This window comes from Parahaliea mediterranea (assembly GCF_017255185.1).
Taxonomy (GTDB): Bacteria; Pseudomonadota; Gammaproteobacteria; order Pseudomonadales; family Halieaceae; genus JAFKCZ01.
In genome coordinates, this window is the sequence record NZ_JAFKCZ010000015.1 from 1 (window position 1) to 57388 (window position 57388).

Genomic DNA, 57388 nt, shown 5'->3' on the forward strand with positions numbered 1-57388 from the left:
GGTCAGTTGTGGGCACAACTCAACCTCAAGAGATAGCATGAGCCTTTCTATTCGTAACAGGCAGAGCCTGCCACTCATGACCACGTCCGTAGGACGTGGTTTCCCACGCTTAAATGAATTCCGCCCTACAAGGGGCACACCGGTATCTGTAGGGTTGAATTCATTCGACCAGAAAGCGGCGGAATGAATTCCGCCCTACAAGGGACGCACCGGTATCTGTAGGGTCGAATTCATTCGACCGGAAAGCGGCGGAATGAATTCCGCCCTACAAGGGGCGCACCGGTATCTGTAGGGTCGAATTCATTCGACCAGAAAGCGGCGGAATGAATTCCGCCCTACAAGGGGCGCACCGGTATCTGTAGGGTCGAATTCATTCGACCAAAAAGCGGCGGAATGAATTCCGCCCTACAAGGGGCGCACCGGTATCTGTAGGGTCGAATTCATTCAACCAAAAAGCGGCGGAATGAATTCCGCCCTACAAGGGGCACACCGGTATCTGTAGGGTCGAATTCATTCGACCAGAAAGCGGCGGAATGAATTCCGCCCTACAAGGGGCGCACCGGTATCTGCAGGGTCGAATTCATTCGACCAGAAAGCGGCGGGATGAACGCCCCGAAAAGAGGGGCGGGGCCTGCGCCCCACATGCCCCCTTGCCAGCCTCTGCCATCGTCCAGTAGCATGAATCGACCCTCCCAATAATAACGATGGGGAATCAGCTATGACGGACTACTTCGCAGTACCAGTGGTACTGGGTGTCATCGGCCTGGCCGTGGCATTCGTGATTTACCACGTCATGACGCGTCACGACCACGGCGATGGCCTGGTCAAACAGATCGGCGACCAGATTCACCTCGGCGCCATGGTCTTCATGCACCGGGAATACAAGATGCTGGCGCTGTTCGCGCTGGTGTTGCTGGTCAGCCTCTACGTTTCCCCCCTGGGCTTCGACACCGCCCTCGCCTTCCTGGTGGGCGCCCTGTCCTCCGCCACCGCCGGCTACCTCGGCATGTTCTCCGCCACCAAGGCCAATGTGCGCACCGCGGTGGCGGCGAACAAGTACGGCGCCTCGCGGGCCCTGGCGATCAGTTTCTACGGCGGTTCCATCATGGGCTTGTGCGTCGCCTCCCTGGGCCTGCTGGGCCTCGGCGGCCTGTACTGGTACTTCGGCGGCGACCCGAGCACCGCCCACGCCATCCATGGCTTCGGCATGGGAGCCTCAACGGTGGCCCTGTTCTCCCGCGTGGGGGGCGGTATCTTCACCAAGAGCGCCGACGTGGGCGCGGACCTGGTGGGCAAGATAGAAGCCGGGATACCCGAGGACGATCCCCGCAACCCCGGGGTCATCGCCGACAACGTGGGTGACAACGTCGGCGATATCGCCGGCATGGGTTCGGATATTTTCGAATCCTACTGCGGCGCCATGATCGCCTCCATCGCCATCGCCGCGACCATGCAGGTGGCCGAGCGCGGCGCGATGATGTTCCTGCCCCTGGCACTGGCCTCCATCGGCCTGCTGGCCTCCTTCGTGGGCATTCTGGTGGTGCGGCTGCGCAGCGCCGCCGCCCCGGAAGCCGCCTTGCGCACCGGCACGATTCTGGCGCCGGTGGTGTTCGTATTGATCGCGCTGGTACTGATCCAGCAGATGGGCCTGGATGGCAATATCTGGTGGGCGGTGTTGAGCGGCGCCGTCGGCGGCGTATTGATCGGCCTGATCACCGAGTACTACACCGGCGCCGCGCCGGTGCGCAAAATCGCCCGCGCCGGCGAAACCGGCCCGGCCACGGTGATGATCAGCGGACTCGCGGTGGGCATGCAATCCGTGGTGCTACCCATCCTGTTCCTGGCCGCGATCATCTTTGTGTCCACCCAGCTGGCGGGCCTCTACGGCGTGGGTATCGCCGCGGTAGGCATGCTCTCCACCGTGGGCATCACCATGGCCATCGACGCCTACGGGCCGGTGGCGGACAACGCCGGCGGCATCGCCGAGATGGCCGGCATGGGCAAGGAAACGCGGGAGATCACCGACGGCCTGGACGAGGTGGGCAACACCACCGCCGCCATCGGCAAGGGCTTCGCCATCGGCGCCGCCTCCCTGGCGGCCCTGGCCATTATCGCCGCCTTCGTGGAAACGGTGGAGGTACACCACCCGGGCTTTTCCCTGGAACTGTCCAACCCGGTGGTCCTGGTGGGCATGTTCATCGGCGGCACGATTCCCTTCCTTATCGCGTCCATCACCATGACCGCGGTGGGCGACGCCGCCTTCGACATGATCAATGAGATCCGCCGGCAGTTCCGCGAGATTCCAGGCCTGCTGGAAGGCAAGGCCGAGCCCGATACCGCGCGCTGTGTCGATATCGCCACCACCGCCGCCCTGCGGCGCATGATCCTGCCCGGCGCCGTCGCCGTGGGCGCGCCGATCGTGGTGGGTTTCGGCCTCGGCGCCGCATCCCTCGGCGGCATGCTCGGCGGCGCGCTGCTGGGCTGTGTGCTGATGGCGCTGATGATGGCCAACGCCGGCGGCGCCTGGGACAACGCCAAGAAGTTCATTGAAAAGGGCAACCTGGGCGGCAAGGGCTCCGACACCCACGCGGCGGCGGTGGTCGGCGATACGGTGGGCGACCCCTTCAAGGACACCTCCGGCCCGTCGATGAACATCCTGATCAATGTGATGGCCATTGTCAGCCTGGTGATCGCGCCACTGCTATAGCGGTCACAACTTCGCGGTGAAAGCCGGCCGCCGGCTTTCCCGCGCCTCCCCGGCGGGCTACTATCGGGGCAAATATCAACAACAACACAGAATAACCGGAACGGCGGGCAGCCACCGCGGCTCCGGGCCGGGGCTATTATCGTGGGCGTGATCGAAGGGAAGGACAACCTGTTCCAGTGTATGTCGCAATTGATGGCGGCGGAGGTCGACCCGGTCAGCCGGCAGGACCACATCTGGCAGCGCTACGGCGAGACGGTGGCGGTGATGGTGCTGGATTCCTCGGGCTTTTCGCGCACCTCGAAAAGCCATGGCATCGTTCACTTCCTGTCGCGCTTGATGCAACTTCGGCACCTATCCCGGCCGGTGCTGGAGGCCCACGACTGCAAGCGGATTCATTTCGAGGCGGACAATGCCTTTGCGGTGTTTCGCTCGGCCACGGACGCGGTCGCGGCGGCGCTGGCGCTGCGGGAGACGGTGTTCGATTCGGGCCTGATGCTGACCGACAACGAGCGCTTCCGGATCAGTATGGGGGTGGGCTACGGCCGGCTGTTGTACTCGGAGACGCTGGAGGGCTATTTCGGCGACGAGATGAACTACGCCTCGAAACTGGGCGAGGATATCGCCTGCGGGGACGAAATCCTGCTCACCCGCGCCGCCTTTGACGCGGCGGAGCCGTCATTGGTGGGGGCTTTCGTTGCCGACAGTATCGAGACTTCCGGGGTACGTCTTGAGTTCTATCGGCATTGTTTTGGGTTAAAACAGTAGTCCCCGGGTCACGGTAGTCCCCGGATCAGCGTGGCAGCAGCGCCCGAACGAGAAGAGTCACTCCATCAATCGCACAAGGTGGCGGCGCGAGAAGCGGTGGGCCCTTGCCAGACACGCCGTAAACCCATCCATGGGGTCTCGGCAGTCCGAACGCGGCCCGACCCATCCAGGGCGCTGACGGTCTGGCAAGGGCCCACCGCTCCCCACGCCTTCGGCTTGAACCCTGGCACTTCGATTCAGCTGAACTTTGGAGTGTGCTAGATGCCGTCGACTGAAGGCGTCCGGGCGGGGAGGGCCGCGTAGCGACCGTCAGCGGCCATGGATGGCCGCTGCCGAGCGCGACATGGATGTCATGCTTGTAGCGTGTCGCGTAGCGGCCCTCCCCGTTCGGATGCCGCCACGCCACCCAAGTAGACCAAGCCGACCAAGCCGACCAAGCCGACCAAGCCGACCAAGCCGACCAAGCCGCCTACAATAAGCCAGCAAAAACAGCCCGCAACACCATCACCCACAAGGCAACCGCCGACACCGCATACATCAAAAAGCGGTGCATCACCCGGTTATACGTACAGTGCACCAAACTGTGTAGATAGCGGAAAACCACAAACACCCAGGCGCAAATCACATAGAAACCGTCCACCTGCGTAAACACCGTCAGGTACAGGCACAGCGCGTAGAACAGCACCGGCAGCTCCACCAGATTGCGCAGGTTGTAGGCCGGCGCCTGTACTTCCGGGGGCAGCAACGACTCCACATCGGCGGGCCGCTTCACCTGCTCCACGTCGATCGACTGACTCGTCATATAGCCGATGCGGCGGATAAACATCCACAGCCACACCAGGAAAGTCAGCAACATCATCGCCAATAGCGGCGGCGCCAGGCCCTGCAGTGAAAAACTCATCGGAAATCCTCTTATGGCTTGTTATCGGATAGCGCCACCCGCCAGTGGGCAGAGGCACCCCCGCATTGTACCCACACCCGGCCGCCCGGGAAGCCCCTCGCTATAACTCCCCCCGGCGATTTGCTATCCTACGCGCCCTTCCGCCACAGCACCCGAGGAGCGCCACCGTGATCACCCTTTACGGCATCAAAAACTGCGACACCGTGAAGAAAGCCAGGCGCTGGCTCGACGAGCACGGGGTCGACTACCAGTTCCACGATTTCCGCGACGACGGCCTCGAGGCCGGGCAGGTTCAGGCCTGGATCGAGGAGCTGGGCTGGGAGCAACTGCTCAACAAACGCAGCACCAGCTGGAAAGCCCTCGACGCCGCCGCGCGGGAGGCGATGGACGACGCGCATGCACTGGACGCGGTGCTCGCGCAACCCACATTGATCAAGCGCCCGCTGCTGGACACCGGCCACGAGCGCTTCACCGGATTCTCCGCGGCCAACTACGAGCGCATCCTCGGCCGCCACACCCTCTAGCCCCACGCACAGATTCAGCACAGGACACAGACCAGATGACAGACACCGCTTTCGCATACGGACTCGGCATCGGCACCCACAACAGCAAAGGGGAGTGGCTCGAAATCTACTTCCCGCGGCCGCAGTTGCGGCCTTCCCCGGCCCTGCTGGAAGCCCTCAGCGGGCTGGACAACAACACCCCCCTGGACCGCGCGGCCCTGGAGCAACTCAAGGCCGGGCTCGAAGAAGCCGGTGAGAGCGCCGAGGCGGAGCTGGCCGCGTCCCTGCTGGACAGCCAGGCCCCGGTTGTCGCCGTACTGCTGGCGGAAGACACGGCGCCCACCACCGTGCCCGAGGGCTATCTCAAGCTGCACCTGCTGTCCCACCGCCTGGTGGAACCCCATGGCACGGTGCTGGACGGCCTGTTCGGAGTGTTGCCCAACGTGGCCTGGACCAGCGAGGGCGCCATCGCCATCGATGAGCTGCCGGCGCGGCAACTGGCGGCGCGGCTGCGGGGCGAGACCCTGGAGGTCAGCTGTGTCGATAAATTCCCGAAAATGACCAACTACGTGGTGCCGGCGGGTGTGCGTATCGCCCACACCGCGCGGGTGCGCCTGGGCGCCTACCTGGGCGAGGGCACCACGGTGATGCACGAGGGCTTCGTCAACTTCAATGCCGGCACCGATGGCCCGGGCATGATCGAGGGCCGCATTTCCGCCGGGGTAAGGGTCGGTTCCGGCTCGGACCTGGGCGGCGGCTGCTCCACCATGGGCACCCTGTCCGGTGGCGGCAATGTCATTATTTCGGTGGGCAAGGAGTGCCTGATCGGCGCCAATGCCGGCATCGGCATCCCGCTGGGCGACCGCTGCACCGTGGAAGCCGGCCTGTACGTGACCGGCGGCACCCGGGTGATCATGCGCGACAACGACGGCAAGGCGGTGGAAACCGTGAAGGCGCGGGAGCTGTCGGGCAAGTCCGACCTGCTGCTGCGCCGCAACTCGGAGACCGGCGCGGTGGAGTGCCTGACCAACAAATCCGCCATCGAACTGAACGCCGAACTGCACGCCCACAACTGAGGATAAAAACCCGTGGAAAGAACCCTGGAGCTGGCCTGCGAGCTGATTCGTCGCCCCTCGGTGACCCCCGAGGACGCCGGCTGCCAGGCGTTGATGGCCGAGCGGCTGTCGGCGATCGGTTTCCACTGCGAGGACATGCCCTTCGGCGAGGTGAGCAACCTGTGGGCCGTGCGCGGCACTGAAGGGCCGATCCTGGTCTTCGCCGGCCACACCGACGTGGTGCCCACCGGGCCGGAGGCGCAGTGGCAATCACCGCCCTTCGAGCCCACCCTGCGCGACGGCCTGCTCTACGGGCGCGGCGCGGCGGACATGAAGGGCAGCCTGGCGGCGATGGTCGTGGCCTGCGAGGACTTCGTCGCGGCCCACCCCGGGCACCCGGGCCGCATCGGCTTTTTGATCACCTCCGACGAGGAGGGGCCGGCGGTGAACGGCACGGTCAAGGTGATGGAAACCCTCGGCGCGCGCGGGCAGGCCATCGACTGGTGCGTGGTGGGAGAGCCCTCCAGCACGGCACAGCTGGGGGACGTGGTGAAGAACGGCCGCCGCGGCTCGCTGGGAGCCCGGCTGGTGGTGAAGGGCGTGCAGGGGCACATCGCCTATCCCCACCTGGCGGACAATCCCATCCACCGGGCGCTGCCGGCCCTGGACGAACTGGCCGCGGAGGTGTGGGACGAGGGCAATGCCTCGTTCCCGCCCACCAGCATGCAGATTTCCAATATCAACGGCGGCACCGGGGCCACCAACGTGATCCCCGGCGAGCTCGAAATCCTGTTCAACTTCCGTTTCTCCACCGAGGTCACCGACGCCGAACTGCGCCGGCGCACCGAGGCGGTGCTCGACCGCCACGGCCTCGATTACGCGCTGGAGTGGAACCTCAGCGGCCAGGCCTTCCTCACCGACAGCGGCGAGCTGGTGGCGGCGACCGTGGCGGCGATACGCGACGAGGCCGGTATCGACACCGAGCTGTCCACCGCCGGCGGCACCTCCGACGGCCGTTTTATCGCCCCCACCGGCGCCCAGGTGCTGGAGCTGGGCCCGGTCAACGCCACCATCCACAAGCTGGACGAGTGCGTGCGCGCCGACGACCTGCCCCGGCTGGCGGCCCTGTACCGGGGCATCCTGGAGCGCCTGCTACTGGATTGAGTCCAGCTGGCCCTGCAAGCCCTCGCGCACCAGCTGCAGGTTGTGCTCGCCGGGCACCACCAGCACCCGCCCGCTGTCCAAGGCCGCCAGGCTGGCATCGACCACCGCCGGGACATCCATCCACATCGCCTCGGGAAAGCGGCTCTTGTCGAAGCCGGCGAATTCCTCGGTGTGATGAATCCCGGTGTGGGTGAGCCCCGGGCAGAGGCACTGCACCGCAATGCCGGCCGCCGCGACCTCCTCCTGCAGGGACTGGGAATAACTGGCGAGAAAGGCCTTGCAGGCGCCGTAGACCGCGGTGGAACGCATGGGCACGAAGACCCCGACCGAGGCCACGTTGACGATATAGCCCGCCCCCGCTTCCAGCATGAAGGGCAGCGCGCCGCGGCACAGGCTCACGCAGGCGTCGATGTGCAGGCGCACCATGTCCAGTTCCCGGGCGATGTCGGAGCGAGCCACCGGCCCCAGGGTGCTGAACCCGGCATTGTTGACCAGGTAGCGCACCGGGCCCCGCTGCCGCAGGGCCTCGAGGGTGCGCGCCACCCCCTCCACGGTGCCGAGATCCGCCACCACCGGCACCACTTCCGCCTGCCCCGCGAGATCGTCGGCCAGGGCCCGCAAGCGCTCGCCGCGCCGGGCCACCGCGATAATCCGGTCGCAGCGCGCCGCCAGGGCGCGACAATACTGTTCGCCGATGCCGGACGAGGCGCCGGTCACCAGGGCTACGGTTTTCTCCATTGATTGTTTCCTATGCTGCGATAACGGCCGGGTACGCCCGCTAGCTTACACGGCCGCCGCGCTGTCGTACCATGTTTCTGAACCGGGTCCATCCACAGTCGTTGAAACGCCCTCGACGGCGGCACTTGTTCAAATCGGGAGTCATGCCATGAGTCATAACAAAACCGCCCTGATCACCGGCGCCTCCGCTGGCCTGGGCAGCGAATTCGCCCGGCAACTGGCCGCCCAAGGCTACAACCTGGTCCTGGTGGCCCGGCGCCGGGAGCGCTTGCAGGCCCTGGCGGATGAACTGGCCGATGGCCGGAGTATCGAGATTATCACCGCCGATCTCAGCCGCGCGGAGGCGCCCGCGGAGATCGCCGCCGCCCTGGCGGCGAAGGGCATCCACATCGACTACCTGGTCAACAACGCCGGCATCGCCGGCGGCCACCTGCTCGAGGACCGGGACTGGCAACAGCACCGCGACTTCTGCCAGTTGATGATGCTGGCGGTACTCGAACTGTGCCATCTGCTGATTCCCGCCATGCGCGAGCGCGGCTTCGGCCGGGTGATCAACGTCGCCTCGGTGGCCGGGCGCGTGCCGCGGGCGGACGGCGGCCTCTACGGCCCCAGCAAGGCCTATCTGGTGGCGCTGTCGGAAAACCTGTCGCTGGAACTCAAGGGCAGCGGGGTCGAGGTCTGCGCCCTCTGCCCCGGCTTCACCCACACGGAATTTCACGCGGTGGCGGGGCTGGACGACATGAAACGCAGCCTGCCGGGCTGGATGTGGTACGACGCCGGGGTGGTGGTCCGCGAGGGCCTGCGGGCGGTGGAGAAGGGCAAGCCCGTGTATCTCAGCGGCCGCCTGTACCGCTGGCTGGACCCATTGATGCAGTCGCTGCTTACCCGCCGCCTGTTTCGCGCCCCGGGTCGCCCGGCGCGCAATCAGTAAAGGCGGACAACACGTAGACATCGAAGCGCACGGCCTTGCCGCGCAGCTGGTGGGAGGGCTTGCGCCCCGCCAGGCAGGGCGCCTTCAATGGCCGTTTCACCACCACCCGGGCCACTGCCTGCCCCAGGGCCCACAGTAACAGCCGGTCGCTGTCGGCCTCGTCGCCGTCCGTCTCCAGCAGGCGCTGGAACAGCGCCATGTCTTTTTTCACCGCCGCGCTCTTGCCGCGGGGCGGGAACATGGGATCGAGATAAATGGTGTCGATCGCGGCCAGCTCCGCCGGCGCCAGGTCCCGCGCGTCCCCCTGCTGCAAACTCATGCGCGCGCTGGTCGCCACCAGCCAGGGGTCCGCGTCCCGCCGGGCCCGCGCCAGGCCGTATTCCAGCAGCGCCGCCATCACCGCCACGCGTTCGCACAGCAGCACCGTGCAACCCAGGTCCGCCAGCACGAAACTGTCCCGCCCGAGCCCGGCGGTGGCGTCGAGCACGCCCAGCCGCGGTTTGCGCCCCACCCCCACCGCCCGGCCCAGGAGTTCGTTCTGCCCGCCCTTGCGCCGGTGGCGCATGGCCGCGGAACCAAAATCGACGCTCACCGGTCCCGGCGCGCGGGGCCCGGTCTGGTGCAGTGACAGCGCGTCGCCGTCCAGCAGCAACAAGGCGTCCAGCCCCGCGGGCACCTCCGCCGACGGTCCGGGCAGCAACTCAAGCCCCAGGCGTTTGGCCAGGGCCGCGGCGGCATGCGAATCCGTGGTCGCGGAGGCAAGCAGGGCGAGTGTTGCGGGCATTGCGGATCAGGCTCGTGCGCGGGGGCGCGGGTTCAGGGTCGCTTCAAGACGGGTATAGTTGGCGTGTATCGCGTCCATGTAAAGATTGCTGCCCCCGAAATGCTCGGCGGCATAATGATAGGCGCCGCGGAAACCCTCTTCGAGCCGCTCGCGAATCACCCAGCGGATAAAGGCCGGCGTCGAGTCCACCAGATCCTGGGCCGAATGGTAAGTGGCCCCGGAGTAGCCCTCCGCCGCCGGGGCGCCGGCAATCCCACCCTCCACGAACTCGTCGTAGAGATAGTTCCGGCATTTTTCAACGTAGTGGGCGTCGGCCAGTTGCGCGATCAGATCGGCGGTCCCCAGCAGATCGCCCAGCAGGCGCTCGGCGCCACCGTGCACTTGCAGGTGGTCCGGATGGCGACTGCAATTGGTGAACTGCACCAGCCGCGCGCAGGGAGCGGCGAGCTCGGCCAGTCCCACCGTCGGCAGGTATTCCCGCAACCAGCGCGCGCTGCGGTCGACATGCACCCGCGTGTAGGCCGCGCCGTTGCTGTGCCGCGTGTCGCGGCGGCGGCGGATATAGCCGGTATCGTGAAACAGGGCGGCGCAAATACCGGTCAGCGCGTTATCCGGGCCGAGCCGAGCGCCGGCGCCGACGGTTTTGTCGTGACCGTCGATCAGGCGCGCCATGGCGAGCGCCACATCCAGGACATGCTGGATATTGTGGTATTTCACCTCACAGCCGTGGTAGCCGGGGTAGTCCCCCGCGTACAAGCGATCGAGATCGGCCACCAGGCGATCCACGGGGGCAAAGGACGCACCGGGATACCGCCGCTCCAGCAGATCGCGAATCGCCGACGCCACCGCGGCGGCGTCGGTGACATCGACCCGGTTGCTGACATCCATGTGCGCCGCACGCGGCAGGTCCACGGGCATCTAGTCCTCGGACACCGACCCGGAGGGGCGCTTCTTGAGCAGGGCCGCGAGATCGTCGATCACGTCCTCCTCGGTGGTGCCGCGGCGCTTCTCCACGGTGGGCGACTCATCCTCCTGGCGACGGTCGCCGCCACCGGGCAGTAGATCCCCGGCCAGGCCCAGCTCCAGGGTTTGGCCCTCCAGCTCGATACTCAGCTGCAGGTTGTAGGCGTGGCGCGACAGGCCGTGTTTGTCGGTGACCTTGAAGCGCCGGGCGGCGCGGCGCTCCCCGGAGTCACCCTCCCCGGTCAGGCGACAGCTCAGGCGGGCAATGGACTTACCGGATAGTTGCAGGCCCTGCAGTACGCCCAGTTCCGAATTGCAGTGCTTGACGAAGGCCGGCGCGGGCAGCTCCTCGTCGACCAGTCGCCGTTCGCGGTGGCTGCGCACAACGCTGGTGAAATCACCGACCATGATCTGGTGGGGCTGCGCCAGATCCACGATACGGGCGAGGTCGATGGTGACCTCGCCGACAATGTAGCTGAACACCGTCGGATTAACCCCCTCCGCCTGGTACAGCTCGTAGTGGCTGCCGGCGTGAAAGGCGGTGCGGATCACCGGCACCGTGTTGCCCCGGGACGCGGCGCGCGCCACGGCGTTGTCGGCCACCACCAGCAGCATGAACAGGAACAGATTCTGGTTGGCGTAGGCCCCCATATCCCGGTTCCACACATAATAGCCGTCGCCGGTGGTGGTGCGGGCGAAATTGATTTCGATGCCCTGGGCCTGGAGCTTGTTGTAGGCGGAATTCATCGAGTACGACAGGCTGTTGAGCTGGCTGGCCTGCTCGAAGGGCGTGAACAGCGAAAATTCGGCGATATCGAACAGCAGCACGCCCCGGCATTCGACGTAGCCGAGCCCGTAGCGCTTGATCACCTGCTCGACCGCCAGCTGGACCTGGGAATCCTCCGACAGGGCCGTGGCCAGCTTGACGAAGCTCGGTGCCACGTCCAGGCGCGCGGCGATCGCGAACAGCTCTTCCCGCGTCTTGCGCCGCGTGCCGGATATCAGCTCGCGCACGAACTGCTCGTTGTCGCTGCCATCCCGCCCCGGATGGGCGCAGTAATTGCCGAGGAAATAGTGCGGCACCCAGATAACCAGCAGGCCGCGCTCATCCGCGCTCCAGCACAATACGATATTCTGGCCCAGTCGCCACTGCTTGCGCAGCGTGGCCTCCAGCGACTTCAGGTTGCCGCGCTGGACCAGACTGATGGCGGGGGATTCCTCCTTGCGGGGCATCCCTGTCTCCCTTGCATGGCCGGGTTGCTCTTCCATGGGACGCTCGTAATTCATCGCCTGACACGCTAGCATTATATTACCCTGCTTCCACCAGAGTCACTGAGGCGTCCCGGCCACGAGCCAGGCCGCGGCAGTGGCGGCGCGGCGGCAATGGTCCTGCAACCCCCTTGAACCTTTTGAATAAGAGTACCCGCATGCGATACCGCAAGCTCTGCGGCCTGATCCTTCCCCTCTTGGGCCTGCTGAGCGCGTGCCAACAGTACGACCTCACTGTGAACGACAAGGTGGTATACACGCCGCGCCCCCTGTTTACCGACTACGCCGCCAGCGACCCGGCTTTGCAGCGCTGCCTGGAGAGCGCGATCGCCGAAGGCAAGGTCACCCGCGCCAACCAACTGCAGGAACTGTCCTGCCGCGACGCCGGCGTGGCCTCCCTGGAGGGCCTGGCCACCTTCAGCGCCCTGCGCCAGCTGGACCTCAGCGGCAACGCCCTCGCCGATATCGCGGAGCTGTCCTCGCTGATCGCCCTCGAGGAGACCTACCTCGCCGACAACCGCATCGCCGACCCGCTGCCCCTGGCCGGTCTCCAGGCCCTGGACACGGTGGACCTGCGGGGCAATCGCACGCTGCGCTGCCCCGACCGCCAGGCGCTACTGCGCGTCACGCGGCTGCGTCTGCCGTCCCACTGCGGGAATTAGGCCTTCCCTGGCCATGCTTTTGCTTCCGCCCCGATGATGACCCTGTATCGCCTGATCAGCGCCCTGCCCTTCCCGCTCCTGTACGCCGCGGCGTGGCTGGCGTACCTGGCGCTGTACTATGTCGCAGGCTACCGCAAAGCCGTGGTGCGTAATAATCTGGCCCGCGCTTTTCCCGAGAAAAGCGCGAGGGAAATCACAGTTCTTGCAAAAAAGTTCTACCGCCGTTTTGCCCAGGTGGCGCTTGAGATCGTCAAGGCGCGGCGCATGAGCCCCGAGGACTTCCGCCGCCGGGTAGTGCTGCGCAACCCGGAATTGCTGGAGGAGCGCAGCCTGGACCACACGCGCTCGGTGATCGTACTGACCATCCACCAGGGCAACTGGGAGTGGATGCTCCACGGCGCCACCACCGCCCTGGGCATCCCCATCGACCCCGTGTACAAGCCCCTGCACGACCCGGTGGCTGACCGGATGATCTTCGACATCCGCAGCCAGTTTGGCTCGCGCCCCCTGTCCATGGCCGAATCCACCCGGGATATCCTGCGCCGCCGCAAGGAATTTCGCGTGTTCGTGATGGTCGCCGATCAATCGCCGGTGCGTCGCGAGCGCAGCTACTGGACCACCTTCATGAACCAGGAGGCGGCCTTCTACCTCGGCGCCGAGAGCCTGGCCCAGCTCACCGGCTTTCCGGTACTGTTCGCCGAGTGCCACCGCCGGCGCACCGGCTATTACGAAATCGAGTTCCACGACCTGGCGCAACCGCCCTACGACAAGGGCTCACACGCGATCGTCGATGCCTACGTGGCCGCCGCCGAGGCCGCCATCCGGCGCGAACCCGAAAGCTGGCTGTGGAGCAACCGACGCTGGAAACGGGATCGCGCCCGGGAAGAGACCGCCGACGGGGAACCCGCGGAGGCGGGCCGGGGATAGCGCGGCTAGGAACCCAGCTCCAGCCAGTCGAAACCGCCGGCCTGGTCGGCCCAGACCACGCGCTCGTCCGGCTCGCCGTAGACCGCGGCCAGGGCCCGCGCCGCGCGCTCGCGGCAGTTGTTGTTTTCACTGATGTGCCCCACCACCAGGTAGCGCAAATCCTCGCAACCGATTTCCGCCAGCAGCTCCGCCGCCTGGCGGTTGTTGAGGTGCCCCCAGTCGCCGGCCACACGCCGCTTCAGCGTCGGCGGGTAGGAGCCGCCCATCAACATGCCCAGGTCGTGATTGAACTCCAGCAACAGGCCGTCGCAGCCGCGGTAGTGGCGCACCACGTTGGGGGTGATGCTGCCCAGATCGGTGAGGATGCCCAGGGACAGGCCGGCGTGGAAAAAGCGGTACTGGCAGGGCTCGCGGGCGTCGTGGGGCACGGCGACGGCCTGCACCTCGATGGCGCCAATGTGAAAGCGTTCACCGCTGTTGAAACATTCCACGGCGTGACAGCCCTCGAGGCGACCGCTGCCCAGGGTGCCGTGGGTCAGGTAGACCGGGAGGTCGTGGCGCCGCGACAGCCGGGCCACGCCGGCGCAGTGGTCGCTGTGCTCGTGGGTCACCAGGATGGCGTCGATATCCGCCGCCGCGACACCCAGGGCGCCCAGCCGTCGCTCGGCCTCGCGCGCGGAAAAACCGCAGTCGATCAGCAGCAGGGTCCCGCCAGCGGCAACCAGGGTGGCATTGCCCTTGCTGCCGCTGCCAAGGGAGGCAAAACGCATCGGTTCGAGACTCGGCTAGCTGATATTGCCCTTGATCAGCGACAGCATGGCCTGCTCCTGGCGCCGGTCGAAGGCCGACTCGGCGGACGGCAGGGGCAGCAGGCGAATGGATACCTGGTCGTCGCCCTCATCGGCCATCCGCACCTCGAAATCCTTGCCCGCCAGCGGGTGCTCATCGTCGCCGAACAGCCAGTCGAACCAGCCGTCCTCCTCCTCGCCCTCGGGGCCGAGGAAGCGCACGTAGTAGGTGCCGGCGCTGCGGTCGCGGTCGGTGATCTCGAAACTGGAATCCTCCAGCGCCTTGCCCAGCGAGGCCCAGGCGCGATTGAAGGGCAGGCCGACGCTGATATAGGCGTGGCCCCCGGGAGCTTCCTGCAGGGAGATCTTGCCGGTGGCGCTCATCGCCTGGTCGGCGATCATCGATACCGGCGCCGATTCGGTGCTGTTGGCCACGTACTGGGCGACCGCCTTGAGCATCTCCTGCTCCTGGGAGACGTTGTCGGATACCGGCGGCCAGGCCTCTCCGTCCGCCGCCCGGTCCATTTGCAGGACGTGAAGTTCACTGGTACCGCGCTGCACGCCCTGGTCGATACGAAAGCGGAAGCGCGAAGGCAGGGCCTGGCCATCCAGTTCGAGCCACGCCGTTTCCATGATCCCGGCGCGCGCGTCCACCCGGCCGGTCTGGATGCCCGCCGCCGCGAGGAAGCCGCGCACCTCGGGCCACAGCTGGCCGGGGGCGATGGACACCAGGGCCCAGCTCTCGTCCGCGAGGGACTGGATGCGCACCCGCTCGTCGGCGGCGCCGGCCACCAGCGGAGAGGGTCGCGGCACGGTGAATTCGCCCGGCGGCACCACCTGGTCGCGCACCGCAGGAATCGGGTAGACCTCGTCCAGGGAAGCCACCTGCTTGCCCTCGGGCACCGCGATCACCGGCAGCTCGCGCGCCTGCTTGTAGTCTTCGGATTTATCGCGGAAGACACCCTCGTCCCCGAACAGATAGCCGCAGCCCGCGGTGGTCAACAGGGCCGCGCCCAGGCCCGCTCGCGCGGCGATGTGCAGTATTTTTGTCATCAGACGCCCGCCGCCTCCAGGGCCGCCAATACCTGCGCGTGGTACTGCGCGTCCAGCTCGGTCAGCGGCAGGCGGATGCCGCTGCCGATCAGCCCGCGCTGGGCCATGGCCCACTTGATCGGGATCGGATTGGCCTCCAGGAACAGCGCGGCATTCAGGGCCGCCAACCGGGCGTCCAGGGCGGCGGCTTCGTCGCGCTCCCCGGCCAGGGCCAGGCGGCACATTTCCGCGATCTGCCGCGGCGCGATATTGGCGGTGACCGAGATATTGCCGTGCCCCCCCGACAGGATCAGGTCCAGCGCGGTGGGATCGTCCCCGGAGTAGATGGCGAAGTCACCGGGGCAGCGGGCCTTGAGGTCCGCCACCCGGCTGATGTCGCCGGTGGCGTCCTTGACGCCCACGATATTGTCGATCTCGGACAGGGCCACCACGGTGTCGTTGTGCATGTCGACCGCGGTGCGGCCGGGCACGTTGTAGAGGATCTGGGGGATGTCCACCGCCTCGGCGATGGCGCGAAAATGCTCGAACAGGCCGCGCTGGGTCGGCCGGTTGTAGTAGGGCGTCACCAGCAGGCAGGCATCGGCGCCGTTATCGGCGGCGGCGGCGGTGAGCTCGATGGCCTCGCGGGTGGAGTTGGCCCCGGTGCCGGCGATGACCGGGATGCGCCCGTTGACGTGGCGCACGCAGTGCCGGATCACGTCGCAGTGCTCCGGCACGCTCAGGGTGGCGCTTTCACCGGTGGTGCCCACCGCCCCAATGCCGCTGGTGCCCGCCTCGATATGCATGTCGAGGATGCGCTCGAGGGCCTGCCAGTCGAGGCTGCCGTCGGACTGCATGGGGGTTACCAGGGCGACGATACTGCCGGTTATCATTCACGCTCTCCAGATGTGAGGGTTCGGGTGGCCGGCTGACGCCGGCCCCCTTCGCGGGGCGCCACGGGGGCCGCCTCGGGCCGCGACGGTTCCGGCGGGAGAGTCCCCCACCGGAAGGAAAGAGGGCAATTATCCATGTGAGGGGCCGGAAGACAACCTACATGGGCTAAACTAAGCCATCCGATGGCTGTCATATTGAACACAGCGGTGCACCAAACCAAGGAGAATACTATGGCATTGTGGCGCATTTCCATATCAGCCATCCTGGGCTGTCTGCTGGTGCTGGCACCGGCTTCGGGTGCGCTGGCCCAGGACACACCGCGCATCGACGAACTCTCCTACCTGGATCGCCAGTACATGTCGCAGCAGCGCAGTCACCTGGAAGACCTGGCCCGTCGCCATTTCGGCCGCGGCTTCGACGGCACCCGGGCCAATGACCTGGACCTGCTGCAACGCATGCTGGACGATCGCGTGGTACGCCCCGGCCAGACCCAGGAACTCCAGGCCATGGGCATTGTCATGGGCGACCTGCTGGCGGAGCACCTGGGCATGCACTGGGTCGTCTACGAAGACCGCATCGGCCGCAGCCGGGCCCTGCGCTACAAGACGACGGAGAATTACCTGTTCCCGATGACCATGATTTCCCGGCGGCGCGAAGCGGGCAACGACACCCCCGTGGCGGATATCTACCAGAAAGCCTACGACATCATCGCCCCCCTGCGCCCGGACATTCCCTTCCAGTAGCGGGCCGTTGAAAAACGGCCCGCGTTCGCGGCCACCATGGCTTGTCGGCGCCGCGGCATGCGCCGCCAATTGCCTTGCCCGCGGGCCAGCCAGTAGACTGGAGACCCCCACTACCTGGTGCCGACCGACCGCATGAGCCCGCCACAAGCCCCCGCCTACCAGTTGAGCGACGGCCCCGGCCAGTCGGCCACGCTGTCACTCAGCGGCGATTGGGCCCAGGGCCAGGAACCGGTGGATTTCCGCGACCTGCGCCCGGAACTGGTGGCGCTGGCACCGCGACAACTGCTGGTGGACGGGGATGCGCTGGGCCGGTGGGACTCCCTGCTGATGGCCTTCCTGCTGCAGTGCCACAACTACTGCCGGGCCGAGGGCATTGAACTCGATGTATCGCCGCTGCCGGAAAGCGCCCGCCAGCTGCTGCGGGTCGCCACGACGGTGCCCCCCCACGAGCGCCCCCGGGAGCCCCGCCCCGGCCTGCTGCAACGCCTGAACCCGCTGCGCGCGGCGCGCGGCGCGCTGCGCGATATTGCCGAGTCCATGGCCTTTCTCGGCGACCTGGGCATCGCCCTGCTAAACCTGTGCCGCGGCCGCTCGAATACGCGCTTCACCGATTTTCGCCATTTCTGCTACCAGTCGGGGCCGGATGCCTTCGCCATTATCAGCCTCACCAGCGTGCTGGTGGGCATGATCCTCGCCTATCTGGGGGCGGTGCAGCTGAAGCTGTTCGGCGCCGAGATCTATGTCGCCAACCTGGTGGTGATCGGCATGCTGCGGGAAATGGGCGTGCTGATGACCGCGGTGGTCATGGCGGGCCGCACCGGCGCCGCCTACGCCGCCCAGCTCGGCACCATGCAGACCAACGAGGAAATCGACGCGATCACCACCATGGGCGTGTCACCCATGGAATTCCTGGTGGTGCCGCGCGTGCTCGCCCTGGTGATCACCCTGCCCCTGCTCACCATCTACGCCGACCTGCTCGGGGTGCTGGGCGGCGCCATTGTGGCCGGGGGCATGGGCATTACCCTGCTGCAATACGTGAGCCAGATCGAGCAGGCCATCTCCATGACCCATCTGCTGGTGGGCCTGTCCAAGAGTGTCGTGTTCGCCGTGCTGATCGCCATCGCCGGCTGTCGCTCGGGCATCCAGTCCGGCCGCGGCTCCGCGGCGGTAGGCAATGCCGCCACCGAGGCCGTGGTCACCGCGCTGATCTACCTGATCGTGGCCGATGCGGCCATCAATATCCTGTTCCAGCACCTGGAGATCTGAGGTGGCTAGCAGCGAGGCACACATCAGCGTGCGCGGGGTCACCATGGCCTACGGCGCCCGCGTCATCCAGCAGGGGCTGAATTTCGACGTCAACCGCGGTGACATTTTCGTGATCATGGGCGGCAGCGGCTGCGGCAAGAGCACCCTGCTCAAGCACATGCTGGGGCTGATCGAGCCCGCCGCCGGGGAAATCCTCTACGACGGACAGAGTTTCACCCGCGCCGATACCGCCACCCGCGACGCCATGCGCCGCCGCTGGGGAATCACCTACCAGTCCGGCGGCCTGTTCAGCGCCATGACCCTGGGGGAAAACGTCAGCCTCCCACTGCAGCTCTACACGGACTACTCCCGCGCGGAGGTCACCGAAGTGGTCGCCTACAAGCTGGCCCTGGTGGGCCTGGGGGGCTACGAGAGCTACTATCCGTCGGAAGTCAGTGGCGGCATGCGCAAACGCGCCGCCCTGTCGCGGGCCATCGCCCTGGACCCGCAAATCCTGTTCTTCGACGAACCCTCGGCCGGCCTGGACCCGATCAGCTCCCGCCTGCTGGACGAGCTGATCGTGCAAATCAAGGAGTCGATGGGCGCGACCGTGGTCATGGTGACCCACGAACTGCCGAGCATCTTTGGCATCGCCACCAATTCGGTCTACCTGGACGCCGCCAGCAAGACCATGATCGCCTGCGGCGACCCCAGGCAACTTCGCGACCACAGCGACCAGCCGGTTGTGCGACAATTCCTGGCCAGGGAGGCCGCAGCGGAACCGGAGGCCGAGGCATGAGTGAGACAAGAATGAGCGAAAACACCCACAGCGTCGCCATCGGGGCCTTTATCGTGGGCGCCCTGCTGATCGCGGTGACCACCGCGATATTCATCTTCGGCAGCGGCATCGGCAGCTCCCGCGAGCGGGTGGTGATGGTCTTCGACGGCTCGGTGAAGGGGCTGTCGGTGGGCGCGCCCGTGGCGCTGCGGGGCGTGCAGATTGGCCAGGTCACCAATATCCACCTGATTCTGGACAGCGACAATGTCGATCTGATCATGATCGTCGAGGCCGACCTCGACGCCAACAATATCCAGTACCGGGGCAACGGCCCCGAGGAGCTGACCGAGGAACTGATCGCCCGCGGCCTGCGCGCCCAGCTCAACACCCAGAGCCTGCTCACCGGCCTGCTGTACGTGCAGCTGGATTTCCACCCGGATTCGCCGCTGCAGCTGCCCGACATCGACTCCCCCCACACCCAGATTCCCACCATTCCCACCGAGCTGCAGAAATTGAGCCGCCAGATCGAGGATATTGATTTCGCCCAGGTGGCCAGCGACCTGCGGGAGATCGCCGCGGGCCTGAAAACGGTGGTCACCAACGACAAGTTCCAGGCGCTGCCGGACGATATGCAGGCCACTTTCCGCTCCGTTGCCGCGCTGAGCGAGGAGCTGAGGACCGCCGTCGGCCAGAGCGGCCCGCGACTTGCCAGCGTACTGGACGAGGCCTCGGGCACCCTGGGAGCCCTGAACACCGAGCTGCCGCGCGTGGCGACGCTGGTCGAGCAAAACCTCGCGGTGGTGGAAGACGCGATGCGCGCCTTCGAAGGCGCGATGTCCGGGGTCGACAGCCTGGTCGCCGCGGACTCCCCCACCACCTACGAGCTCAACAAAGCCCTGCGGGAGCTCGCCCTGGCGGGCCGCGCCCTGCAACTGCTGGCCAAAACCCTGGAAGAGCAGCCGGAAGCCCTGCTGCGCGGCAAGAGCGAGGACGCCCAATGAGCGCAATCCCACGAATCGGCCTGTTGCTGCTGGCGCTGTCGCTGGCGGCCTGCGGCAGCACCCCCCGCAGCGACTACTACCGCCTCAGCAGCGCCAGCGCCGGCGGCAGCGGCGACGCCCCCGCGATCGGTATCGGGCCGATCCAGATACCGGAGTACCTCAACCGCAACAGCATGGTATTCAGTCGCGGGGACAACCAGCTGCATATCGCCAGTTTCCAGCGCTGGGCCGAACCCCTGTCCGAAGGGGTCAAGCGGGTATTGGGACTGAACCTGTCGAGCGCGCTGGACACCGAGAATATCCGCCCCTTCCCCTGGCCCCCCAGCGATGCGCCGGACTATGGCGTGCAGGTGTGGATTCTGTCCCTCGATGCTTCCAGCGAGACCACGCGCCTGGTGGCGGAGTGGCGCCTGCACGTCCCGGGCGAGGGGCGCGAGGTGATGCGGCGGATCAGCCGCTACGAGGAGGCGGGCACCGAGACCGACGGCGGTGCCCTGGCGGCCAGCTACAGCCGCCTGCTGGGCCGTCTCAGCGAGGAGATCGCCGCGGCGATCGCCGCCGACCGGGGCGAGGGCAAGCGCTGAGCCCGTCCGCGAAACGCTTTATTCGCCCACCGCCGGATGTTGGCCGAATGAATTGCCCGATGTAGGGTCGAATTCATTCGACCTATGGCGTTCAATCAGAACTGGTCGCTACGCAACATGGCGTCGGAACCACCGTCGACGAAATACACCGAACCACACACGAAATCGGCCTCCTCGCTGAGCAGGAAACGCATCACGTTGGCAATGTGCTCGGGCTTGGCCATGCCGCCCCAGGGCACGCTGGCCTGGAAGTCGCGCATGGTCTGGCCCAATGCTTCGTCGGCGAATACCTGGTCGGTGAGCGGGGTCTGGGTGATCCCCGGCGCCACGGCGTTCAGGCGCACGCCGGCCTTGGCGTAGGCGACGGTATTGCGGCGCATCCACTGGGTGATGGCGCGCTTGGAACCGGCATAGGCGGTGTGGCCGTCGGCCTCTTCGACTACGGCGCAGGCGGCGCCTTCGTCGCCGGCGAGGCAGGCTTCGACGAAGGGGGTTTCGGCGCTCACCATGGGCGCGGAGTTGGAGGCGACGATGAGTACGCTGCCGCGCCGTTTGGCGACGAGGTCCTTGACCCCCTCGACGGTGGCGACGACGGCGAAGTAGTTGACCTGGGCGATTTTGGACAGGGGGCGCGCGACGGGGGGCAACCCGGCGCAGGCGATGAAGCCGTCGAGGCCGTCGGGGGCCCGCTCGGCGATGCCGTCGATGGCGGCCTGGCGCCCCTCGGCGGTGGACAGGTCGGCGATGATGTCGCCATCCTTGATGTCGACGGAGATCACCTGGTGCCCGCGTTCGGTGAGCTGCTGGCGCAGGGCGCCGCCGATACCGGTGGCGCCGCCGGTCATTGCATAGAGTGCCATGGGGAGGGTTCCTCGCGCTGTGTATGTGTCGGCTGGCATTCTTGCGCACTTGGGGCCGGGGGTGAATGCCTGGATCCGCGAAGTGGTGGGTGGCTTAAGTGGCTGTACCGGGGGGCCACTGGGTGGCGGTTGACGTTACCTTTCCTACCAAAGCCAATTTGGACTCTAGCGTTTCACGTTGTTTGGGCACATGCCCTATGTATGAAACTGCTCTACGGGAGTTCTTATTCGATTCCGTAGCGGCGCCCGACCACGGAGGGCCGCTACGCGACACGCTACAAGCATGACATCCATGTCTCGCTCGGCAACGGCCGTCCATGGCCGTTGACGGTCGCTACGCGGCCCTCCGTGCCCGGACGCCTTGGCCATTAACCTTCATAGAAATTAACGGCTTAAGCTTCCCCATGACGTCCTCTCGTGGCAGAAAATTTCGCCAGGCGTCGATACCAAGGCGTGTGGAGCGGGAGGCCTCTGCCAGACCTTCAGCGACAGGGACGTCGCTGAAGAGCCCCCATGGATGGGTTCAGAGCCTGCCCCGCTTTATCGGGTGCAGCGAGTCTGGCGGAGGCCTCGCGCTTCGCGCGCCGCCACCAGACTCTAATTGTGCATACCACTAAACGACGGGGACGTAGTAACAGATTTTACTGTACACGCACTAAACTCGCTTTGAGTGACGAATCAAAAGTTGTAGCGCAACTCCACCCCATACATCCGCGGTTCATCCCGCCGGGTCCAGGAGGGCGAGCCGTCGGAGAAATCCGAGGCCAACTCCCCGCCGAGGCCACCCGGGTCCTCGTGCTCCGGCTCCCAATCCGTTGCGTTCACCACGAAGGCCGCGACCTCCCAGTGGCGCTCCGGACTCAAGTAGGTCATGCGGGCGTTGAGCTGTTCCCGGTCATCGCTGTCCGGACAGGCGTCAAAGGGCGGCGCATCGAGATCGCCGGTGGCCGAGTCATCCGAGAGAGTCAGCTCCCCGTCCAGCTCCGTAAACGTATAGACATCCGACGGCCGCCCCAGCGCGCGGTTGTTCACCACATAGACGCAACTGTTGCGTTCCGTACCCTGCGCATAGCTGTAGGCCGCCGAGAACATCAGCTGGGCGCCATTGTCGAAATCCAGCGTATAAGTGCCGCCGACACTGAAATTCACATCCGGCGACTCGCTGAACGTTTCCCCCGAACGATCAATCACCTCGCAGCTGCCATCCACCACCGTGCGCTCCTCGCGGCGTACGTACTCCGCATCCAGTAAGCCCGTATTGAAGAACAGCTCCAGCGAGGGAATCGGCAGCCAGTTTACGCTCAGCTCCATGCCCTCGCCTTCCACGTCCGACGTCTCGAATAGGTAAGCGCCGGTGCTGCTGTTGGACAGGCAGGCCGCCTGGATGAAATTCAACTCCTGCAGGTTGTCGTACTCGTAGTAGAACGCCGCCGCGTTGACCCGCAGGGTATTGTCCAGCCAGCTGGACTTCACCCCCAGCTCGTAGTTGGTCACCTCCTCCGGATCGAAGGGCGGTGCCAGGATTTCCCCGGCGCTGTTGAAGCCGCCCGCCTTGTAACCCTCCGAATAGGAGCCGTAGAGCAGCACATCGTCGGTGACTCTCCAGTCCAGCACCAGCCGGGGCGTCAGCTGGGACCAGCTCTCCTCGGACACCAGGTAACCCAGCTCGCCGTCGGGATCGTAATTGCCGTTGGCGTCGATACGGGTCTCGGTGGGGAAGCCGAAGGCCAGCGCATACTCGTTGAACTCCACGTAGCGGCCAAACTGCTTCTCGTCCTCGGTGTAGCGCAGACCCGCGGTGAGTGAGAGATTGTCCAGGATATCGAAGGTGGTATCGACGAAGCCGGCATAGGACTCGTACTCGCCGTCGATAAAGATATTCTCGCGGAAATCCACGCCCGAGTTGAAAGCCTCGTAGCCATTGCTGAATGCCCGACGGTTGTAGGGGTCCGGGATGAACTGGAAGGCGATATCCGTTGCCTGCCCCGGCGCCAGTGCATCGTAAGGCACGCCGATCTCCCGCTCCGCGATCAGTTTATCCAGCGACTCCGGTCCCAGAATAATGCCGCTCTGCTGCCGCGCGTGCTCGCGGAAATAGTTGACCCCCGCGGTCCAGCGCCAGCGGCTGCCGAACTCGCCGTCCAGGCGGAACTCCTGGCTGAACTGCTTGTTGTCCTCCTTGTTGAGGTCGTTGAAGCGGTACAGCAATTCCGCGGAGCCGTCTTTTTCCTCCGGGTTGTAGGAATCGTAGGTGCGCCAGGCGGTGATCGAGGTCAGGGTGGCGAAGTCCATGTCGTAGGTGACGTGCAGCGAGGTGCCGTACAGCTCGCGGGTCTCCTGCAGGCGTTCGTCGCTCTCCACCTCGGTGAAACCGGCGCCGTTGTCCCGGGGCCCCCACACGGCGCTCGAGGCCGGGCGCGAGTCCTGGTCCACCTCGTCGTACTCGGCGCGCAGGATGATGTCCAGGTTGTCGGTGGGCAGCCAGCGCAGCTGGGCGGTGATCGAGCGGTTGTCCTCCCGGGCCAGGTCGTCGCCGTTGGCCAGGTTGTCCACCCAGCCGTCGCGCTTGTTGTAGAGCAGGCCGGTGCGGAAATACAGCGTGTCGGTGATGGGGACGTTGAACACCCCCTCCAGCTGGCGGCGATCGTAGTTGCCCAGGGTGGCCTTGACCCAGCCCTCGTATTCGTCGACCGGCTTGTTGGTCACGTACTGGATGGCCCCCGCGGCGGCGTTGCGGCCGAACAGGGTACCCTGGGGACCGTTGAGGATTTCGACCCGGGCGATGTCGTTGAAGGCCACCTTGGAGCCACCGGAGCGGCCGATATAGACCCCGTCCACGTACACGCCCACCGCCGGGTCGGCGCCGATGCCGAAATCGTCGGTACCGATACCACGGATCTTGTAGCTCGGCTGGTTGGTGGCCTTGCCGATGTCGACGTTGGGGGTAAAGTCCCCCAGGCCGCTAATATCATCCGCCGCCAGGTTGTCGATCTGCTCGGCGCCGAAGGCCTCCACGGAGATGGGCACGTCCTGCAGCCCCTGCTCCCGTTTCTGGGCCGTCACCAGAACCTCCTCCAGGCCCTGCGCCCATGCCCCCGGCGATGCGCAGATACCCGCCGCCACCGCCAGTACCAGTGCCCGCTGCTGCCACCGCTCCATCGTGGAATCCGACATGCATACCCCCGGTTGTTACTGTTATTGGATTTGTTGGTACGATAGTACAACTTTTTTGGGGGCGGGCGTAAAGCCCGTTTTTCAGTCGGCGCGCTCCACCAGGCCCAGCATGTGGCGAACATGCCGGGTCACCACCCGGCGCACCTCGTTCTCGGCGAGGTCGGCAAAGGCCGCCTCGGCTTCCAGCCAGTAGATCACCCCGAGGGTGATCTGGGCGTCGGCGGCGGGGTCGGCGCTGCCCACCAGGGCCAGCAGGGACGCGATATCCTCCGCGAACTGCCGCTCCTGCTCCTGGCTCAGGGCGCGCAGGCCGGCATCGCGACGGGCCTCGTGGCGAAAGGCCAGCTCGATCGCCCGGTCGTCCCGCGCCCCCGCCTGTCCCAGCACATAGCCGGCCAGCGTGTCCGACACTTCCCGGGCCAGGAATTCGGTGCGATCCGTCCCCGCGACCTCCTGCGCGCCCTCGAGGTGCGCGGCTATGGTGCCGCGCACGCCGTCGACGCTTCCCGCCCGCTGGGCGGCGAAGTGCTCGAAGGACTCGCGCAACAGCTGGCCGATATCGCGAAAATAGTAGGTGGTGGCCGCCAACGGCACCCCGGCCTCGGCCGCCACCGCGCGGTGGCGGACAGCGCGAATGCCGTCGCGGGCGATCAATTGTAGGGTGGCCTCGATAATCTGTTGGCGCCGGCGCTGACCTTCCCGTCGCAGGGGGCGCGCCTGGTGGCTTGCTGTCACTCTCTGTATTCCTCCAGCGGTCACGGCATGGGCCGCAAGTTGCCGGTATCCGGCGGCGCCCCGGCGACCATCCAAGGGAACACTTTGCCCCGGCGTCGCCCGGGAGGCAAGGGTGCGAGCACTCCCCCGGCAGGTCTGCTTTGATAAACCCCGCCCCGCCGCCACCACAGATGCCTTGCTGGCCACACTAGGCTGGTAGTAGTCTTGGGCGCCTGATTCCAGGAGACAATCCGATGAGCGACAAACCCCTCGCGCCGGCCATCGAGGGATGGCACACCATGGGCGATCAACCGCACCTGATCGGTACCCGCTGTACCGCTTGCGGCACGTACTTTTTCCCCAAGCAGAGCCACTACTGCAAGAACCCCGACTGCGACAGCACCGACTTCGAGGAAGTGGAACTGAGCCGCACCGGCACCGTCTGGAGCTACACCAACGCCTGCTACGAGCCGCCGGCCCCCTTTGTCGCCCCGCAGCCCTTCGAGCCCTACGCGATCGCCGCGGTGCAACTGGAGGCGGAGCAAATGGTGGTGCTGGGCCAGGTGGTCACCGGCGTCGACACCGAGCAGCTGTCCGTGGGCATGCCGGTGGAACTGGTGCTGGAAACCCTGCACGAGACCGACGACGACATCAAGGTCACCTGGAAATGGAAGCCTGTCGCGGCCTGAGGGCGGCACAGCCAAGGAGTTAGCAAGTCATGTCCAACGAAATCGCAATTCTCGGCGCCGGGATGCACCCCTGGGGCAAATGGGGCCATAACTTTGTCCAGTACGGCGTCGCCGCCGCCCGGGAGGCACTGGCCGACGCCGGCGTGCCCTGGCGCGACGTGCGCTTTGTCTCCGGCGGCGCCACGGTGCGCTGCGGCTACCCCGGCTACGTGGCGGGCGCCACCTTCGCCCAGGCCCTGGGCTGGCAGGGCGCCGAGGTGAACACCTCCTACGCCGCCTGCGCCTCGGGCTCCCAGGCCCTGGCGGCGGCGCGCAACAAGATCCTGTCGGGCGAGTGTGAAGTCGCCCTGGTGGTGGGCGCCGACACCACGCCCAAGGGCTTTCTCGCCCCGGCGGGAGGCTATCGCCCCGAGGACCCGGACTGGGTGCGCTTCTACCTGGGCATCACCAACCCCACCTACTTCGCCCTCTACGCGCGCCGGCGCATGGATCTCTACGGCGATACCCAGGAGGACTTCGCCCAGGTCAAGGTCAAGAACGCCCGCGCCGGCAGCAAGAACCCCCGGGCCCGCTACCGCAAGTGCTTCAGCGTCGAGGACGTGGCGGCCTCGGCCATGGTCGCCGACCCGCTGCGGCTGATGGACATCTGCGCCACCTCCGATGGCGGCGCCGCGCTGATCGTGTCCAGCCTCGACTACGCCAGACGCATCGGCAAGGCCGACGCGCCGCGTGTCGCCGCGATCTCCACGGTCACCCCGAGCTTTGCCAGCGGTGTGGTGGAAATGCCCGACATCGCCACCGACTCCGCCGCCGCGGCGGGCATCGAGGCCCAGAGTTTCCGCGCTTCACTCCCGGTAAAAGCCTACGAGGAAGCCGGCATCGGTCCCGAAGACGTGAATGTGGCGGAGGTCTACGATCTCTCCACCGCCCTGGAACTGGACTGGATCGAGGACCTGCAACTGGCGCCCCGCGGCGAGGCGGCGCAGCTGCTGCGCAACGGCGACACCGCCATCGGCGGCCGCATCCCGGTCAACCCCTCCGGCGGCCTGGCCTGCTTCGGCGAGGCGGTGCCCGCCCAGGCCCTGGCCCAGGTCTGCGAACTCACCTGGCAGCTCCGCGGCCAGTCCGGCGACCGCCAGGTCGAGGGCGCAAAGGTCGGGATCACCGCCAACCAGGGCCTGTTCGGCCACGGCAGCTCGGTCATCGTCAAGCGCTAAGGGGCGGCCTGCGCAAAATAGCCCGGGTCATGGGCCGCGCGGCGGCCAATGACCCCATCAATCAGATTCACGATTGATGGCCGGTATCCGTGTTCGTGGCGGCGATATGACGGGCCGTCGCCAGGGTGCGGCGGGCCTCGTCCACGTGCATGGTCTCCACCAGCTTGCCGTCCAGTACCGCCAGGCCCTTGCCCTCGCCGGCGGCGGCCTCCCAGGCAGCCAGGACCCGTTGCGCCCAGTCCACGGCCTCTGCCGAGGGGCCGAACACGGCGTTGGCGTCGGCCACCTGTGTGGGGTGGATCAGGGTCTTGCCGTCGAAACCCAGCGCCCTGCCCTGCTCGCAGATGGCGCGAAAACCCGCCGCGTCCGCCAGGTCCAGGTACACCCCATCCAGCACCGCGATACCGGCCCGGCGCGCCGCCAGCACGCAGCGGCCCAAGGCATATTGCAACCCCAGCCGGTCCGCCCGGTGGGGCACGCGCAATTCGGCCGCGAGGTCGGTGGTGCCCATCACCAGCACGCTCACCGCGGGGTGGGCGGCAATCGCGTCCGCCCGCGCCACCCCCTCGGGGGTCTCGATCATGGCCCACAGCTGGATGTCGTCGCGTCCCGCCTGTACCAGCAGGCCGGTCACGGCATCCAGCTCCGCCGCGCTCTCCACCTTGGGCAGGCACAGCGTGTCGGCCCGGCTCGCGGCCATGGCCTCCAGGTCGTCCCGCCCCCAGTCGGTGGCCAGGGCGTTGCAGCGCACCACCAATTGCCGTGGCCCGTAGCCGCCCGCGGCCAGCTGGGCGAGCACCGCCTCCCGGGCGGCCGCCTTGGCCCCCGGCGCCACCGCGTCTTCCAGGTCGAACACCACCGCGTCGCAGCGCAGCTCCCTGGCCTTGTCCATGGCGCGCTGGTTGGCGCCGGGCATGTACAGCACCGAGCGCAGGGGCCGGTCAGTCATTGCTAGTCTCCTCGTCAATCGTGTTCGGGTCGCTCACCGCGACCGACTCGCGCACCGAGGCCTCCTTGAGGTAGGCGATCAGGTCGGCGCGTCGCTGGGGGTCCGGCACCCCCAGGCTCATCATCGTCGACGCCGGGAACATCGCCCCGGGGTCGGCCAGCCACAGGTCCAGCAACTGCGGCGTCCATACGAACCGGGCCTGCTTGAAGGTCTCGGAATAGTATTCAAAGCCCGGCTGCTTGCCCGCCACCTTGCCGAAAATCCGGTGCAGGTTGGGGCCGTTGTTGTGGCCCATGGCGGGGTCGGGATAGTGGCAGGCGCGGCACTGCCCAAACACCAGCCGGCCGCGATCCGCATCGCCCGCCAGGGCCGGCATGCCGGGCCCCGGCGCCTGGGACAACACCGGCGGCGACAGCAGCGCCAACAACAGGCCGGCGACGGCTCCGAAATGCCTCATGCGCCGCGCTCCCCGGCGGCCGCGGCCACACCGGCTCGCCGCCCGAAAAAAGTGCAATCCCCCAGCGACAGGCCGCTGGCGATGTAGGGTGCCGTGGGCAGTCCCGCCACCGTGCGCCCGGCGGCGTACAGCCCGGGAATCGCGTCGCCGAAGCCGTCGATGACCCGGCCGTCGACGTCGGTGTGCAGACCGCCGAAGGTATGCGCCGGAAAAAAGGCGCGGTCCACCGACAGGTTCCAGGCCCGGTAGGGCGGTCCCTGCAAGGGACGCAGATAACCGTGGCCCTTGTGGAACAGGGGATCGCGGCCGGCGCTGGCAAAGCGGTTGTAGTAGGCCACCGTGTGCTGCAGCGCGCCCTGGGGAAAGCCGACCCGCGCCGCGAGATCGCCCAGCGTGTTGCCCTCGGCGACCAGGGGAAAATTGTCCTGGCGGTCGCGATAGCTGCTCTCGCTGTCGGTAATCAACCAGGCCCTACCCTGCTGGTGAAAGGCGATGGCGTCGCCCAGCACCCCGTGATAGGACTCCTCGGAAATGAAACGCTGCCCGGCGGCGTTGACCACGATGCCCGAGAGCACGTGCTCCGGTGGGTAGATGGGGGCGATGGCGAAGCCTTGGTGCATGCGCAGCGCGGCGCCACCGGCGGCGATCCCCATGTTGATTCCCGCGCCGAGGTCACCGGCGTTGCCCCAGGGCACCGAGCAGTCGTACAGCTCGGGTGCGTAGCGGCGCAGCATGTCGCGATTGTGAATGAAGCCGCCGCAGGCCAGCACCACGCCGCGGCGGGCGCGAATGTGCAGGGGGCCGTCGGCCGACTGGACCGTCATGCCCGCCGCGCGACCATCGCGCTCGATCACCAGTCGCTGGCCGGCGAGACCGGCCCGGATTCGCGCCCCCGACCGCCGCAAGCGGGCGAGCAGCGCCTCCATCAGCGTCCGCCCGCCGTTCATCCCCGCCACGCCGGGCACGTGTCCACGGGGCGCGGGAGGGGCGAGCTCCACCGCCGGCCAGGCCAACTCGTTGCCTGAGTAGTACAGGGATTCATCGCCGAAGGGCAGCCCCTTGGCCGGGGTGTACTTGCTCTGGTAGGGCACCCCCTGTTCCACCAACCAGTCAAAGTGCGCCGGGCTTTGCTCACAGTACAGCTGGATTTTGTCCAACTGGGGATGGCGCGCGCCGCAGGCGACAATGAAGTCGTACATGGCCTCGGCGCTGTCCTCGATATTCAGCGCCCGCTGCAGGGCGGTGCCTCCACCGGCGTAAACCACGCCACCGGACATGGCGGAGGCGCCCCCGAGCCGCGGCAGTGACTCGATCAACAGTACCTCGGCGCCGCTGGCACGGGCTTCCAGGGCGGCGCTGACGCCGGCGGCGCCGGACCCGGCAACCAAAACGTCGGCGGTGATATCCCAGCTCCGGATCTCGCCCCGGGGCAGTACCGCGGGGCCCGCGGACAGCGGCAACGCGGTGCTGCCGACCGCGGCCCCCAGCCCGGCTATCATGCGCCGGCGGCGAATGCCGCCGCTGCCAGCTGTATCCGTCATTCCCCCGCTTGCCCTCGTCAACTCTCGCGAATGTATTCCAGTTGGTCCCCGAACATATAGGTGCGATGGCGCAATCCCGGTAGCGCCGGGTCGCCACAGGCGTAACCCGCATCGCCTTCGTACAGGAAACAGGCGCCGCCTTCAATGAACACCATGTTGGGCGCGTAAACCAGCGGCTCGCGACCGCCAATGGCCGCGCGGGCGGCACGGCAATCGCCGTAGGTCGCCAGTTCCACCAGGCTGACAAAGGTGGGTGGCATCAGGCGGAAGGGGCTGCCGGTATCGCGTACCTCCTCGAGCGCCGCTCCCGGCGCCACCCAGCGGTGCAGGGCGATCTCGCCGCCGTCTACCCGCACCTCCTGATCGTCCTCGAGCACGGCGAGAAAAAACCAGGTGGCGAAACGCCGTTTCGCCCCCTCGGGCGTGGTCCAGTGCGAGAGATGAGCCAACTGGTCCGCCTCAATCGACAGGCCGGCTTCCTCGCGGGTCTCGCGGATGGCGGCATTGACCGCGCTGCCATAGGGATCGCCGTCGCCGGGATCGTCCTCCGGGTCCACCCGCCCGCCGGGAAACACCCATTCGCCCCCCATGTGACGCACCGCGCGGCTGCGCTGGACCAGTAGCACCTCGGGGCCGGTGGCGGCCTCGCGCATCAGGATAACGGTGGCCGCCGGGTGCACCGGGGCAATTTCATCGCTGGTTTCAATCATCGCGGGTCTCTCTGGCAGGCGGGCCGCAGTGGCCGGATCTCAGGGGAAGAAGCGGCTGATGGTATCCACCACGCAGGCCGGGCGGTCGCCGCCCTCGATCTCGATGGTCATGCGCACCACGATCTGCACGCCCCCTTTCACTTCCTCGGCGCTGATCACCTCGCCAGCGCCGCGCAGGCGGCTGCCCACCGGCACCGGGGCCGGGAAGCGCACTTTCTCGCAGCCGTAGTTTACGCCCATGGAGAAATTCTCGACCTTGAGCACCTCCGGCAGAAACTGATTGGCCAGCGCGAGGGTGAGATAGCCGTGGGCGATGGTCTTGCCAAAGGGGCCGTCGGCGGCGCGTACCGGGTCGACGTGAATCCACTGGTGATCGCCGGTGGCCTCGGCGAACAGGTCGATGCGCTGCTGGTCGATCTCCAGCCACTGGCTGTAACCGAGATGGCGGCCCTCGCTGCCGAGGAGGTCGGCCGGTGTGTCAAAACTTGTGGTCATGGCAATGTCCTGTGCGTCGGATTTCGGTCAAAACGGGGACTATAACACCCGCTCCGGATACCGGCAGCTATCCCGGTTCAACTGTTCCCACCACCGCGCCCTTCGCGTTCCCTGCCTAGCACCGGGGAAATAACCCCGAAAATTCAGCAGCTTAGACAGGCGGGAATAATACGCGACGGGCTTGGTCCGAATTGTTCTGGTTGCGACCTTGTGCAAGCCCGCCGACTTGGTGTTATAGTTATGTATAACACTATACACACCATCAACCCGCACAGGAAGACGGCCATGCCACGCGAAACCGGCGCCACCGATCGCCGCCCGCACTACCTGATCGACACCTTCACCCGCCACCCGCTGGCGGCCAACCTGCTGATGGTGATGCTGGTGCTGGCGGGTATCTGGGGGCTGCGCCAGCTGACGGTGCAATTGAATCCGGCGCAGGAAAGCAACGCCGTCAGCGTGGACATCAGCTGGCCCGGCGCCGCGGCGGAGGATGTGGAGCAGTTGGTGACCCAGCCGGTGGAATACCAGCTGCGCGCCCTGCAGGACCTGAAAAGCCTGACCTCGACCACGGTGGAGAGCCACGCCAGTATCCGCCTGGAATTCCAGCGCGATACCGACATGGGCCGCGCCGTCGACCGGGTCAAGCAGCGCGTCGCCCAGACCCGCGACCTGCCCACCGATATCGAGCCGCCGGTGATCCAGCTCGCCGAGCGCCTGGAAACCGTGGCGGCGCTGCTGCTGGCGGGCACCGGCTCGCTGGAGGAACTGGCGCCGCTGGCGCGGGACATCGAACGCGACCTGATGGCCCGTGGCGCCGACCAGGTCGAGTTTCGTGGCGTACCGGAAGAAGAGATCGCCATCCAGGTGGACAGCAAAACCCTGTTCGAGCTCGGCGTTCCCCTGCACGAGATCGCGCGCAAGGTCATGGCAAACAGTGTCGACGTGCCCGCCGGCAGCGTCGGCGACGGCCAGCTCGAACGCAAACTGCGCAGCCTGGAGCAGCGCCGCAGCAGCCAGGGTTTCAGCGACCTCCCGATAGACGCGCCGGGCACCGGGCAGTTGCTGCGCCTGGGCGATATCGCGCGCATCGAGCGGCGCCAGCGCGACGACCAGCGGCAGCTGTCCCACGAGGGCGAACCCGCCATCATGCTGATCCTGCGCCGGGCGCCGGGCTCGGACATCATGGACGAGGCGGACATCCTGCACCAGTGGCACGCCGACAACGCCGCGCGCCTGGCGCGCCAGGGCATCGAGGCCACCATCTGGCTGGAGGCCTGGCGCTTTGCCCGGGAGACCCTGATGCTGGTGGTCAACAACGGCCTCGGCGGCCTGGTGCTGGTGATCGCCACCCTGTTCCTGTTCCTCAACACCCGGGTCGCCGGCTGGGTCTCCCTGGGCATCCCGGTGTCCTTCCTCGGCGCGCTGGCGGTGTTCCACTTCCTCGGCGGCTCGATCAACTTCATCAGCCTGATCGGCGCGGTGATGGCCCTGGGCATCGTGGTGGACGACGCCATCGTGGTCGGCGAGCACGCCCTGTCGCGCTTCGAGGCCGGGGCCTCGCCGGAACAGGCCGCCGCCGACGGCGCCCAGCACATGTTCGCCCCGGTGATGGCCTCCTCGCTGACCACGATGGCCGCCTTCCTGCCGCTGATCGTGATCGACTCGGCCTTCATTCGCGAGATTCCGCTGCTGATGATCTGTGTGATCGTCGCCTCCCTGGTGGAGTGCTTCCTGATCATGCCGGGCCATCTGCGGCACAGCTTCCAGGCCATGCGCCACCGCGAACCGGGGCGTTTGCGGCTGGCTTTCGACCGCCGCTTCGCCCGCTTCCGCGACCGGTTCTTCGCGCCGCTGCTGCTGCGCGCGCTGGACAACCGGCGCGCGGTCATCGCCCTCTCGCTCGGGGCTTTCGCGGTGGCGCTGTCCCTGCTGGCCTCGGGCCGGGTCAAGCCGGAGCTGGACATCAACCTGGATTTCGAGTTCGCCGACGCCTACCTGCAGTTCGCCGCCGGCGCCAGCGAGGCCGACAAACAGGCGGTACTGGCGGACATGGAGCGGGCGCTGCGGGACACCAACGCCGCCTTCGGCGGCGATGTGATCGTCACCCACGTGCCGCAGCGCAACTGGGCCTACCTGGAACAACAGCCGCGCACCGGCTCGCAGTACGCCGCCATCTGGGTGGAACTGGTGCCACCGAACGAACGCGAAGTGAGCCTCAGCGAATTCTCCGCCGCCTGGCAGGCGCGGATTCGGCCCAGCCCCCATGTCGAGGCCCTGCAGTTCGAGGCCGGCGAAGACAACTGGCCCGACCTGCAGCTCTACTTCAGCGGCGGCGACGTGCACACCCTGAAGGCCGCGGCATCGGCGCTGGCCGACCACCTGGGGCGCCTGCCCGGGGTGAACAACGTGTTCGACGACCTGCCCTACGGCAAGGAACAGTGGGTCTTTACCCTCACCACCGAGGGCCGGGCCGCGGGCCTGACCAGCGCCGAAGTGGGTCGCCAGCTGCACGCGGCCTACGAGGGCTATCGCGTGCAGCTGTTCACCGAGGGCGATGCCGAGCTGGAGGTGCGCGTGTCGCTGCCCTCCGAGGAGCGCCTCCACCTGGGCAGTATTGGCCAACTGCCGATTACCACCCCCGCGGGGGACGTCCTGCCGCTGGCCAGCGTGGCCGAAATCGGCGCCCGCCGGGGCATCGAGCGCATCAACCACCGCGACGGCCTGCAGGTGATCAACGTCTACGGTAACGTGGACCGCAAAATCAACACCCCCATGGCGGTGATCTCCGAGCTGGAAGCCTCGGTCATTCCCGATATCAGCAAGCGCTTCGGCGTGACCTACGGCCTGGGCGAGCGCTCGGCGGAAGAGACCGAGGTCTTCGGCGACATGATGCTGGGCGCGGCGATTGGCCTGGCCCTGATCTACCTGATCCTGGCCTGGATTTTCGCCTCGTGGAGCTGGCCCCTCGCGGTGATGCTGGCCATCCCCCTGGGCCTGACCGGCGCCCTCGCCGGCCTCCAGCTGCTGGACCTGAACCTGGGCGCGATGGCCATCATGGGCCTGTTCACCCTCACCGGCGTGATCGTCAATGACTCGATCATCCTGATCAACGCCTACAAGGCCCACCGCGACAGCGGGCAACAGAGCCGGGAGGCCCTGCTGCGGGCCTGCGGAGAGCGCCTGCGGCCGGTGATCCTGACTTCGGTCACCACCTCCCTGGGACTGGCGCCGATGATGCTGGAAAGCTCGCCCATCGCTGAGGTCATGGCGCCGCTGGCGGTGGTCATCTGCTTTGGCCTGCTCTACGGCACCACCCTGATCCTGTTCACCATTCCCGCGGTATTGTCGGTACTGGAATCCCTGTCCCAGGGCCTTTCGGTCCGGCGCCGCAATCGGCGCGCCCGCGCCATGACCCACCCCCACAACGACCCCCTCGCAGGAGCGCAGTCATGACTAGCCTGTCACCGCGCCGCTGGCTGGGCGCCCCCTGGCGCCTGCTGCGGCGCGTCAGCCGCAAGAACCGCATACTGGCGGGCATCCTCGGCGTCACCGCCCTGGCCGCCGGTACCCTGATGGCCACCGCCCCCCACCCGGAGCCCCCGGACGTGGAGGAAAAGGCCTGGCCGGTCAGCGCGATCGCCGTGCAGCCCGCCGCCCTGGCGCCGGAGCTGCGCCTGTTCGGGCGCGTGGAAAGCCCCCATCACGCCAGCCTCAGCAGCGCCATCGCCGCGCAGGTCACCGCCGTACACGTGCGCGAGGGGCAGCCGGTCGGCGCGGGGCAACTGCTGGTGTCGCTGGACCCCGCCGAGGAGCGCCTGCGCCTGCGGCAGGCCGAGGCGAACCTCGCGGACGCCCGGGCCCGCCTGGCCACGGTAAAGACCGAACACCTGACCCACCAGCGCGTGCTCGCGCACATGCAGGAACTCTTTGAGCTGACCAGCGCCAAGGCCGAGCGCCTGAAAAATCTCAACCAGCGCCAGCTGATCGCCACCGAACAGATGGAGAACACCCTGCAGGACGTGGCCCGGCAAGGCATCGAGCTGGCGCGTCAACAGGCCCTGGTCGAGCAGTACCCCCAGCGGCTGGCCAGCGCCGAATCCGCGGTGGACAACGCCATGGCGGCCCAGGACAACCAGCGCCTGAACCTGCGGCGCACCGAGATTCGCGCGCCCTTCGACGGCCTGATCTCGGGGCTGCGGGCCTCACCCGGGGATCGCGTCGGCACCGGCAGCGAGCTGCTCAGCCTGTACGACACCGCCGCGCTGCAGGTGCGCGCGGCCCTGCCCTCCGGCAGCCTGGACTCGCTCAAGCCGGCGCTGCAACGCGGACTCGCCGTCACCGCCCAGGTCCCGGGCGCGAACCTCACCCTGCGGCTGGCGGAACTCGCCGCGGCGGTGGCGCCGGGCCGCTCGGGGGTCGACGGCCTGTTCCGCATGCCGGCGGGAGCCGCCGGCCTTGAACTCGGGCGCGCGGTGGAACTGCGCCTGAGCCTGCCAGCCGTCGACAACGTGGTCGCCCTACCGCCACAGAGCCTGTACAACAACGGCCGCGTTTTCGTGATCGAGAACAATCGACTGCGCGGCGTCGAGGTCACCCCCCTCGGCCAGCGCACCAACGCCAGTGGCGAGCTGGAGGTCCTGGTGAGCGCCGCCTCGCTGCCACGCCAAGCCAGGGTGCTGGCCAGCAGCCTGCCCAAGGCGACCAGCGGACTGCTGGTCAGGGACGTGGCCGCCGAGGTCGCCGGCGCGCCCCCGGAAGCGGCTCCGGAGCCGTCGCCGGATTCACCGCCGGCGACACCCCAGCCGGGTTAGCAGTACGATTGGGCAGCATCCCGGATTTTGGCTATAGTCATGTCTCATTATCTTTGGCGGGAGCCGCACCATGGAAAACCTCGACCCCAACACACTGCTCAACACCTACGTGATTCCCTGGGGAATCAAGATCGTGTTCGCGCTGGCCATCTTCATCGTGGGTCGCGTCGTCGTGGGTTGGCTGGTAAGCGCGGTGGAGAAGTTCATGCGCAAACGCGGCATGGACGAGGTCCTGGTGCGGTTCCTGAGCTCGATCATGCGCTGGGTCTTGCTGCTGTTCGTGGTGATCGCCGCCCTCAGCCAGCTGGGAATCGACACCACCTCGCTGATCGCGCTGCTCGGTGCCGCCGGTCTCGCCATCGGCCTGGCGCTGCAGGGTTCCCTGTCCAATTTCGCGGCCGGGGTCATGCTGATCATTTTCCGCCCCTTCACCAAGGGTGATTTCGTCGAGGCCGCCGGCGCCTCGGGGGTCATCGACAGCATCAATATTTTCACCACGACCCTGACCACCCCCGACAACAAGGAGGTCGTCGTACCCAACGGCGCGATCCTGTCCAACAACATCACCAACTACTCGGCCCGCCCCACCCGGCGCGTGGACATGGTCTTCGGTATTTCCTACGACGACGATATCCGCAAGGCCAAGCAGATCCTGGAGGACATCGTCAACAACGACGAACGCGTGCTCAAGGAGCCGGCGCCGGTGGTGGCCCTGGGCGAACTCGCCGACTCCTCGGTCAATTTCCTGGTGCGCCCCTGGGTCAAGTCCGCGGACTACTGGTCGCTGCTGTGGGACACCACCGAGGCCGTCAAACAGCGCTTCGACGCCGAGGGTATCAGCATCCCCTACCCGCAAATGGACGTGCACATGCCGAAAATCACCGGGCAATCCGACCAGGCCGCCTGACGGGCGGGCCCCCGCGGTGCGCAACGCGCCGCGGGACACCCCCCCGGTTGCGCGTTGCGCCCCGCACGTTGCACGCCGCAGGTTGCACCCCGCAGAATTACAAGATTTTCACAGGCCACCACCGATCCGTTGTGATATAACGAACGCTTCATGTATTCCCCGGGACCCCGGCATTTACCGGACGCCGGGGTCCCGAATCGGAAGCTTACGTGGCCCTTAGCAAGCGACAGATCCTGTTCTCCACCCTCATGCTGGCCGGCGCCAGCGCGGTCACCGCCCTGCTGTACATGAACCGTCCGGCGACCGAGATCGCCGAGCCGGCCTATGTTCCGGTCACGGTGGACGCCGTGGAGGCGGTCAAGGAAACCATCCGCATCCCGATCCAGGCCCAGGGCACGGTCAGCCCCCTGCGCCGCACCGCCCTGGTGGCCGAGGTCGCGGGCCGGGTCACCGAGGTCTCTCCGACCTTCAACGTCGGCGGCTTCGTGGAGGCCGGCGAGGTGATGCTGCGCATCGACCCGCGCAACTACCAGACGGCCCTGCTGCGGGCGCAGTCCGCGGTGGCCTCCGCCGAGAGCGCCCTGGCCCAGGAAAAGGGCCGCGCCGAGGTGGCGCTGCAGGAATGGCGCAAACTCCCCGCCGGCAGCCAGCGCAGCGAGGAGGCCAAGGCGCTGTACCTGCGCAAACCGCAGCTGGAGCAGGCCGAGGCGCAGCTGCTGGCCGCTCGCGCCGATCTCGATACCGCCCGCGACGACCTCGGGCGCACCATTATCAAGGCGCCCTACGAGGCCCTGATCAGCGGCAAATCGGTGGAGCTGGGGCAGTACGTGTCGCCGGGCACCGCGCTGGCGGAAGTGTTCTCGGTGGAGTACGCGGAGGTGCGTCTACCCATCCCCCAAAGCAAACTCGACTACCTCGACCTGCCGGGCGTGGAGGGTTACCGGGGCGGCGCCGGCATCGACCTCTACACCGACGTCGGTGGCGAGCTGACCCACTGGACCGCGCGGCTGCACCGCAGCGAAGGCGTGTTCGACGAACGCTCGCGGGTGCTGTACACGGTGGCCCGTATCGAGGACCCCTACGCCCTGCGACACCCGGGGCGCCCGCCCCTGCGCATCGGCACCTTCGTCAACGCCAACATCACCGGGCGCGCCCTGCACGACCTGGTGGCCCTGCCGCGCCACGTACTGCGCGCGGACAACCGCCTGTGGATCATCGACAACGAGCAGCGCCTGCGCGACCGCAAGGTGAGTGTCCTGCGCACCGGCGGCGACCTGGTCTATGTCTCCGCCGGCCTCGACGCGGGGGAACTGATCTGCCTGTCGTCGGTGGACAGCGCCCTGTCCGGCTCGGAGGTCGACGTGGTATCGCGGGTCACCAGCAGTGAGCTGCGCCGGCAATACACACCGGGGCTCGAACGCGACACCGGCGCGGCCGTGGGCAGCGCGCGGCCCGCGGGCCGGGCCGACGCCAGCGACAAGGCGCCGGTGGCAGCGGCCTCGCCGGCCGCCAACGACGCGGGCGCCTGATGCGCGGGGACGGCCCGACCAGCGGGATCATCGCCTGGTTCGCCCGCAACCCGGTGGCGGCCAACCTGCTGATGATCATCATCCTGGTGGTGGGACTCGGCTCCGCCTTCACCATCCAGCGCGCCATGTTTCCGGCCTTCGACCTCGAGGTCATCTTTGTCAACATGTCCTACCCCGGGGCGCCCCCGGAGGAAGTGGAACAGGGCATCGTGCTCAAAATCGAGGAGGCCATCAACGATGTCGATGGCATCAAGCGCGTCGAATCCGACGCTCTGGAATCCCACGCCCGCATCATGATTGAGCCCCTCGACGGGACCGACATCAATACCCTGCTGGACGATGTCAAGAACCGCATCGACGCCATCCAGTTCTTCCCCGAGGAGGCCGAGAAACCGATCATCAGCCAGCCCGAGCTGTTGTTTCCGGCCCTGACCCTGCAGCTGTCCGGCGAACTCGGCGAGCGCAGCATGAAAACCCTGGCGGAGGATATCCGCCGGGAACTGCTGACCTACCCCGAGGTGTCGGCGGTGGAGGTAGTGGGCGCCCGGGACTACGAGATATCGGTGGAGATTTCCGAGCAGCTGCTGCGTGAGTACCACCTGTCCCTGGGCGAGGTGGCGGATATCATCTCCGCCTCCTCGCTCGACCTGCCCGCGGGCTCGGTGCGCACCGAGCACGGCGACATCGCCCTGCGGACCCTGGGCCAGGCCTATGTACAGCAGGACTTCGAGCACATCGTGTTGCGTACCTTCCCCGACGGCACCCGCCTGCTGCTGGGGGACATCGCCACGGTCAGGGACGACTTCGAGGAGGCCCGCGGCTTCTCGTTGTTCAACGGCCAGTACTCCCTGGGCATCCAGGTCTTCGCGATGGGCGAGCAGGACATCATCGAGACCGCCGACATCACCAAGGCCTATGTGGCGCAGAAACAGGCGCAGCTCGCCGACGGCGTGCGCCTGGACGTGTGGTCGGACATCACCTTCTACCTCGAGGGGCGGCTGGGCATGATGCTCGGCAACCTGGCCATGGGCGCGCTGCTGGTATTTATCATCCTGGCCCTGTTCCTGGAGATCAAACTCGCGTTCTGGGTCATGCTGGGCATCCCGGTGTGCTTCCTCGGCGCCATGGCGATGATCAACACCCCCTACATTCACGCCAGCCTGAACATGATCAGCATCTTCGGCTTCATCCTGGTACTGGGGATCGTGGTCGACGACGCCATCATCATGGGTGAAAGCGCCTACTCGGAAACCGAACGCCTGGGTCACAGCGTCGACAACGTGATCAACGGCGTCTACCGGGTATCCACCCCGGCGACCTTCGGCGTGCTGACCACCATCGTGGCCTTCGCCCCCACCCTCTTCATGGAGGGTGTTTTCGCCGCCATGCCCGCCGCCTGCGGCTGGGTGGTCATTCTGTGCCTGGCGTTTTCCCTGGTCGAGTCCAAGTGGATACTGCCCGCCCACCTGGCGCACAGCAAGCCCACCCGCAACGCCCTGCTACTGTTCATCGACCGCCGGCAGGAGGCCATCAACCACCGGCTGAAGCACTTTGTGGAGCACCGCTACTCGCCATTCCTCGCGCGCTGCGTGGACAACCGCTACGCCACCCTCGCCACCTTCATCGCCGGCCTGATCCTGTGCGCGGGCCTGTTGGCCGGCGGCGTGGTACGCACCGTACTGGCGCCGGACGTGCCCGGCGAGTTCCTGCACGTCGACGTGACCATGTCCGAAGGCACGCCCGAGGCCCGCACCCTGGAAACCATACAGGCAGTGACCGAGGCCCTGGACGCGGTCGAACGGGACTACCAGCGCGAGTCCGGCACCGACGAGCGGCTGGTCCAGCACGTGTTCGCCTATGGCACCGACCGAATTTCCGGCGGTATCGACGTGGAACTCACCAAGGAAGACAAGCGCGGCATCAGCACCCGGGAGATCGAGCGGCGCTGGCGCGACAAGGTCGGCTACATCCACGGCGCCGAGGTGCTGGCGATCTCCAGCGCCGATGGCCCCAAGTTCGGTCCCACCATCGCCTTCGATCTGATGCACAAGGATTTCAATACCTTGCGGGCCGCCGCCGAGGAACTCGAGGAGGCGATGCGCCACTACGAGGGCCTGTACGATATCCGCAACGGCGCCAGCGACACCCGGGACGAATTCCACATCGACATCCTGCCCGAGGGCGAGGCTCTTGGCCTGACCCGCTACGACCTGGCCAGCCAGGTGCGCCACGCCTTCTACGGCGCCGAGGCCCAGCGTATCCAGCGCAACATCGACGAGATCCGCGTGCTGGTGCGCTATCCCCGGGCCGACCGGGAGACGGTCAGCAGCCTGCACGACATGTATATCCGCACCCCGGACGGCACCGAGGTGCCCTTCGGCACGGTGGCGAAGCTGGCGGTCGAGCAGGGCCTGATGAAGGCCACCCATATCAACTTCCAGCGCGCCGCGGAGGTGACCGCCGAAGCCAACAAGGACCAGGTCGAGCCGGGTCGAGTCATGGCCGACCTGGAGCAGCGCGTCATCCCCGCGCTGGTGGAAAAGTACCCCGGGCTCAGCTGGGGAATTTCCGGGCTCGCCGAGGAGGAGATGAAAATGGCCCGCAGCATGCTCATCGGCTTCGGGCTCGCGCTGTTCGGTATCTACGCGCTGCTGGCGGTGCCCACCCGCTCCTACCTGCAGCCGCTGATCATCATGGGCGTGATCCCCTTCGGCGTGATTGGCGCGGTCGTCGGTCACTGGATCACTGGCTACCCGCTGTCGATGATGTCGCTGATGGGGGTCATCGCCCTCAGCGGCGTGGTGGTCAATGACAGCCTGATCCTGGTGGACTACATCAACAAGGCGGTGCAATCGGGGACCGACACCCTGACCGCGGTGATGGAGGCCGGCACGCGCCGCTTCCGGGCCATCCTGCTCACCTCCCTGACCACCTTCTTCGGGCTCGCGCCGATGCTGCTGGAGCGCAGCGCCCAGGCCCAGGAAATCGTGCCCATGGCCGTGTCGCTGGCCTTCGGCATCGTATTCGCCACGGTGATCACGCTGCTGCTGGTGCCCAGCCTGTACATGATCCTGGACGACCTGGCCCGCTGGAACCGCGGCCGGGCCGAGCGCCGGGACACGGCGGGCACCGCGGCCCAGCACTGAGGCCGGCGTGACCCTGGCCAGCCTGATCGCCGCCGGCGGCGCCCTGTTCGGCGCCCTCATCACCCTGGCCCTGCTGCTGCCCGCCAACCGCGATACCGCCGCCAACCGCCAGCTGGCGGTACTGACCGCCCTGGCCACCGTCTACCCCCTGTCCACCCTGGCCCGGCACGGGCCCCAGAGCGCCCTGTCGGCGCCGCTGCAGTTCCTCGCGGTGGGCATTTTCCTGCTGGGGCCGGGCCTGTATCTCTACACCCGCGGGCGGATCAACGGCGACAGCCGCTGGCGGCGGCGGGACCTCTGGCACGCCCTGCCCTGCGCGCTATTGGCGGCGAGTTTCACCCTGGGCTCGCTGGGCTTCCTCGAGCGGGACCCGGCGCAACGCCATGCCGAGGTGGTGGGTGTGCTGTTCTACCTGCAGTTGACGCTGTACCTGGCCTGCGCGCTGCGCCTGCTGTACCGCGCCCGGCGCGAATCGACGCCAGACCGGGTCGCGCCAGACCGGGTCACGCCAGACCGGGTCACGCCAGACCGGGTCACGCCAGACCGGGTCGCGCTGGACAGGGCCACCCTGCGCTGGCTGAAAACCCTGCTGGGCACCTGCCTGGGACTGGGCCTGGTCGGGCTGCTGTTCGCCCTGGGCCGCTGGCTGACCGACGCGGTGAGCTGGCCCCAGCAGCTGTGGTCGATGACCGTGGTGATGGGCATGAGTTACCTGATCGCCTTCTTCGCGCTGCTGGACCCCACAGTGTTCCACGGCAGCCGCAGCGCCCGGCGGGAGCCGGCGCGCTATGCAACCAGCAGCCTCGACACGGAACAGGCCCAGGCCCTGTGGCGGCGCCTCGAATCGCACATGCGCGAGACCCAACCCTACCTGCAGACCCAGCTCAAGGTGGGCGAGCTGGCGACCGCGCTCGCGGTGCCGGCCAGCCACCTGAGCCAGACCGTCAACCAGGTCGGCGGCCGCAGTTTCGCGGCCTACCTCAACCACTACCGGGTCGAGGCCGCCAAGGACCTGCTGCGCCAGAGCGCCCCCGGACAGCGCACCATGCTGGATATCGCCCTGAGCGCGGGCTTCAATTCCGAATCGGTGTTCTACAAACATTTCCGCGACCAGGTGGGCAGCACCCCCCGCCAGTTTCAGCAATCCCCCCCCGAAAACAGCCCCTAATCCCGGTTTTCTTCTCCGATTTTGCAAAAACGGAGGGCGAGAGACCCGTTTTGCGCCACTTTGGACGCGCACGGACAGCGTGCCCGACGTATCAGCAAAAGAGGAAAGCCATATGCTTCGCAAGACATTGACACCCCTGCGCCTGGGACTGGCCGCCACGGCACTGGGCATCACCCTGCCCGCCTGGTCCCTCAACATCCTGGTGACCAACGACGACTCCTGCACCGCCGAAGGCATCAACGTGCTGATGGATGCCCTCGAAGCCGCGGGTCACACCGTGACCATGTATGCCCCGGCCGGTGAGCAGAGCGGTCGCGGCGGCGCCATTTCCACCAACATCGGCGCAAATTTCGGCATCAGCAATGTGGGCTTCCACGGCCCAACCAGTGCCGATAACCGGTATTGCGTGCGCATCCCGGCGGAGAACCCGGCGGAGGGCGCCGAAGACGAGGAAATCACCATCAGCGCATCGCCCAAGGACAGCGCGCTGGTGGGTCTTGCACTCATGGCCGACAACCCGCCCGACCTGGTGGTGAGCGGCATGAACGACGGCCAGAATATCGGCAAGGGCGCCTACTCCTCGGGCACCGTCGGGGCCGCAGTGGCCGCGGTGGAAAAGGGCTACCCCGCCATCGCGGTCAGCCACAACCGCTTTACCGCAGAGGACGGCATGAGCTTTGCCGCACTGGCGAATTTCGTGGTCGACGTGATCGCCGAACTGGAGGCAGGCCGGACCGACGGTGCCCCGCTGCTGCCGCCCGGCACCGGCCTCAATATCAACAACCCGGTGGGACCACCCCGCGGTATCGCCCACACCACACTCGGGCAACTGGACCTGAAGTTTGGCCCCAACACCAACGGCGAGGGTGGCGCCGCGGTGCTGTTCGAGGGCATTCTCAGCCTGGGGGAACTCGTGGGAGAAGCCCAGGCCGAGGCCCTGGCGGCGAACCCCGACGCCACGGTAGAGGATTTTGCCAATGCGGGCCTGGACACCAATGACGAGGCCAGCATGTCCGTCGCCGGCTACATTACCATTACCACCCTGGATGGCGACCTGACCGCCGGCCTGCGCAAACGCGAACTGATGGCACTGAAACTGCGCGAACTCGGCGCGGGAGGTGAGTAATGCGGCGACTGACAGCAAGCCTGGCTGCCTGCCTGCTGCTGGCGGCCTGCAGCGATTCCAGCGACCACCGGCAGGAAGCGCCCACCCCGGTGGACCCTCCGCCCCCGCCGGTGGAACCCACCGATCTCGACAGCACCGGTGTCTATCGCGGGCAACTGGTCACCGGGAATCGCAACCTGGCCCTGGTGACAGTCACTCTCGCTCGGGATGGAACCACCGCCATCGCCATCGATAGCGATGACGATGAGAAGGCCAACATCGTGTTCTGGGGTGAAACCAGCGAGGCCGCCGGGGAACTGGACTTCAGCGGGCGGGATGGCCGGGACGGCAGCGCGATCAACCTGACTTTCACCGCAAGCGAACAGACACTGCGTGGCCAGTGGCAACTGGCCGGGCTGAGCGGCGAGCTCAGTGCGGACCTGGCGCCAGAATCCGCGGTCGACGACGGGCTGAGCGGGGGCCAATTCGCCCGCCTGGACAGCCCGGGCGGGCTGACCGCCCTGGAACTGGCCGGGGATGGAACGCTGACCCTCACGGCGCCCTGTGAGGGCAGTGGCGAGATCAGCACACCTGACCCGGCGGTCAATGTCCACTACCTCAGCCTGGCCAGTGACTGCCTCGATTGGGAAGCCCTGGTGTCCGTGGACACCGTGGCGGGTGCCAAGGCCGCGCTGCGGGTAACGGGCGCCGGGGGTCTGGCGACACGCCTCTACCAGCCCTAAGCTGCTCCGGGTGTCGGGTCACCCGCGTGGATGACCCGACACCCGCTTACACTTCCGGCCCGCAGCGGATACAACGCATGTAAAGGTGCCCCGGATCGCGCAGGGAAGACACCAGCTCCGCCGCCTGCCTCACCGGTTGCCACAGCATGTCGGCTCCCGGTGGCAGCTGGCCCCGCACCAGCGGACCGAGCCACAGTGCCGCGCGCCGGCTGAGCTGCTGCAGCAGGAGTTCCCGCGGCGACAGCGGCGGGCGCACATACTCCACCTCGAAGTCCTCGAGCCCGGCCAGTTTCCCCGCCGCGCCGACCGCGTCGGTCAGCGAGCCCAGCTCGTCCACCAGGCCCTCGGCCCTGGCGTCGGCGGCGCTCCACACCCGCCCCTGGGCGATGGCGTCCACCGCCTCCACCGGCATATCCCGTCCCTCGGCCACCAGTTGCAGGAAGTTGCGGTAAGTGAACTCCACGCTGCTGGTAAGGGCGCTGGACAACTGCTCGTTCAGGGGGCGGTCGATGCGCAGGGAACCCGCCAGGTCGGTGGTGCCGACGCCGTCGGTATGCACGCCCAGGCGTCCCAGGGTCCGCTCGATGGTGGGAAACGCGGCGAACACGCCGATACTGCCGGTGATGGTGGCCGGGGTCGCGTAGATCAGGTCGGCGCTGGCCGCGATATAGTAACCCCCCGAGGCGGCGATCGAGCCCATGGACACCACCACCGGCAAGCCCCTGGCCTGCACCTCGAGCACCGCCTGGCGTATCACCTCGGAGGCGAACACGCTGCCCCCGCCGCTGTTCACCCGCAGCACCAGGGCCTTCACCCCTTCCGCGTCCGCGGCCTGGCCGATCAAGCGCGCCAGCGAATCGCCGCCAATGGAACCCGGCGGCTGCTCGCCGGGCACGATATTGCCCTCGGCGACCACCACCGCCACCCGGTCGCCGGCCATGGGCGACAGGTGCAGCGGCCGCTTGCGCGACACGTAGTGCTCGAACGGCACCGCCTCGTACTGGTCGTCCTCGTTGCGGGCGCCGACGATGTCCGCCACGTAGTCGTTGGAGGCCCGGTGCGGCATCAACTCGTCGACCAGGCCCGCCTCCAGCGCGGCGCGCGCGGCATCGCCGCGGTGGCTCGCCAGGCGCTGCGCGTAGTCGTTGACGTAGGCGCTCACCGCGCCGGGCGCCAGTTCCCGGCGCTGCTCCACGCGCTCGACAAACTGCCGCCACAACTGCCCCAGCCAGCGCGCGGTGATCTCGCGTTCACCCGGGGACATGTCGTTGCGCAGGAAGGGCTCGGCGATGGACTTGTGCTCACCGGCCTTGAACACGTGCATATTGATGGACAGCTTTTCCAGGGCCTCGCTGTAATAGTTGCGGTAGCTGCTGAAACCCTCCAGCGCAACCGCCCCCAGCGGGTGCATGATCAGCGTGTCCGCCTGGCTGGCCAGCAGGTACTGGTCCTGGGTGAAGTAATCCCCGCGGGCGATGATCGGCTTGCCGGTGGCGCGGAAGCGCTCCAGCGCGGTGGTAATTTCCGAGGTCTTGCTGATACCGACCGCCACCAGGTTATCGAGCTCGAGGACCAGGGCATTGATCGCGTCGTCCTCGGCGGCGTAGTCGATGGCGTCGAGGATATCCCGCAGCGCCACCTCGTGGCTGGCGGGGTTGGGCTCGGCCAGCAGCGCCTGCAGGGGATCAACCGGCGAGCGCTGGTCCACCACCCGGCCGGCGGGATTGAGCAACAGGGCCGCCTGCTCCGGCAGCGGCTCCGGGCTGCCGCTGGTGAACAGGAAGTAGAGCGCCACCAGCATCAGCAGAAACAGGATGTTGGCCAGCGCCTGCCTGACCCGGGTAATGACATTCCACAGGCCGGAGAAAAACCGGCGCGGGGCAGAGGGTTTACTCATCCGTTACTCTCCGTCGCCCGCCGCGGCAGGCAATGTGGCTTTGAAGTCGCGGGCGCGCCAGCGCACGTAGAGCATGGCGGCACAGAACAGGGTTACCACGGCCAGCATACCGCAGATCGCCAGGGCGCTGTCCGGTACCGCGAACAAGCGCTCCACCAGGGCGATAAAGTACAGCAGGCACACAAAGCACAGCCAGATATAGCTGCGCAGCCGGTCGCGCAACATACCCGGCAGGAACATCACCAGAGGCAACAGCTTGCCCAGCCACAGTATCCACGGCAGGCCGTGCAGCAGGGCATCCAGCAACTGCTGGCCGAACAGCACCGCCCAGCCCAGCCAGGTCAGCTGCCAGGCCAGCCGCGTCGCGCCGCCGCGCGGCAGGCTCACGCCAACCTCCCGGCGAGCCTGGCCACCCGGCGCCCCAGGGCCCGGCACAAGGCGCTCTCGCGCTCGTCCACCGGGCGGCTGTTGTCCTGCCCGGCCCAGTGGGAAGCGCCGTAGGGGGTGCCGCCGGACTCGGTGCCCATCAGGCCCTCCTCGCTGTAGGGCAACCCCGCGACGAGCATGCCGTGGTGCAGCAGCGGCAGCATCATGCTGAGCAGCGTGCTCTCCTGCCCGCCGTGCAGGCTGGAGGTGGAGGTAAAGACAGCGGCGGGTTTGTCGATCATCGCGCCGCTGAGCCACAGGCCCGAGGTCTGGTCGAGAAAATACTTGAGGGGCGCCGCCATATTGCCGAAGCGCGTCGGGCTGCCAAGCACCAAACCCGCGCAGTGGCGCAGGTCATCCAGCTCGCAGTAGAGCGGGCCATCGGCGGGTATCTCGTCCTCGCTCTGCTCGGTCGTGGCCGAAACGGCCGGCACCGTGCGCAACCGCGCCTCCACCCCCGCCACCAGGGCCACACCACGCGCGACCTGCCGCGCCATTTCCGCGACGGCGCTGTGGCGGGAGTAGTACAGCACCAGAACATAGGGCGACGAGGTCACGGCTCAGTCCAGCAGCTCGAGTACGTTTTCGGGAGGCCGGCCCAATACGGCCCGATCGCCGCGCACGACAATCGGCCGCTCGATCAATTTGGGGTGGCTGGCCATGGCCCGCAGCAGCTCGTCGTCGCTACTGTCCTTGCCGAGCCCAAGATCCTTGTACTCGGCCTCTCCGCGACGCACCAGCTCCGCCGGCGTCTTGCCCAGCTTTTGCAGCAGCGCTTCCAGGGCCCCCGCGTCCGGCGGCGATTCGAGGTAGAGCACCACATCGGGTTCAACCCCGCGCTCCTGCAACAGGGCGAGCGTGTTGCGGGACTTTGAGCAGCGCGGGTTGTGGTAGATGACATAGTCGCTCACGATCGACTCCTGATTTCTTCGCGGACAAGGACAGCGCAGTATAACAAAGGCGGCCCCGACACTCTCGTGTCGACATCGCCGTACGTGCGATAATACGGGCCATGGAGGCAATCAAAAGCAAAATCGATCAGATCTGGCCCCGGGTGCGCTACCTGGCCAACCGTTTTTCGGAGGACCGCTGTACCGACAACGCCGCCGCGCTCACCTATATGAGCTTGTTTGCCCTGGTGCCACTGATCACGGTGATGTTCACCATCGCCACCGCCATACCCGCGTTCCAGAACCTGGAACAGGAAATACGGGACCTGGTGTTCAAGCATATGCTGCCGGCCACCAGCGCCGACCTGGAAACCTATATCGACGACTTCTCCCGCCAGGCCAGGAACCTCACCGGCTTCGGTATCGCGTTCCTGGTGATCACCGCGGTGCTGATGCTGCGCAATATCGAGCGGGCCTTCAACCTGATCTGGCGCACGCGGGAAAACCGCAGTCCGGTGTCCAGTTTCGTGACCTACTGGGCAGTGCTCAGCCTCGCGCCCATCACCATCGGCCTGGCCCTGGGCATACCCGGCGCAGTGGCCGCGGCGGCGGTGTTCGTCGAAGACTACGACATCATCGGCGCCACCGACCTGTTGTTGAAACTGACACCGCTATTGCTCACCGCCGCCGGCTTCACCCTGTTGTACGTAACCGTGCCCAATTGCCGCGTTCCCTTTCGTCACGCGCTCATCGGCGGCCTGCTGGCCGCGCTGGCCTTCAATATCTCGCGCGGCCTGTTCACCACCCTGGTGCAGGGTTCCAGCATCACCCTGATCTACGGCGCTTTCGCCGTAGTGCCCCTGTTCCTGCTGTGGATTTACCTGTCCTGGAATATCGTGCTGATGGGCGGCATCCTGGTACACAGCCTCTCGGCCTTCCGCACCTCCGAGCAGGCCTCCCGTCCCACGGTGCTCAAGGCCCTCGATATTCTCTACCTGTTCTGGAGCCGGCAACAGAGCGGCCGGCCGGTGAGGGAAATCGAATTGCTCGGCGGCCGTATCGATGTGCTCAAGGGCCTGGACAGCGAAACCTGGCGCGAGCTACGGGACCTGTTCATCCGCCGCAAGCTGATTACCCAGGACAGCGGCGGGCACTATGTGCTGTGCCGCGACCTGCACACCGTGACCTTTTGGCAGGTCAAGGAGTGGGTCAACGCCGAACTCCCGCTGACCCAGGACGCCGCGGACAGCGCGCAACCCTGGCAGCGCTTCGCCCACGACCTGTTGCGCGACGAGCGCCGCCACCAGCGGGAGATGCTGAATTTCAATCTCGTGGAGTTGTTTGAGAAATGAGAAACCTGTTCGCGGCCGCCGCGATAGCGCTGCTCGCCGCCTGCGGCGAGGCCCCCGCCCCCGGCAATCACCCGACCCTGGAGTCCCTGCGGGGCCAGTGGGTGGTGGTGAACTATTGGGCCAAGTGGTGCAAGCCCTGTATCGAGGAAATCCCGGAACTCAACCGCCTGGACCGGGAGCACGACGACATTGCCGTGCTCGGGGTCAACTACGACGGCCTGACCGGCGAGGCCCTGACGGCACAGGTACAGGAACTGGGCGTCGACTTCCCCACGGTGGCCGACCCCGCGGCGCAACTGGGTAGCCCGCGGCCAACGGTGCTGCCAACATCACTGATTCTGGACCCCAAAGGCCAGCTGGTCGACACCCTGGTGGGCCCGCAAACCGCCGACACCCTGCTGGCGGCCATCCGGGGTTAACTACCGCCGCGTCGCGCCCCGGCAGGTAGTGCCTCTTTTTGTTCCGCTCAGGGGAACATGCGGTGCCAAGCTCTCGATATTTTGTTGGGATCTTTTTTATAGGCGGCCTTCCGGCCGCTGCGTCTTGCCCCAGCGTATGGTTTCGCTATGGGGAGCCTGCGGCATAAGACCCAAACCAGCTTGTTGGTGCCTTTCTCCTAGAGGCGGCTTGCGTAGAGGCGGCTTGCAGCCGCTGCGTCGTGCCCCGGCAGGCGGTGCCTCTTTCTAACTAATCCAGCCCGGGGAGTATGCGGCACAAGAACCAAGCTATTGTTGTTGGCTTCTTTCAGGGAGGCGGCCTGCGGCCGCAGCGCCGAGCCCCGGCAGGCGGTGCCTCTTTTGTTCCGCTCCGGGTAGCATGCGGCGCGCCAGCCTCTTTGCTTCTTGGGTGACGAGTTGCTCCTAACTTCGAATGGCCTGATTGCCGGGCATGGCTGGAGGGACTGCGTAACTTCGGTAGTCCGCTGGAGGGTGTCGGGGTCGCGTTGCCACTAAGCCGATGCGGTACTCGCACCGACTCCCCTGCGCTGCACAAAAGAGGCACCACCCACCGCGTCCCAACGCGGGGGACGTTGACGATGCGTTCAATGCAAATTTCGCTACATCCCGTGTAGGGTCGAATTTATTCGACCAAAAAAGCAGCGGAATGAATTCCGCCCTACAAGGACAGGCAGCCCCCCTGTAGGGCCGGATTTATTCGACCAAAAAGCGGCGGAATGAATTCCGCCCTACAAGGACAAGCAGCCCCCCCTGTAGGGTCGAATTCATTCGACCAACCATAGACCGGACATTTGCACCCTCACCCACCGATTGACACCCCGCGTTGATCCGGGGTAGGTCAGGTCTTTTTGGCCCGGCGCGCAGGGGTCGGTGCGAACACAGCCATAGCTTAGTGGCAGCAACCCCGCAGCCCACTCGCCCGGACACCCCCCAAACAACCGCGCCCAATCACCAGTATCGCCCGGGTCGACCAACAGAGCCCCCAGGGCAGCGCCCCCTGCAAGAAGCAAAAAGGCAAACGCACCGCATGCCCCGCAGCAGAGGGCCAAAAAGACCTGGCCTGCGCCGGAGCGACGCAGCGGCCGCAGGCCGCCAATCCGTCAGACCGTCAGACCGTCAGACCGTCAGACCGTCCGACCGTCCGACCGTCCGACCGTCCGACCGTCAGACCGCCAGACCGCCAGACCGCCAGACCGCCAGACCACCAGACCTCCAGACCGCCACCGATTGCGCTTCACCGCGCTCCCTGTGGCCAACCTGCGGGACGACTTGCACCTCCAGAAGCGCCCCCTGCCAGGCGCACATAAAAAAACCGGCCCATGAGGGCCGGTTGGAACAGGGAGATAGAGCCTATCTCCAGGGGGTATGAGACCTGGTCGGGACACATGCCGTCGAGCGGGGTATCGGTTCACGGCGACATGCATATCGTCTTACCACGATCATTATGACCAGCGTCGCCCGGGCGGGTTCCCGCCACGGTGAAAATAATTTTCGCCCCGGCACGGCCCGATTGGACAGCCGGGGGCAGCTGGGACTACAGTCACAGCACCGCCCGGCACTGGAACCGCCGGGACTGACACGGAGGAACAACCATGGGCAAAATTTTCGAGGACAACGCGGGCACCATCGGCGGCACGCCGCTGGTGCGCATCAACCGGATCAGCGAGGGGAAAATCTACGCCAAGCTGGAGAGCCGCAACCCCGCGATGTCGGTCAAGTGCCGGATCGGCGCCAGCATGGTGAACGCCGCGGAACAGGACGGCAGCCTGAAAGCGGGCATGACCATTGTCGAACCCACCAGCGGCAATACCGGGATCGCCCTCGCCTTCGTCGCCGCCGCCCGCGGCTACGGCTGCATCCTGGTCATGCCCAGCACCATGAGCCTGGAGCGGCGCAAACTGATGCGCGCCCTGGGCGCGGAAGTCGTTCTCACCGACGGCGCCAAGGGCATCCCCGCGGCCATCGCCAAGGCCGAGGAGATTATCGCCTCCGACCCCGGTAAATACTGGGGTCCCCACCAATTCGAGAACCCCGCCAACCCCGCGATCCACGAAGCCACCACTGGCCCGGAAATCTGGGAAGATAGCGAGGGCGAAATCGATGTTCTGGTCTCCGGCGTGGGCACCGGCGGCACCCTCACCGGCATCTCCCGCTACATCAAGCGCACCCGCGGCAAGGCCATTACCACGGTCGCGGTGGAGCCCGACACCTCCAGCATCATCACCGCCGCCAAGGCCGGCACGGAGCCCAGTCACGCCCCGCACAAAATCCAGGGCATCGGCGCCGGCATCCTGCCGCGGAACCTGGATCTGGAGATGGTCGATGTGGTGGAGCAGGTCAGCAGCGAGGAGGCCATGGACTGGGCCCACAAATTGATGCAGCAAGAGGGCATCCTGGCGGGCGTGTCCTGCGGCGCGGCCATGGCGGTCGCCGACCGACTGTCGCGGCAACCGGAGTACGCCGGCAAAACCATCGTCGCGATCCTGCCGGACTCCGGTGAGCGCTACCTCAGCGGCCCCCTGTTCGAGGGCGTATTCACCGACAACGAAATGGTGCAGTAGACAGCGGCGCCGCGGACTGGCGCGCCGGGGAACTCACTCCCCGGCGCGCCGCCGCAGTGCTTCCAGGCCTTCCCTCACCCGGGGCCACTCCCGGTCCAGGATACTGAAGTAGACCGAGTCCCGCCGAAAATCGTCCTGCACCACCATGTGCTGGCGTAACACCCCCTCGCGGGTGGCCCCGATGCGCTCCAGCGCCGCCTGTGAACGGGTGTTGCGCGCGTCCGCCTTGAACTCCACGCGGATACAGCCCAGGCGCTCGAAGGCGTGTTCCAATAACAGGAATTTGGCCTCGGTATTCACGCCGGTGCGCTGCCAGTCGCGACCCAGCCAGGTCCAGCCGATCTCCAGGCCGCGGTGAGCCTGGCGGATATTCAGGTAGCGCGTACTGCCCACCACCCGGCCCTTGTGGTTTTCCACGATCGCGAAGGGCAGATGCCCCGCGGTGGCCCGCGCCTCGTCGACCCAGTGCCGGGTGTCCGCCAGGTCGACAAAGCACCGGCGGGGCATGAAGGCCCAGTCGGCGGCGCTCTGCCCGCGGTGGTACAGACCCTGTGCATGATCCTGGCCGAGGGGCTCCAGGCGGATGAGTTCGCTCCGGAGCGTGACCGGCTTGACGTCCAGGCTCATGCCGGCGCGCTCGCGATAACGCCGTTCATCGGGGCTCCAGGATCGTCGAGCCGGTGGTGCGCCGCGCCTCCAGGTCCCGATGCGCGCGCACAATATCGGCCAGCGCGTAGCGCTGGCCGATCGCCACCTGCACGCTGCCATCGAGTATGCGCTCGAAGACGGCCGCCGCCGACTGCCGCAAATCCTCGGTACTCGCGGTATAGCTCACCAGGGTGGGACGGGTGATATACAGGGAGCCGCCGGCGGCGAGCCGCTGCAGATCGAGCGGTTCCGGCGCCCCGGAGGCGTTGCCGAAGCTCACCATCAGGCCCCGGGGCTGCAAACAGTTGAGGGAGACCTCGAAGGTGTCCCGGCCCACGCCGTCGTACACCACCGGCACCCCCACGCCTCCGGTGAGGTCCGCCACCGCCTGCGCCACATCCTCCTCGCGGTAATTGATTACGTGGTTGTAGCCGTGGGCCAGGGCGATATCCACCTTGTCCGCCGAACCCACGGTTCCGATCACCGTGGCGCCCAGGGCCCGGGCCCACTGGCCAAAAATGAGCCCCACGCCGCCGGCGGCGGCGTGGAACAGGCAGGTCTGCCCCTCCCGCAGGGCGTAACAGCGCCGCAGCAGGTACTCCGCGGTCTGCCCCTTGAGCATCGCCGCGGCGGCGATGTCGAAGTCTACGCCGTCGGGCACCGGCACCAGGCGCGCCGCGGGCAGGTTCACGGCCTCGGCGTAACTGCCAAGCCCCGCGGAGCAATAGGCCACCCGGTCGCCCACGGCGACGTCGGCGCCCTCGCCCACGGCAACCACCACGCCGGCCCCCTCCGTGCCCAATCCCGAGGGCAGGGGTATCGGGTACAGGCCACCGCGGTGGTAGGTGTCGATGAAATTGAGGCCGATGGCGCGATTCTCCACCTGGGCCATGCCAGGCCCCGGCGGTTCCAGCGGCACCTCCCGCAACGCCATCACCTCCGGCCCCCCGACTTCCTCGATCCGCACCGCCCTGACCATAATCTCGCTCCTCGCGATAAGTTCCCTTGCCCGCCCGACGTCCGTCGCGTGCCGGCTGCTGCACGACGCCTGTTGCACGTCGCCTGTTGCACGACGCCTGTTGCACGACGCCTGTTGCACAGCGCCCTGTTGCACGTCGCCAAATTCGCGTCCGGTTCAGAGTATACTGCCTGTCACGGCCCGGCAATCACGGCGCAAGCATGCAACGTCGATTCACCCGTACAGAGCGCTTTTTCTCGCTGTTCACCACCCTGCGCGCGGGCGAGGGGCTCGCGGTCCGGCGTCTTTGCCTGCAGGCCTTCGTCATCATGTTCGCCTACTACCTGCTAAAGGTCATCCGCGAACCCATGATCCTGGCGGAGGGCTCCGCCGAACTGAAAGCCTACTCCACCGCCCTCCAGGCCCTGCTGCTGATGGCCATTGTGCCGCTGTTCGCTGCCCTCTACCGCCGCCTTCGCGACCGCGCCGGAAAGCACCTGCTGTTCCGCAACACCTTGCTGTTCCTGGTCGCCAACCTCCTGTTGTTCGCCCTGGCGCGCTCCGCCGGCCTGCGGGTGGCGGTGGCCTTCTACGTGTGGCTGGGCATTTTCTCGGTCATGATCCTGGCCCTGTTCTGGGCCTTCGCCGCCGACCTGTTCAACCTGAAATCGGGCCAGCGCGTGTTTCCCCTGATCGCCGCCGCCGCGGCCCTGGGCGCCCTGCTCGGCGCCGGCCTGGCGGGCGACCTCGACCGGGCTCTCGGGCACGGCGGCGTCATGCTGTTTGCCGCTTGCCTGTTGTGCCTGCCCTGCTGGACGGCGGGCGGCACCGAAACCCTTATCCCCGCGGGTTCGGCTAGCCGCGCGAGCGGCCCGGGCGATTCGCCAGCCGCCCACCCCTTGCTGCAGGGCTTCGCGGTGGTGTGGCGCAGCCCGACGCTGCGGCTGATCGCCGCCCTGGTGATCGTGCTCAACCTGGTCAACACCAACGGGGAGTACATCCTGGCGAGTTTCGTCACCGCCCATACCCGGGACATGAACCCCGAGGCGGCGCAGCGCTGGATGACCGATTTCTACGCCAACTACCTGTTCACCACCACCGGCCTGGGCTTCTTGATCCAATTGTTCCTGGTGTCGCGCATCTACGAGCGGGTCGGCATACCCGGCGCGCTGTGCGTACTGCCGGTACTGATGATCGTCAACTACAGCCTGATTGCCCTGCTGCCCGTCCTGGCGGTAGTCAAGTTGGCCCTGGTCCTGGAGAACAGCGTCAACTATTCCCTGGGCACCACCACCCGGCACGCGCTCTACCTGCCGGTGCCGCGCGAACAAAAATACGTGGGCAAGCATACCGTCGACACTTTTTTCTTCCGTGTGGGCGACGTCCTCTCCGGCGGCATTGTGTTTGTCGCCAGTACCGTGATCGGCCTGGGCACTACCGGGTTCGTCCTGACCAATGCCACTCTCTCGGGCCTGCTGCTCTTGATCTCGGTGGCCATCGGCCGGCGGCACCGCGACAACGCCCAACGCAGCCTGGCCAACCAGCCGCCGGTGGCGGCGGGGGACCTCGAGGACCTGTCGATACCGGCGGGGGAGCCCACGCGCCTGCAGATTGCCGCCAATACCTTCCTCGATCCCGACGTGGGGGACGCCCTGCGCTACCTCGCCTTTGCCGCCACCGGGGAGCGCCTGCCCGGCTGGGTGAAATTCGACGGGCTCAATCGCCGCTTCGACTTCCACCCCCCGGCAAACAGCGCCGGCAGCCTGCGTATCCGCGTGGTGGCCCGCGATTTCGACGGCCTGGAGGCGGAGGTCTGTTTTACCGTCACCTACGGCGTCAGCAACTTGCGGCGCTGGTAGAGGATGGCGATCACCACCGCGATATTCACCGCGGCCAGCACCGCCGCCACCGGCAGGTAGTCCATGGCCCGCATGCCCAGCAGGTTGAGGCCGGCGAAGATGATGCCCGCCTGCAGCAAATCCCCCAGGCGCTGGCCGAAGGGGTCGATCACCGCCCGCGCCTCGTACTTTTCCTGCCGCGACAGGGGCAGGTAAAGCATCTGCCGCACGGTATTCTGCAGCGAGTAGTCGAGACTGTTGTCCACGACCTTGAAATAGCGAAACCAGGCCATCACCGGCAGCAGCGCCAGCGCGCTGTAGCCCAGAAACACCACCACCGGCGTAAACAGCAGCGCCGCGCCAAATCCCGCCACCCGCAGCAGGCGCGACACCAGGAAATACTGAATGAGCACCCCGGAGAAGTTCACGAAAAAGTAAAAGGTGCTGTAGAAACGGCCGACATAAGTGCCCTTGTCCACCAGAATATCGCCCGCGGCGCTGCCCTGGGCGTAAAGCGCCTCCAACACCGAGGCGAGCAGGAACTCGCCGGTGGTGTTGACCAGGTTGAGCAGGATAACGAACACCGCCATCAACAGCAGGTAGCGCTTGCCGAGTACCAGCTGGAATCCGGCCATCAGCGAAGGCTGCGCCACTTCCCCGCTTTCCGGCCGGCCCCGGGCGGATTCGGGTACCGAACGGGTGGCAAAACGCGCCGGCAGTGACGCCAGTAACAGCGTTACCGCCCCGCAGGTCATGAGGCCGTAGGCGTCCAGGTGATTCACCAGCTCCCGCGACACCGCCGAACCGACCCACGCGCCGATGGAGGCCCCCAGGGCCACGATCACAAACAGGCGCTCACCCGCCTCGCGGCTGTACAGCTCCGAGGCAAAGGCCCAGAACTGGGCGATGATCATCACGCTGTAGGCCCCCAGCCAAACGAAATAGGGCATCGAGACCGGCACCGCGAAAACGCTCCCCAGCACCGCGAAAGCCAACAGGGTCGCCACGCAGATCGCGGTGACGATACGCATGAAACGATAGCTGGTGAAGCGGCGGGAGAACTTGCCGTACAGCGGAATGAACACCAGCAGCAGGAGCGCCTGCAGGGCCACCGCGTAACTGCGAATCTCCGCGGTGCCCTCGGTGAGGATCAACATCTCCCGGGCGGGCTTGAGCAGGTAGGCGGTCAGCAGGATCAGGAACAGGCTGGCGAACATCGCCGCGATTCCCGCTCCCTCCCCCGGGCGCAAATCCACGCCCAACAACAGGGTGCGCTTCAACGACCCCCTGATCCCCCCCGCGACCGCGACCATGGCCAGCCCCGCCCCGGATTACCTACTCGTCGCCCGAACGCACGGCCTCTTTCACGATGAGGTCCCTGCGCTCCAGGATGGCCTCGATCTGGCGCGGGTGGAGGTAGGGTCGCAACTGCGCGTCGAGTGTATCCGCGGACAGGGCCCGCAGACGATCGAGCAACAGGTCCGACACCATCACATCCACCTTGCGGTATTGCTTGGGACGCCGGGCATCAGTGCGGAACGCGCGACTGTGGTCGATGAAACGCAGCATGTAGTCATCCTGGGTCCACAGGATATTGGTGAGGTTGCGGTCGTCGTTGTGAATCAGGATGTCGAACACAAAGCGCAGGCGGTATTGCTCGTACTGCTTGCAATAGCTGTTGAACGGCAGTTCCCGCGCCAGGCGGTCG

Annotated in this window: 51 protein-coding genes (1 of these 51 cut by a window edge); 27 read left to right on the top strand and 24 right to left on the bottom strand. The window is 66.8% G+C overall.

From position 1 onward, the window contains the following. Positions 1–718: 718 nt before the first annotated feature. The gene (locus JYP50_RS17685) at positions 719–2707 is read left to right on the top strand and encodes a sodium-translocating pyrophosphatase (protein WP_206561887.1); all 1989 of its coding nucleotides are present in this window, start codon (positions 719–721) and stop codon (positions 2705–2707) included. A gap of 141 nt (positions 2708–2848) precedes the next feature. Then, complete coding sequence (locus JYP50_RS17690; protein ID WP_206561888.1) at positions 2849–3472, top strand: adenylate/guanylate cyclase domain-containing protein; 624 nt, start codon at positions 2849–2851, stop codon at positions 3470–3472. A gap of 469 nt (positions 3473–3941) precedes the next feature. Here the strand turns inward: JYP50_RS17690 and JYP50_RS17695 are convergent, their stop codons facing one another. Then, positions 3942–4373, bottom strand: a complete 432-nt coding sequence (locus JYP50_RS17695) for an MAPEG family protein (RefSeq protein WP_206561889.1) — start codon at positions 4371–4373, stop codon at positions 3942–3944. A gap of 167 nt (positions 4374–4540) precedes the next feature. Between JYP50_RS17695 and JYP50_RS17700 the strand changes: the two genes are divergently transcribed. The 3 genes from JYP50_RS17700 to dapE are packed head-to-tail and all read left to right on the top strand — an operon-like array spanning position 4541 to position 7095. Beyond that, positions 4541–4897, top strand: a complete 357-nt coding sequence (locus tag JYP50_RS17700; RefSeq protein ID WP_206561890.1) for an ArsC family reductase — start codon at positions 4541–4543, stop codon at positions 4895–4897. Between the two features lie 35 nt (positions 4898–4932). Then, a complete protein-coding gene (dapD, locus tag JYP50_RS17705; RefSeq protein ID WP_206561891.1) occupies positions 4933–5952 on the top strand; it encodes a 2,3,4,5-tetrahydropyridine-2,6-dicarboxylate N-succinyltransferase in 1020 nt (339 codons plus the stop codon). Between the two features lie 12 nt (positions 5953–5964). After that, positions 5965–7095: a succinyl-diaminopimelate desuccinylase gene (dapE, locus tag JYP50_RS17710; protein WP_206561892.1), complete on the top strand. Its 1131-nt coding sequence runs from the start codon at positions 5965–5967 to the stop codon at positions 7093–7095. Here the strand turns inward: dapE and JYP50_RS17715 are convergent. After that, positions 7084–7833, bottom strand: a complete 750-nt coding sequence (locus tag JYP50_RS17715) for an SDR family NAD(P)-dependent oxidoreductase (protein ID WP_206561893.1) — start codon at positions 7831–7833, stop codon at positions 7084–7086. The genes dapE and JYP50_RS17715 overlap by 12 nt on opposite strands. Before the next feature lie 148 nt (positions 7834–7981). Between JYP50_RS17715 and JYP50_RS17720 the strand changes: the two genes are divergently transcribed. After that, positions 7982–8764 (top strand): SDR family NAD(P)-dependent oxidoreductase, encoded by a 783-nt coding sequence (locus JYP50_RS17720; RefSeq protein ID WP_206561894.1) that lies wholly within the window; start codon positions 7982–7984, stop codon positions 8762–8764. Here the strand turns inward: JYP50_RS17720 and JYP50_RS17725 are convergent. Genes JYP50_RS17725 through JYP50_RS17735 form a run of 3 tightly spaced genes read right to left on the bottom strand, consistent with a single transcriptional unit; the run spans position 8715 to position 11744 of the window. Beyond that, entirely contained in the window at positions 8715–9548 is an 834-nt protein-coding gene (locus tag JYP50_RS17725; RefSeq protein ID WP_206561895.1) for a class I SAM-dependent methyltransferase, read from the bottom strand. The two genes, JYP50_RS17720 and JYP50_RS17725, sit on opposite strands and share 50 nt — an antisense overlap. 6 nt (positions 9549–9554) lie before the next feature. After that, complete coding sequence (locus JYP50_RS17730) at positions 9555–10460, bottom strand: hypothetical protein (protein WP_206561896.1); 906 nt, start codon at positions 10458–10460, stop codon at positions 9555–9557. Positions 10461–10466: 6 nt separating this feature from the next. Then, positions 10467–11744 carry a hypothetical protein gene (locus JYP50_RS17735; protein WP_206561897.1) on the bottom strand — a complete coding sequence of 426 codons (1278 nt, stop codon included), beginning with the start codon at positions 11742–11744 and terminating at the stop codon, positions 10467–10469. A gap of 194 nt (positions 11745–11938) precedes the next feature. Between JYP50_RS17735 and JYP50_RS17740 the strand changes: the two genes are divergently transcribed. Beyond that, the gene (locus JYP50_RS17740; RefSeq protein ID WP_206561898.1) at positions 11939–12442 is read left to right on the top strand and encodes a leucine-rich repeat domain-containing protein; all 504 of its coding nucleotides are present in this window, start codon (positions 11939–11941) and stop codon (positions 12440–12442) included. Between the two features lie 33 nt (positions 12443–12475). Continuing rightward, on the top strand, positions 12476–13369 hold the full coding sequence (locus tag JYP50_RS17745) for a lysophospholipid acyltransferase family protein (RefSeq protein WP_241263281.1): 894 nt from the start codon (positions 12476–12478) through the stop codon (positions 13367–13369). A 5-nt stretch (positions 13370–13374) separates the two neighbouring features. Here the strand turns inward: JYP50_RS17745 and JYP50_RS17750 are convergent, their stop codons facing one another. Genes JYP50_RS17750 through dapA form a run of 3 tightly spaced genes read right to left on the bottom strand, consistent with a single transcriptional unit; the run spans position 13375 to position 16082 of the window. Further along, positions 13375–14139 carry an MBL fold metallo-hydrolase gene (locus tag JYP50_RS17750; RefSeq protein WP_206561899.1) on the bottom strand — a complete coding sequence of 255 codons (765 nt, stop codon included), beginning with the start codon at positions 14137–14139 and terminating at the stop codon, positions 13375–13377. Positions 14140–14154: 15 nt separating this feature from the next. Beyond that, the gene (gene bamC / locus JYP50_RS17755) at positions 14155–15210 is read right to left on the bottom strand and encodes an outer membrane protein assembly factor BamC (protein WP_206561900.1); all 1056 of its coding nucleotides are present in this window, start codon (positions 15208–15210) and stop codon (positions 14155–14157) included. Then, positions 15210–16082 carry a 4-hydroxy-tetrahydrodipicolinate synthase gene (dapA, locus tag JYP50_RS17760; RefSeq protein ID WP_206561901.1) on the bottom strand — a complete coding sequence of 291 codons (873 nt, stop codon included), beginning with the start codon at positions 16080–16082 and terminating at the stop codon, positions 15210–15212. Before dapA ends, bamC begins: the two co-directional genes overlap by 1 nt. Positions 16083–16313: 231 nt before the next feature. On the opposite strand from dapA, the gene JYP50_RS17765 reads away from it, so the two are divergent. The 5 genes from JYP50_RS17765 (at position 16314) to JYP50_RS17785 (ending at position 20434) form a co-directional block, all read left to right on the top strand. Further along, positions 16314–16826, top strand: a complete 513-nt coding sequence (locus JYP50_RS17765; protein ID WP_206561902.1) for a DUF3806 domain-containing protein — start codon at positions 16314–16316, stop codon at positions 16824–16826. A gap of 132 nt (positions 16827–16958) precedes the next feature. Continuing rightward, positions 16959–18092 (top strand): ABC transporter permease, encoded by a 1134-nt coding sequence (locus JYP50_RS17770; RefSeq protein ID WP_206561903.1) that lies wholly within the window; start codon positions 16959–16961, stop codon positions 18090–18092. 1 nt (position 18093) lies between these two features. After that, positions 18094–18870, top strand: coding sequence for an ABC transporter ATP-binding protein (locus JYP50_RS17775; protein ID WP_347136847.1), 777 nt, complete (start codon positions 18094–18096; stop codon positions 18868–18870). After that, the gene (locus tag JYP50_RS17780; RefSeq protein WP_206561905.1) at positions 18867–19850 is read left to right on the top strand and encodes an MlaD family protein; all 984 of its coding nucleotides are present in this window, start codon (positions 18867–18869) and stop codon (positions 19848–19850) included. The genes JYP50_RS17775 and JYP50_RS17780 overlap by 4 nt, the downstream gene beginning before the upstream one ends. Continuing rightward, positions 19847–20434, top strand: coding sequence for a PqiC family protein (locus tag JYP50_RS17785; RefSeq protein ID WP_206561906.1), 588 nt, complete (start codon positions 19847–19849; stop codon positions 20432–20434). The genes JYP50_RS17780 and JYP50_RS17785 overlap by 4 nt, the downstream gene beginning before the upstream one ends. 95 nt (positions 20435–20529) lie before the next feature. Here the strand turns inward: JYP50_RS17785 and JYP50_RS17790 are convergent, their stop codons facing one another. From JYP50_RS17790 to JYP50_RS17800, 3 genes are all read right to left on the bottom strand, one after another. Further along, on the bottom strand, positions 20530–21294 hold the full coding sequence (locus JYP50_RS17790) for an SDR family oxidoreductase (protein WP_206561907.1): 765 nt from the start codon (positions 21292–21294) through the stop codon (positions 20530–20532). Positions 21295–21972: 678 nt separating this feature from the next. Then, complete coding sequence (locus JYP50_RS17795) at positions 21973–24468, bottom strand: TonB-dependent receptor (RefSeq protein ID WP_206561908.1); 2496 nt, start codon at positions 24466–24468, stop codon at positions 21973–21975. Between the two features lie 81 nt (positions 24469–24549). Next, positions 24550–25203 carry a TetR family transcriptional regulator gene (locus tag JYP50_RS17800; RefSeq protein ID WP_206561909.1) on the bottom strand — a complete coding sequence of 218 codons (654 nt, stop codon included), beginning with the start codon at positions 25201–25203 and terminating at the stop codon, positions 24550–24552. Between the two features lie 233 nt (positions 25204–25436). Here JYP50_RS17800 and JYP50_RS17805 point away from each other — a divergent pair, with 233 nt between their 5' ends. Continuing rightward, positions 25437–25871: a Zn-ribbon domain-containing OB-fold protein gene (locus tag JYP50_RS17805; protein ID WP_206561910.1), complete on the top strand. Its 435-nt coding sequence runs from the start codon at positions 25437–25439 to the stop codon at positions 25869–25871. A 29-nt stretch (positions 25872–25900) separates the two neighbouring features. Continuing rightward, entirely contained in the window at positions 25901–27088 is a 1188-nt protein-coding gene (locus JYP50_RS17810; RefSeq protein ID WP_206561911.1) for a lipid-transfer protein, read from the top strand. 67 nt (positions 27089–27155) lie between these two features. On the opposite strand, the gene JYP50_RS17815 is transcribed toward JYP50_RS17810, so the two are convergent. From JYP50_RS17815 to JYP50_RS17835, 5 genes are read right to left on the bottom strand one after another with little or no spacing between them, the layout of a single operon-like run. After that, entirely contained in the window at positions 27156–28037 is an 882-nt protein-coding gene (locus JYP50_RS17815) for an HpcH/HpaI aldolase/citrate lyase family protein (RefSeq protein WP_206561912.1), read from the bottom strand. Further along, the gene (locus JYP50_RS17820) at positions 28030–28494 is read right to left on the bottom strand and encodes a c-type cytochrome (protein WP_206561913.1); all 465 of its coding nucleotides are present in this window, start codon (positions 28492–28494) and stop codon (positions 28030–28032) included. Before JYP50_RS17820 ends, JYP50_RS17815 begins: the two co-directional genes overlap by 8 nt. Continuing rightward, positions 28491–30035 (bottom strand): FAD-dependent oxidoreductase, encoded by a 1545-nt coding sequence (locus tag JYP50_RS17825; protein WP_206561914.1) that lies wholly within the window; start codon positions 30033–30035, stop codon positions 28491–28493. Before JYP50_RS17825 ends, JYP50_RS17820 begins: the two co-directional genes overlap by 4 nt. Positions 30036–30052: 17 nt before the next feature. Beyond that, positions 30053–30745 (bottom strand): NUDIX hydrolase, encoded by a 693-nt coding sequence (locus JYP50_RS17830; protein WP_206561915.1) that lies wholly within the window; start codon positions 30743–30745, stop codon positions 30053–30055. Positions 30746–30784: 39 nt separating this feature from the next. Continuing rightward, the gene (locus JYP50_RS17835) at positions 30785–31240 is read right to left on the bottom strand and encodes a MaoC family dehydratase (RefSeq protein ID WP_206561916.1); all 456 of its coding nucleotides are present in this window, start codon (positions 31238–31240) and stop codon (positions 30785–30787) included. Positions 31241–31525: 285 nt separating this feature from the next. Between JYP50_RS17835 and JYP50_RS17840 the strand changes: the two genes are divergently transcribed. From JYP50_RS17840 to JYP50_RS17875, 8 genes are all read left to right on the top strand, one after another. Then, on the top strand, positions 31526–34696 hold the full coding sequence (locus tag JYP50_RS17840; protein ID WP_206561917.1) for an efflux RND transporter permease subunit: 3171 nt from the start codon (positions 31526–31528) through the stop codon (positions 34694–34696). Further along, entirely contained in the window at positions 34693–36054 is a 1362-nt protein-coding gene (locus JYP50_RS17845) for an efflux RND transporter periplasmic adaptor subunit (protein ID WP_206561918.1), read from the top strand. Before JYP50_RS17840 ends, JYP50_RS17845 begins: the two co-directional genes overlap by 4 nt. Before the next feature lie 70 nt (positions 36055–36124). Continuing rightward, the gene (locus tag JYP50_RS17850) at positions 36125–36961 is read left to right on the top strand and encodes a mechanosensitive ion channel family protein (RefSeq protein ID WP_206561919.1); all 837 of its coding nucleotides are present in this window, start codon (positions 36125–36127) and stop codon (positions 36959–36961) included. A 209-nt stretch (positions 36962–37170) separates the two neighbouring features. Next, positions 37171–38490, top strand: coding sequence for an efflux RND transporter periplasmic adaptor subunit (locus JYP50_RS17855; protein WP_206561920.1), 1320 nt, complete (start codon positions 37171–37173; stop codon positions 38488–38490). Continuing rightward, entirely contained in the window at positions 38490–41636 is a 3147-nt protein-coding gene (locus JYP50_RS17860; RefSeq protein WP_206561921.1) for an efflux RND transporter permease subunit, read from the top strand. Before JYP50_RS17855 ends, JYP50_RS17860 begins: the two co-directional genes overlap by 1 nt. A 7-nt stretch (positions 41637–41643) precedes the next feature. After that, on the top strand, positions 41644–42804 hold the full coding sequence (locus tag JYP50_RS17865; protein ID WP_206561922.1) for a helix-turn-helix domain-containing protein: 1161 nt from the start codon (positions 41644–41646) through the stop codon (positions 42802–42804). Between the two features lie 112 nt (positions 42805–42916). Further along, positions 42917–43930 (top strand): 5'/3'-nucleotidase SurE, encoded by a 1014-nt coding sequence (gene surE / locus JYP50_RS17870; RefSeq protein ID WP_206561923.1) that lies wholly within the window; start codon positions 42917–42919, stop codon positions 43928–43930. Beyond that, positions 43930–44652, top strand: coding sequence for a hypothetical protein (locus tag JYP50_RS17875; RefSeq protein WP_206561924.1), 723 nt, complete (start codon positions 43930–43932; stop codon positions 44650–44652). The genes surE and JYP50_RS17875 overlap by 1 nt, the downstream gene beginning before the upstream one ends. 46 nt (positions 44653–44698) lie before the next feature. Here JYP50_RS17875 and sppA read toward each other — a convergent pair whose 3' ends face one another. From sppA to arsC, 4 genes are read right to left on the bottom strand one after another with little or no spacing between them, the layout of a single operon-like run. Continuing rightward, positions 44699–46549, bottom strand: a complete 1851-nt coding sequence (gene sppA, locus JYP50_RS17880) for a signal peptide peptidase SppA (RefSeq protein ID WP_206561925.1) — start codon at positions 46547–46549, stop codon at positions 44699–44701. Positions 46550–46552: 3 nt separating this feature from the next. Beyond that, positions 46553–46936, bottom strand: a complete 384-nt coding sequence (locus JYP50_RS17885) for a DUF2069 domain-containing protein (protein WP_206561926.1) — start codon at positions 46934–46936, stop codon at positions 46553–46555. Next, positions 46933–47532: an NAD(P)H:quinone oxidoreductase gene (gene wrbA / locus JYP50_RS17890; RefSeq protein WP_206561927.1), complete on the bottom strand. Its 600-nt coding sequence runs from the start codon at positions 47530–47532 to the stop codon at positions 46933–46935. Before wrbA ends, JYP50_RS17885 begins: the two co-directional genes overlap by 4 nt. A 3-nt stretch (positions 47533–47535) precedes the next feature. Further along, positions 47536–47886, bottom strand: a complete 351-nt coding sequence (gene arsC / locus JYP50_RS17895; RefSeq protein ID WP_206561928.1) for an arsenate reductase (glutaredoxin) — start codon at positions 47884–47886, stop codon at positions 47536–47538. Between the two features lie 101 nt (positions 47887–47987). On the opposite strand from arsC, the gene JYP50_RS17900 reads away from it, so the two are divergent. The 3 genes from JYP50_RS17900 to cysK all read left to right on the top strand — a co-directional run bounded on the left by JYP50_RS17900 (position 47988) and on the right by cysK (position 52236). Continuing rightward, entirely contained in the window at positions 47988–49217 is a 1230-nt protein-coding gene (locus JYP50_RS17900) for a YihY family inner membrane protein (RefSeq protein ID WP_206561929.1), read from the top strand. Next, positions 49214–49636: a TlpA family protein disulfide reductase gene (locus tag JYP50_RS17905; RefSeq protein ID WP_206561930.1), complete on the top strand. Its 423-nt coding sequence runs from the start codon at positions 49214–49216 to the stop codon at positions 49634–49636. Before JYP50_RS17900 ends, JYP50_RS17905 begins: the two co-directional genes overlap by 4 nt. 1631 nt (positions 49637–51267) lie before the next feature. Next, positions 51268–52236 carry a cysteine synthase A gene (gene cysK / locus JYP50_RS17910; protein ID WP_206561931.1) on the top strand — a complete coding sequence of 323 codons (969 nt, stop codon included), beginning with the start codon at positions 51268–51270 and terminating at the stop codon, positions 52234–52236. A gap of 33 nt (positions 52237–52269) precedes the next feature. Here the strand turns inward: cysK and JYP50_RS17915 are convergent, their stop codons facing one another. Together JYP50_RS17915 and JYP50_RS17920 are read right to left on the bottom strand one after the other, a co-directional pair. Beyond that, positions 52270–52863: a GNAT family N-acetyltransferase gene (locus JYP50_RS17915; protein ID WP_206561932.1), complete on the bottom strand. Its 594-nt coding sequence runs from the start codon at positions 52861–52863 to the stop codon at positions 52270–52272. A 25-nt stretch (positions 52864–52888) separates the two neighbouring features. After that, a complete protein-coding gene (locus tag JYP50_RS17920; protein ID WP_206561933.1) occupies positions 52889–53863 on the bottom strand; it encodes a quinone oxidoreductase family protein in 975 nt (324 codons plus the stop codon). 200 nt (positions 53864–54063) lie between these two features. Here JYP50_RS17920 and JYP50_RS17925 point away from each other — a divergent pair, with 200 nt between their 5' ends. After that, entirely contained in the window at positions 54064–55701 is a 1638-nt protein-coding gene (locus JYP50_RS17925) for an ATP translocase (protein ID WP_206561934.1), read from the top strand. Here JYP50_RS17925 and JYP50_RS17930 read toward each other — a convergent pair. Together JYP50_RS17930 and JYP50_RS17935 are read right to left on the bottom strand one after the other, a co-directional pair. Next, a complete protein-coding gene (locus JYP50_RS17930) occupies positions 55671–56960 on the bottom strand; it encodes an NTP/NDP exchange transporter (RefSeq protein ID WP_206561935.1) in 1290 nt (429 codons plus the stop codon). The two genes, JYP50_RS17925 and JYP50_RS17930, sit on opposite strands and share 31 nt — an antisense overlap. A 55-nt stretch (positions 56961–57015) precedes the next feature. Further along, a protein-coding gene (locus JYP50_RS17935; RefSeq protein WP_206561936.1) for a metallophosphoesterase crosses the window boundary here: on the bottom strand, positions 57016–57388 show its end. Its footprint extends 1553 nt past the window's final position; the window shows 373 of its 1926 coding nt (coding positions 1554–1926); the start codon falls outside the window, past its right edge; the stop codon is at positions 57016–57018.

Bases quoted from the DNA above. Each gene is read 5' to 3' on its own strand.
- JYP50_RS17685 (WP_206561887.1), top strand. From the start codon at position 719: ATGACGGACTACTTCGCAGTACCAGTGGTACTGGGTGTCATCGGCCTG.
- JYP50_RS17695 (WP_206561889.1), bottom strand. From the start codon at position 4,373: ATGAGTTTTTCACTGCAGGGCCTGGCGCCGCCGCTATTGGCGATGATG.
- dapD (WP_206561891.1), top strand. From the start codon at position 4,933: ATGACAGACACCGCTTTCGCATACGGACTCGGCATCGGCACCCACAAC.
- JYP50_RS17715 (WP_206561893.1), bottom strand. From the start codon at position 7,833: ATGGAGAAAACCGTAGCCCTGGTGACCGGCGCCTCGTCCGGCATCGGC.
- JYP50_RS17720 (WP_206561894.1), top strand. From the start codon at position 7,982: ATGAGTCATAACAAAACCGCCCTGATCACCGGCGCCTCCGCTGGCCTG.
- JYP50_RS17725 (WP_206561895.1), bottom strand. From the start codon at position 9,548: ATGCCCGCAACACTCGCCCTGCTTGCCTCCGCGACCACGGATTCGCAT.
- JYP50_RS17735 (WP_206561897.1), bottom strand. From the start codon at position 11,744: ATGCCCCGCAAGGAGGAATCCCCCGCCATCAGTCTGGTCCAGCGCGGC.
- JYP50_RS17740 (WP_206561898.1), top strand. From the start codon at position 11,939: ATGCGATACCGCAAGCTCTGCGGCCTGATCCTTCCCCTCTTGGGCCTG.
- JYP50_RS17745 (WP_241263281.1), top strand. From the start codon at position 12,476: ATGATGACCCTGTATCGCCTGATCAGCGCCCTGCCCTTCCCGCTCCTG.
- JYP50_RS17750 (WP_206561899.1), bottom strand. From the start codon at position 14,139: ATGCGTTTTGCCTCCCTTGGCAGCGGCAGCAAGGGCAATGCCACCCTG.
- bamC (WP_206561900.1), bottom strand. From the start codon at position 15,210: ATGACAAAAATACTGCACATCGCCGCGCGAGCGGGCCTGGGCGCGGCC.
- dapA (WP_206561901.1), bottom strand. From the start codon at position 16,082: ATGATAACCGGCAGTATCGTCGCCCTGGTAACCCCCATGCAGTCCGAC.
- JYP50_RS17765 (WP_206561902.1), top strand. From the start codon at position 16,314: ATGGCATTGTGGCGCATTTCCATATCAGCCATCCTGGGCTGTCTGCTG.
- JYP50_RS17770 (WP_206561903.1), top strand. From the start codon at position 16,959: ATGAGCCCGCCACAAGCCCCCGCCTACCAGTTGAGCGACGGCCCCGGC.
- JYP50_RS17780 (WP_206561905.1), top strand. From the start codon at position 18,867: ATGAGTGAGACAAGAATGAGCGAAAACACCCACAGCGTCGCCATCGGG.
- JYP50_RS17785 (WP_206561906.1), top strand. From the start codon at position 19,847: ATGAGCGCAATCCCACGAATCGGCCTGTTGCTGCTGGCGCTGTCGCTG.
- JYP50_RS17790 (WP_206561907.1), bottom strand. From the start codon at position 21,294: ATGGCACTCTATGCAATGACCGGCGGCGCCACCGGTATCGGCGGCGCC.
- JYP50_RS17795 (WP_206561908.1), bottom strand. From the start codon at position 24,468: ATGTCGGATTCCACGATGGAGCGGTGGCAGCAGCGGGCACTGGTACTG.
- JYP50_RS17805 (WP_206561910.1), top strand. From the start codon at position 25,437: ATGAGCGACAAACCCCTCGCGCCGGCCATCGAGGGATGGCACACCATG.
- JYP50_RS17810 (WP_206561911.1), top strand. From the start codon at position 25,901: ATGTCCAACGAAATCGCAATTCTCGGCGCCGGGATGCACCCCTGGGGC.
- JYP50_RS17815 (WP_206561912.1), bottom strand. From the start codon at position 28,037: ATGACTGACCGGCCCCTGCGCTCGGTGCTGTACATGCCCGGCGCCAAC.
- JYP50_RS17820 (WP_206561913.1), bottom strand. From the start codon at position 28,494: ATGAGGCATTTCGGAGCCGTCGCCGGCCTGTTGTTGGCGCTGCTGTCG.
- JYP50_RS17825 (WP_206561914.1), bottom strand. From the start codon at position 30,035: ATGACGGATACAGCTGGCAGCGGCGGCATTCGCCGCCGGCGCATGATA.
- JYP50_RS17830 (WP_206561915.1), bottom strand. From the start codon at position 30,745: ATGATTGAAACCAGCGATGAAATTGCCCCGGTGCACCCGGCGGCCACC.
- JYP50_RS17835 (WP_206561916.1), bottom strand. From the start codon at position 31,240: ATGACCACAAGTTTTGACACACCGGCCGACCTCCTCGGCAGCGAGGGC.
- JYP50_RS17840 (WP_206561917.1), top strand. From the start codon at position 31,526: ATGCCACGCGAAACCGGCGCCACCGATCGCCGCCCGCACTACCTGATC.
- JYP50_RS17845 (WP_206561918.1), top strand. From the start codon at position 34,693: ATGACTAGCCTGTCACCGCGCCGCTGGCTGGGCGCCCCCTGGCGCCTG.
- JYP50_RS17850 (WP_206561919.1), top strand. From the start codon at position 36,125: ATGGAAAACCTCGACCCCAACACACTGCTCAACACCTACGTGATTCCC.
- JYP50_RS17860 (WP_206561921.1), top strand. From the start codon at position 38,490: ATGCGCGGGGACGGCCCGACCAGCGGGATCATCGCCTGGTTCGCCCGC.
- surE (WP_206561923.1), top strand. From the start codon at position 42,917: ATGCTTCGCAAGACATTGACACCCCTGCGCCTGGGACTGGCCGCCACG.
- JYP50_RS17875 (WP_206561924.1), top strand. From the start codon at position 43,930: ATGCGGCGACTGACAGCAAGCCTGGCTGCCTGCCTGCTGCTGGCGGCC.
- sppA (WP_206561925.1), bottom strand. From the start codon at position 46,549: ATGAGTAAACCCTCTGCCCCGCGCCGGTTTTTCTCCGGCCTGTGGAAT.
- JYP50_RS17900 (WP_206561929.1), top strand. From the start codon at position 47,988: ATGGAGGCAATCAAAAGCAAAATCGATCAGATCTGGCCCCGGGTGCGC.
- JYP50_RS17905 (WP_206561930.1), top strand. From the start codon at position 49,214: ATGAGAAACCTGTTCGCGGCCGCCGCGATAGCGCTGCTCGCCGCCTGC.
- cysK (WP_206561931.1), top strand. From the start codon at position 51,268: ATGGGCAAAATTTTCGAGGACAACGCGGGCACCATCGGCGGCACGCCG.
- JYP50_RS17915 (WP_206561932.1), bottom strand. From the start codon at position 52,863: ATGAGCCTGGACGTCAAGCCGGTCACGCTCCGGAGCGAACTCATCCGC.
- JYP50_RS17920 (WP_206561933.1), bottom strand. From the start codon at position 53,863: ATGGTCAGGGCGGTGCGGATCGAGGAAGTCGGGGGGCCGGAGGTGATG.
- JYP50_RS17925 (WP_206561934.1), top strand. From the start codon at position 54,064: ATGCAACGTCGATTCACCCGTACAGAGCGCTTTTTCTCGCTGTTCACC.